Consider the following 57,671-nt stretch of genomic DNA (forward strand, 5'->3'; position numbering starts at 1 on the left):
GCTCCAGCCATTGGTCCAACGTATGGTGGAATCTTAACATCTTCCCTGTCTTGGCACGCCATCTTTTTATTCTTAATTCCTGTTTTACTACTTTCTTTGTTTATGGGATTATCTGCTATTCCAGAAATACCTGTTAAAAAAACCACCACTCTTGATTTGGTTAGTTTAATTGGTATTGCCCTGTTATTTAGTGGTTTGTTGATGTTTTTAAGTAAAATTGGCACATTGTTTGGCTGGCTTTCACTTCTGGCAGCCGTTATTGGCTTTGTTATTTTTTATAAACGAGCAACGACCGCTGAACAGCCACTAGTACGTTTGACAATTTTAAAAAATCCCGCCTTTGTTTTATTTTTATGTGGCTTTTTAGTTTGTCAATTCTTATTGTTAGGTATTTCCTTTGTCTTACCAAACTTTGTTCAAATCGTCCTTGGAAAAAATGCGTTTGTAGCTGGGCTAGTCATGCTGCCAGGTGCTACAGTCGGGGCCATTTTGGCACCACTTTCTGGACGAGTGTTGGATCAATACGGCGCTAAAAAACCTATATTATTTGGCTTAAGTTTGGCGACAATCGGTTGGCTAGCTTTAACAATTTTACTAGAGATGCCTGTTTTATTAGGATTCGTCGCTGGACATGTTACCTATATGATTGGTCTAGGTTTTGCATACAGTAATATGATGACGACTGGTATGAGCTTGTTAGAGGAGAAAGATTTTGGCGACGGCAATACGTTATTTAATACACTTCAACAATTTTCTGGCGCTATTGCGACGGCCATTGTAGCGACGATTATTAATATCGCTCAAGACCACGCAGATAATTTTGCTCAGGGGACAACGATGGGCTCCCTCATTTCTCTGATTTTCTTGTTAACCTTATTAGTAATTGTTTTAATTGCTTGCTGGAATTATTTCCGCAAAAAAGCTTAAAAAAAAGCAGCTGGTCAGTTCCATAGTGACCAGCTGCTTTTTTTAGTTTTCTAAAGATAGTTGTTTTTTTGTTCTTCTTGCTTCCGAATATAAAGTACGAACAAGACAGCAATTAACACGATAAAACCACCAAAAATCGGTGTATATGTTACTGATAAATGATCTGTGACCACCCCACCTGTCATTGAGCCAACGGTAATCCCAATATTAAAGGCTGCAATATTAAAAGCTGAGGCCAAAGTGATATCTTTTGGAACATACTTTTCCGCTAATTCTACAACATATAGTTGTAAACCAGGTACATTCATAAAGGCAAATAGACCCAACATCAAACTTGCTAATAAGCCTAGAAGACTGTTATCCATTAAAACAGTAATGAATAAAAAGACTAAGGACAGAATTAATAAGCTAAACATTTTTACTAACGAATCTAAAGGTTTTTTATTTGCCCAGTGACCACCTACTGTATTGCCAATTGCGACCATTACGCCATAAACAACTAAAATAATCACTACCGCGTTGGCTGAAAAGCCTAAATTTTCCAATAACGGTGACAAGTACGTATATGCAGCAAACGTTCCACCATAACCAAAAGCAGTAATTAGAAAAGAGAAAACGAGGGGTTTGTTCGTAAAAATCCGCGTGATTCCTTTTATGTCAACCTTCCCTGGTATCGGTAAATTTTTGGGAACTAAAAAATAACTAGCAATCAGTCCCACCAAGCCAATACTGGCTATAAAAAGAAAGGACATATGCCAAGCTGTTTGTTGCCCAATAAACGTCCCTAAAGGTACACCAGTCACTGTTGCAACCGTTAAGCCCGTAAACATAATAGCAATGGCACTGGCACGACGTGATGGCGGCACAACATCTGCGGCGATGACAGTCGAAACAGACATGAAAATGCCATGCGCCAATGCAGAAAGTATCCGCCCTACCAATAAAATAATAAACGTTGGCGCAAACGCAGCAATTAAATTCCCACTAATGAAAAGAAGCATAATCCCCAGCATTAATGAGCGACGATTCCATTTTCCTGTCAAAATTGTTAATAACGGCGCCCCAATCGTCACACCTAAAGCGTACAAAGAAACAGTCAAACCTGCTTGGGAAAGACTAATATGAAAACTTTTAACAATCATTGGTAATAAACCCACACTAATAAATTCTGTTGAACCGATTGCGAAAGCATTGATAGCTAATGCAAAGAGCGTTAAATTTGGTGAAATTTTCTTTTCCATTCTCTTCCTCCTAAAAAACATTTGAATTTCAACAAAAATTACTATATACTAAGATTGAAATTTTGATAAGTACCTACTTTTTTGTATCATAGGTACCTTTTAGTAACTTTTGTTTATTATCAATCTATTAAGGAGGAATGTTTTTTGGAAACTCGTACATATGCGATTGGTGTCGAAGCAACGATGGATGTTATTGGCGGCAAATGGAAACCAATTATTCTGTGTAATTTACGGCACGGCGCCATGCGCCCCAGCGATTTAAAACGCGGCATTACTGGCATTAGTCAAAAAATGCTGACACAACAATTACGGGAACTCGAAGAAGACAACATTATCGAGCGGAAAGTTTACAACCAAGTTCCACCAAAAGTCGAATATTATTTAAGCGATTATGGTCAAAGCCTCTCTGCTGTCTTAGATAACTTATGTAATTGGGGAGAATCCCACGTGGCTCATTTGCAAGAACAAGGCCAAGAAATTTATTTAAAATGTGAAGATTAGTGAACAAAACGTTTATAAACTATATCAAAAAAGAGCTTTAAGCTATTTAAGAGCCTGGGGAAAAATCTAAAATGATTTTTCCCCAGGCTCTTCTTATGCTTTAATAACTTGAATATCTTGCGTTAATTGGGCCCAATGATTAGTGGGTCCGTGACCATGTCCAACAGAAATTGCTTGGCTAATGGCCCCTTGTATAAACTGTTTGCCAATCACAATCGCCGCTTCTAACGGCGTACCTTTTGCTAATTCGGCTGCGATACACGCTGAAAAAGTATCTCCTGTTCCATGAGTATTTTTCGTTACAATTCGTGGTGCACTTAGCCAAAAGCTCGAACCGTCTTCCATTAACACATAATCAGCCGCTTGTTGATTTGTGCTATGTCCGCCTTTCATAATAATATTTTTTGTGCCCAATTGCTGTAATTTTTTTGCTGCGGTCTGCATTTCTTGTTCTGTCTTGATGGTCGTCTCTAGTAAAACTTCCGCTTCTGGTAAATTAGGTGTCACGACCGTTGCTAATGGCAACAGTTGCTCTTTAATTGTTTGAACTGCCTCGGCTTCTAACAAATGATGTCCACCTTTAGCCACCATTACAGGATCGACAATCAACGGACCAAAATCAACTTTCTGCAAATTGCGAACAACAGCTTCGACACGCTCACTATCTGCTAACATCCCCGTTTTCGCTGCCCCAATTTTAAAATCAGCCGCCAGTGATTGAAATTGTGCATCAATAAATGAACTAGGAATCGGTAAGCTATCTTGCACGCCATACGTATTTTGTGCCGTCAATGCAATGACAATATTTAAGCCAAATGCCTGCCGTGCTTGAAATGTTTTTAAATCTGCTTGCATGCCAGCTCCCCCACCAGAATCAGAACCAGCAATCGTGACTACTTGTGGGGTCAAATTATATTCGGTCATTTTCTCGCCTCCAACATTCGCTCCGTTACACGCATCAACCCTTGAACTTTCTCGGTTATCTGTTCAGCCAGCATAATTTCACTGACCAGTGAAACACCAGCCACTCTCGTTCCCATAAGTTGTTCTATATTTTCTTCTTTGATTCCACCAATCGCTACAACAGGAATCGTGACTGCTGCGGCAATTTCAGAAAGTGTCTGCAAAGAAGTTAACGGACTGTCCTTAGTCGTTGTGGGGAAAATTGCGCCCACGCCTAAATAATCAGCGCCCTCGTTTTCCGCTTCAACTCCTCGTGCCACCGTTTTGGCTGAAACACCTACGATTTTTGTGGACCCAACCAGTTTTCGCACAAGAGCAACCGGTAATTCATCATCCCCTATATGCACACCTGCCGCATCCACTGCCAAGCAAATATCGACACGATCATTAATAATCAACGGAATCTGATACGCATCTGTTACCGCTTTAACTTTCACTGCTAATTCGTAAAAGCGCCGTGTTGACACTTCCTTTTCACGCAGTTGGACCAATGTCACTCCACTGCGACAAGCAGTTTCAATTCGTTTTAAAAATTCAGTATCACTAAAATCATACCGTCCTGTCACCAAATAAACTTTCAATTGCTCTCTCATAGCACTCGTCCTTTCACCGCCTCAAACCAATCCTTCTCCTTCATTAAAAGAGATAACTGATTTAACGTATTTTGGCGAAAATCGGCCAGCCCTTGGCTCTTAGTCTTGGCTTTTTCTCCGCAAAGATTAAAATAGCTCACTGCGGCTACTGCCGCAGTCATTGGCGCGTTGCCTTCACCTAATAAAGCGGCAACTAATGCGCCGACTAAATCGCCCGTGCCAGTGAAACAATCCAACTCAGGAACGCCATTTTGTAAGACAATCACTTGCTCTTGGCTAACCAAAACATCTTGAATCCCTGTTGCTAAAAATACCGTCTGGGGAAACTTTTGTGTTTGTTGACGTAAAGCTTGAATCAGCTCCTCAATTGCTTCTTCACTTTGATCCAAAGGGCTGCCATCCACTCCTCGGCCATGACTCACCAACTGGCAAAAAGTCCGCATTTCTGAAAGATTCCCTTTCACAACGGTTGGCTGATTGTGCACCAGCTTTTCCCCGACTTCACTCCGAATATCACTGGCGCCATAACCGACTAAATCGACCACGGTCGGTTTAGTCACTTGCCGAGCATAATCACTAGCTGCTAACAAGCTTTGCTCTCGTTCTTGTGATAAATGGCCTAAATTCAAAACCAAGGCACTGGTTTGCTGAAACAACTGCGGAAATTCCCGGGGATCATCTGCCATAATGGGCTTAGCATCAATATAAAGTAATGCATTCGCCATAGACTCACACGTAATTTCATTCGTAATGCACTGAATTAATGGTGCCGTTGTCAGTGGAAAAATCGTTTCAAACTTAACGCTTGTTTTCATAAAAGTACCCTCCTAAAAATAATTCCTGTGTTTGTTTAAATACCCGAGTTTCTTTCAGTTTTACTAAGACAAGCCAAGCAATCACTGAACCAATCAGTGTGGCACCAATAAATCGTGGTGTATAAATGAACCAATAAAAATTCTGCTTACTGCCAGTAAACCAAACCATTACAGGATAGGACAATAACGAGCCAATGATGCCTGTCCCAAAAATTTCTCCTAGCATCGACCAGCCTAATTTTTGTCCCCATTGATAAAATAAACCAGCAAAAAACGCGCCAAAGACGGCACCTGTTAACGCTAATGGCGGAATACCTAAGAACGTCATACGGATTAAGCCGCAGACAAGTGCCATGAGCGTTCCGTAAAGAGGACCTAATAAAACTCCGGCAATAATGTTCATGACACTGGACATAGGGGCCATTCCCTCAATTCGCATTAACGGCGATAATACGACGTCCATCGCAATCATTAAAGCTAGTAACGTAACTCTGTGGATTCGATTTTTTTCCACGTAAAAAAACTCCTTTCTGCGAGAAGCAAAAGGAGGCGCGACTGAAAAAGACAGAAAAACCCAACCACAAATAAACGTAGTTGGGTGCAATAATCGGTCAAAATTTCAAGACATTTCCCTGCGCCAGTCCTAACTGTTTCAGGTTCCATGGGTATAATCTCAGCTAATAGCACCCCAAATGTTTCTCTTCAATTGGCTTTAGTATAGCATAGTTTTTTGGAAGCGACTACTAAAATTGCCAAAGAGTTTTCCCACAAAAACAGAAAAAACATCATGCCCAAAAAGTTCGATTTTTTGGGCATGACGTTTTTCATACTTTCGTTTGTCTTATTTTTTAGAATCCTGGCATTCCTTTGGTGTATTTGCCTAAAGTCGCTTCAGTTTCTTTTTCAATTTTTACTAACGCGTCGTTGACAGCCATAATGACTAAATCTTGTAGCATATCAACGTCTTCAGGATCAACCACGTCTTCTTTAATGATCAAATCTTTCATTGTGCGATCACCAGTAAATGTCGCTGTCACAAGTTGATTGGTTGCCTCACCGATAAATTCTTTTTCATTTAGCGCTTCTTGCGCTTTGGCCATTTCTTTTTGCATTTTTTGTACTTGTTTCATCATGCCTTGCATGTTGCCCATTCCTCGCATCATAATTCCTCGACTCCTTCATATTAATCATCTAGTACTTCGACAAGCTCTTCACCAAACATAGCGATTGCTTCATCTACTACTGGATTTTCTTGTGAATGTTCATTTGTTACAGGCGGTTCGTCCGCTAGACGAGCCATTTCATTTTCAGGTTCAGAATGATTCAAACTGCCCTGATTTTGGTTAATAAAACTTTGTCTTAGTTTTGGCCAGCTTTCTCTAGTAATGCAGACCATCTCTGGTGTATAGTCCATCAAACGGCTTAAATTATTATTGAAAGCTAACTGCATCTCTTCATCGTCTGTTGCACGAGCACAAACAATCTCATAGTCAAATGCCACCACGATGCCCTTAGGACTCGCTGCGACAGGTTCACTAGCTTTGAGCATCGCTCGTTGAGTCACAGATAATGTTTGCAGTAAGTCTTCCCAGACATTTTTCACATTCATTAAATGTGTTCTAGTCGCTTCGTTTAGGACTTGATATACGCGTTCTGTGGGTACACGGAACGAACTTTTTGGCGCTTGTGGTCGTGCTTGTTGACGTGGCGCATCTGCTTCTTTGGCAGCTACACCGTGTTTCTTTAATTCAGCCAGTTCTTTCTTCAGTTGCCCGATTTGATTTTGTAAATCTGCTAATTCTGGATTTCCCTCTGCACTACCATCTTGATTAGCTGTTTCTGGCGTGTTGTGTTTATTGGGTTGCACCGTTTTAGCTAATTTGACAGTGGCTACTTCCAGATAGATATTCGCATTGTTGGTAAAGCGGATCTCATTTTGTGTGTCACTTAAAATTTGGATTAGTTGGAAGATTTTTTCAGCAGGCGTTTGTGTAGCTAGTTCCTTAAATGCTTCTGTCAAAGTTCCTGCTTTTTCTGCTAATAACTTCGGTGCTTGCTGATACATCAGCAAATCTCGACAATATAATAACAAATCTTCTAAGAAACGGCGCGCTTCTTTGCCTTCGCCTAAAATACTTTCCAAGCCTTCTAATGCTCGTTCAACATCACCGGCGACACAACACTGAATATAATGATCCATCATTTCATAGGTTAGGCTGCCTGTCACTTGCATTGCATCTTCCAGTGTTACTTTTTCATCACTAAAGGAAATCGTTTGATCCAAGATACTCAAGGCATCTCGCATCCCACCTTCCGCAGCACGCCCAATCACATAAAGGGCTTGTTCCTCATAATCGAGAGCCATTTCCTGCATGATATGGGCCATATGATCGACGATATCTTGCGTACTAATTCGCTTAAAATCAAAGCGTTGCGTCCGTGAGATAATCGTTAACGGAATCTTGTGTGGTTCAGTCGTTGCTAAGATAAAAATAACATTTTGTGGCGGTTCTTCCAAGGTTTTTAAAAGTGCATTGAACGCGCCTGTTGATAGCATATGAACTTCATCAATAATATAAACTTTGTACTCGGCTTGTGTCGGTGCATACTTTGCTTTATCACGAATATCACGGATTTCTTCCACGCCATTATTACTCGCCGCATCAATTTCAATGACATCATTTAAACGACCTTCCGTAATGGCTACACAGGTTTCACAAACATTACAAGGTTCACCATCTTGACTATGTTTACAGTTAATCGCTTTAGCGAAAATTTTTGCGGCACTGGTTTTACCTGTACCACGAGGGCCAGTAAATAAATAGGCATGAGATGTTTTCTTTTGCACTATCGCATTTTTCAGTGTCTGAGTAATTGCTTTTTGTCCTACTACGTCATCGAAACGTTGTGAACGCCAGACCCGATAAAGTGCTTGATAAGCCATTTTTTACCCTCCCTTATTTTTCATTCTTATCTATTATACGTGATTTTTAGTCATTCGGCATCTTTTTTCTTTTAATGAGTCACTGGCGCAACCATTGCTAAAAAAGCCGCTTTTCCTTCACTTGTTTCTGCAAACGCACTGGCTTCTTTTAATCGCTGTTGATACGCTGAAGCGACCGTTTCAAGTGCCTGCGTTTTCTGGTTGTTCCAAGTCGTTAAACCTTGGACTTCTGCTAACGTTAACGAAGGCTTTGCTTGAGGTCGACTAAAAATTAAGTCCATGACATATAAAAGTTCTTTTCGTCGGGCAACGATTTGTATCTCATCCGTTGGCAGTTTTAGCATTTGCCATTGCTCAAAAATATCATTTGCGGCTTGGGCAACTTCTGACGCATTCGGTCCCTCTAGGCGAAATGTCGCAACTGGCCAATTCACCATTCCTGCGTTGATTAAAGGATAGTTAGCTAACTCAACATATTCTGAAATGCTCGCTTCGGCTAATGGAAATTGTTGCAAACCCGTTTGATAATAGACATGCTCATTTTGTTCAAAGTCAGCATCAATCCCAGCAAAATAATGAGGAAAGACCTCAACAATTTTCAACAATTGCTGAAAAGTCTTAATTGAACGTTTCGCTGACTGATGTTTTTCAAACGCAATCACACCTTGTTGCTGATATTGTGCCTGTTTTACAAAGGAAAACCCCCAGCTTTCGCCATCTAAGTTCATTCGAATCACTCGATGGTTCGTAGTCGCAGGAAATTGCTGACTTCCCTGGTAGCCTTCTGTTACCATGCACCATTCACAGCGGGGATAGCTTTGTGCAGAGAGCGTTGCTTTTGGCGCCTCACTGTGGACCTTATTTGCTAAAAAATCACCATAGACTGTTGAAAAAACAACAGGTTCTTCCTGTTCAATGACCGTACCGTTTTTTTGACAAAGTTGGTAAAAATACTCGGTAGCCTCTTGTGGCTCTTTGGCATAATGTTGTGCAAAAAAAGCATTAACCACAGAAGGTGGTGGTGTCAACAAATCCATCAATTGCACCATGAACTGTTCTTTTTGTTGCTCTGTTTTTACAAGTTGGTTGGCACTCGCAACTTGACACAATTGTTCCGCCAAATCAGCGGCGGGTGTTGCCACAGGCCGTATGTCTACTTCGCCTAATTCTTGTTCACCAATCATTGATAATAAACGGTTCTGAAGATATAAGCGATCCAATTCCATCCAACCACCTGCTTGAATAGCAAGTGTGGTAAAATCGGCAATCATTTGACTCGTGGTCATCGATTCATTCCTCCTATTACTTTTCTTGATATCCATGTGGATGAGCTTGATGCCATTGCCAAGCGGTGGTGATAATATCCTTGACCTCAGTTACTTCTGGTTGCCAGCCTAAAACTCGTTTGGCTTTTTCACTAGAAGCAATTAATGTACTAGGATCCCCTGCTCGGCGTGGCGCGATTGTCGCAGGAATTTCTTGGCCTGTCACTTCGCGAGCAGCATCTAACATTTCTTTAACAGAATAGCCGTTGTTGCTTCCCAGGTTAAAGACGTCACTTTCGCCGCCATTTTTCAAGTATTCTAAAGCCAAAATATGTGCTGCAATCAAGTCTTCAATATAAACATAATCTCGAATGCACGTGCCATCTGGTGTATCATAATCATCCCCAAAAATACTTAGCTCTGCTCGTTGGCCCAATGCCACTTGTAAAATAATTGGCACAATATGCGTTTCTGGCGTGTGATCCTCACCAATTGAGGCATCTTTTTTTGCTCCCGCAACATTAAAATAACGCAAAGCAACATATTTCATTCCATAAGCGTTGTCGCACCATTTCATGATTTTTTCCATCATTAATTTACTTTCCCCATACGGATTTTTAGGATTCGTTGGGGTTTCTTCTGTAATAGGCATTGCTTTTGGTTCGCCATAAGTGGCCGCTGTGGAAGAAAAAACAATGTGTTTCACTCCGAATTCTTGCATAACTTCCAAGGCAATTTGAGTGCCGTGAACATTGTTATTGAAATACATTAACGGTTGCTCCACGGATTCTCCTACTAAAGAATTGGCCGCAAAGTGCAACACCCCTTCAATTGATTCTTTTTCAAAGACACTACGTAAAAAAGCTTTATCACGAATATCGCCTTCATAGAAAGTCGCTTGTTCATGAACTGCTGAACGATGACCCGTTAATAAATTATCAACAACAATAACGGCATATCCTTTTGAAATTAATTGATCGACGGCATGTGAGCCAATGTAGCCTGCGCCACCTAATACTAAAATAGACATAAATACGCTCCTTTTACTCTCTAATTTCTTTTTCTATTGTACCATTAAATAAGGTTTACTTCTGAATTATTTCATTTTGTAAACAGGATTTAATTTGGCCATTTCTCCTTATTCATTTTTCCTATAAAAATACAGAAAAGACTTGGTAAATTTTAACAAATCTCTAAATTAGTCGTAGAGTTTATGAAAAATCATTGTAACTATTGGATTTTTTTGCTTTTTTCCGTCATAATAGAAACAAATACAATTTGAAAGAAGGAATGAACGATGAAAAAATTTGTATCAGGTATGTTAGTCGGTACTGCTATCACAGTTGCTGCTTTAGCCGGTGTGGCTACAACTATTAAAAAAACAGTCATTGATCCAATTGAAGAAAAAGAAGATATGATTGAAGAAAACCGTAAAAAAGCGATGCGTAAACGTATTGCACGTTAAAAAATAGCTGTGACGTTGAGATAAAAAATCTAACGGCAAGAAATCAACAGGAGCGCTTCTGGCTCTGTTGATTCTCTTAAGCATAACAAGTGGTCATCCATCGCTTTGATGGATGACCACTTGTTATGCTTTTTTTTTACCAAAGGAGCTGACTATTTTTCTTAACTATTAAAAATAGTAGCAGCAATCCGATCCATATCACGCATATTCCAAGGATCCACACCAGGACGAGCTGCAGCGGCTGTTAACCAATGAATACCTTCTGTTGGAATACCACAACTAAAAAGGCCTGTCGCCACCTGTCCACCTTTTGTGATGACTTGATTCGTGGCAGGCACAATCAAGAGTGCGCCTGTTTTGACTATTTGACCATCAGCTAATGCCAGTTGATGGAGCGTAGCTAGCTTATCGGCTAACAACTGCCTCGTTAAAGGATTCAAACTTTTTTCATTATTAACTTTGGGAATGCGTGCTTCAATTAAAAAGTGACTATTATACCGATTTTCCGGAAACAAATTAGCATAAGTAATAAATTGACCCGCTTTCATTTCGACACGCATTTCTGGCCCCAGAATCGTGACTAATCCCAGTTCAACTAACGCCTGTAGCTCTTCTGTTCTTTCAACAGAAGGTCCCACTGACAAAAAGGTATTCAACGGGGTAAACCAATGCCACAACCACTTTTGACTCTCGTCATTCGTTAATAACCCCTCATCCAAAACAAAGCGAATCTGATCTCTTAAATCTTTTAAACTGTCTAAAGCAGTGGTCAAAGGACCGCTAAGATTGCCTTTCTCTGCTTCTTGAATATCCCATTTTAAATACTTTAGTAAAAACGAACGAAAACTTTCATGAGTGGTTTTCTTTGTTTCAGGATGTTCTAACGCTTGCCAATCAAACCAATCTTGTTTTTCAAAGTGGGCTAGGCTTTCCGGCGCTCCCTTGGTTTGAATAAACAGCTGTTGAAAGGCCTCTTTAGAAAGATGCGGATATTTTTCTTTGATTAAGCAAGTGTAATACACATATTCCACTTCTTTTTTTAAATACCCAAAAAACTCTGCGCCTGTAACCTGTCCTTTTTTACGACATTCAGCTAAATACGTTTCGGTTAAAAAAACAGGCTGATAGGCTTCCCCGTAGCCTTTTTGATTAATCCCTCGAGGATGAGAAGGAAAACCGCGACCAGAACCAGCAATAATAATAGGCTCTCTTCCAGAAGTTTCATAACGTAAGCGGCCATTTTGACGAGAAAAAACACCCCCGCGGCCAATCGTCAAGGCAGATAAATAGTCAAAAAATGCCAAACCTAAGCCTTTTAACACAACGGGTTGTTTTGCAGGTATATTGGCAAGTGCCAATAAAGCATCCGCCGCATTTTTAGGAGAAGAATAAAACAAACGATGCTCCTTGGCGTAGTCCGCAAGCTCTTGTTCAACAGTCGTTAATTCATTTTCTTGGTGACCCAAAGCTAAAATTACTTTGTCTGCCGTAAACTCAATGGATTGAGTATACACATAATAGTTATCCTCTCCTGCCCGCACAGCAGTTACTGGCTCTTTAAAAAACGTCAGCGATGTTTGTTCGTTACACCTCGTGGCTAAATACGTATAAAACCATTTTTGGTACATGCCATAAAAAGCCCTCGAGCAGTGATCATTCGGTCCAAGGCGATGACATTCTTTCAACAACTCAAGATAATTATAGGGTTGTTGCTGTTGAATGTACTGCGCAGCTTCTGTTTGGGTCCATTCATAGAGAGTGGGGCCCTTGACAATTGGTCCTTCGCCACTAAAAGATTCATCTGTAAATAAAGTGACTTGACTAATCACGGTGTTCATTAATAAATAATTAGGTTGCTCTGCTCGCCAAATTTTCCCACCTGGACCGTATGGATCAAACAACGTGAGCTGAACATTTATTTCCGTTTTACGAGCCCATTCAATGACTCGTTCTGCAGCTGATAAGCCTCTGGGTCCAGCACCTACAATTGCAATTTTCATCCAATCACCTACTCTATTTTTCTAATAATTCTTTTAAGACAACCGCTTGATTATGCACTGTATCTTTCGCCCCATAGACCAGCGTGACTACTGGCTGATTTTTTACAATCGTCTGTAACTGCTTAAACGCTGTGGCAGTTGGCTCATGTTTCAATTCTTCTTGGTATTTTTGTTTAAACTCGGGATATTTATTTACTTCATGATTAAACCATTTCCGTAGCTCTGTACTTGGGGCCACTTTTTTGAGCCATTCATCTAACTTTTCAGATTCCTTGGATTTTCCTCGTGGCCAAATACGGTCAACTAAAACACGGTAGCCATCTTGCTCTGTCGGTGCTTCATATGCTCGCTTGATTTGAATCATCTGCCTTCACCTCTTCTCTTTATTGTAGCTCAAAAAGTGAGGACTGACAAAAAGCAACATCTCTATTAAGCTTTCCTATACAAAAAGAGTTGGTCTCAATGAAGACCAACTCTTTTTGTTATTAACTATTTCTCTTTTTCACTTTCCCAGTCCAGCCATCATAGCCGCCTTTTAAAATATAAATATCAGTATAGCCATTTTTGCGTAATAAATTAGCTGCTCGGATACTTAAAGCTTTCTTCTGATCATAAAGATAAACAGGTTGATCCTTACGAAGAGAACCAATTGTTGTTTTTAACATGCTGTATGGCATGCTGCGCGCCCCTAAAATATGCCCAGCATCAAATGTATCTTTCTCACGAACGTCAATCACTTGTGCTTTACGCATTGTTTCTTTAAATTCTTCTTCCGTCAGCATTTTTGCTGAACGTTTCACCATAATTTTCAAATATAATTCATTGAATACCATCGCTAGTACAATAACTAGCAAAATGCCATTGATTACCCATAAAATACTCATTCTAAAAAGCCCTCTCTATTTCTCTTTTGAAAATTGTAATGCTAGTGAAGCGGCACCAATGACGCCGGCCTCATTACCTAGCTCTGCTAATTTGATTTTTGTACTATTTCGAACTTGCGGGAAAGTAAATTCTTGGAAATATTTTTCGACACGACTACGTAAAAATTCTCCTGCTGCAGAAACACCTCCACCGATAACCACGCTATCTGGATTTAACGTGTTACCTAAGTTTCCTGTGGCCAAGCCTAAATAGAAACAAACACGATCCACAACCATTAAAGCAAAATGATCGCCTTTTTCGGCAAATTCAAAAACGTCTTTACTTGAAACATCTTGTCCATCATCAATCGCTTGTTTCAGTTCAGAGTCACCTGCAAACTCTTCTGATAAATGACGTGCAACACGAACGACACCAGTGGCACTAGAAACAGTTTCTAAACAGCCACGTTTCCCACAGGTACAGTCAAAGCCGTTAGGATCAACCGTCACATGCCCAACTTCACCAGCACAGCCAGCAACACCGTGGAGTAATTCTCCTGCTGCAACAATGCCTCCGCCGACACCTGTTCCTAAAGTAATAAAAATCACGTCGGGATTGTTTTCCCCCGCGCCTTTCCAACGCTCACCTAAAGCGGCAACATTGGCATCATTATCTAAGGCAAACGGAATTCCTAAAGCAGATTCGATTTGTTCTTTGACAGGCTGTACAGTCGTCCAGTTTAAATTATAGGCACCTACAACAGTTCCTTTTTCAATGTCGACACTTCCTGGTGTTCCCATACCAATTCCCACAAAATCTTCTTTTTTCATATTATAAAGATCTATACGGTGACGAATACTTTCAATAATTGATGGCACAATGTGCTTGCCATCTTCTAAAATATTCGTTTCAATACTCCATTTTTGTTGAACAACGCCATCGGTTGTTAAAATAGCAAATTTGATGGTCGTTCCACCTAAATCAATCCCAATAATCTTTTTATCCATTTAGTCGATTCCTTTCTGCTTCCCTCTAGATTCTTCTATTCGATGCTCTCTTTGCAAAATATGCCGGGCCTGTAAATACGTATCTCGGTCTACCAATTGACCTTCATACAATTTTTTTAATTCAATCATCATTAACTCAATATCATAAATCCGTGCACCGACATAAATATACATCCCAAACTGTTTAAAAAGTTGTTGTACATCATATAACGTTTCCATACGAAAACACTTCCTTATTATACAGGTAAACCGTATTTTTTAAAACCCAATAACAGACAAATTACGACAAGAAAAATAAAAATTAACGTGGCCATAATTCGCTCGTGCTTATTAAATGCTTCTTGACGATTTGGAACAGCAAAAGCCGTCGCGACTAATAGTCCACCGATTAGACCGCCAACATGACCCATCATATCTACAGAGCTACTAAACAAGTTAAATAACAAATTAATCACAATAAACATTGAATAGCGTTGCACCATATACATAATCGCTGGATTGTCTCTAAAATGGCGTCCTAAAATAACAAATGCGCCGAACAAACCAAAAAGCGCTGTACTAGCACCCGCTGAGACACTGTTGGGTGTCCCAAAGGCAAAACTGGCGATATTTCCAGCAATCCCACTCAATAAATAAATTCCCAAATAGCGCCAATGCCCATAAATTGCCTCAACCTGTGCGCCGATATAATAAAGAGTAACCATATTCAAAATAATATGCATAAACCCAATGTGAAGAAACATTGGCGTGATAAACCGCCAGTATTCATGATTTTGAGCTACCAGTGGACGAACCATTGCTCCCCAATTAACTAAGTTTAAAATATTTTCTGATCCTCCAGTTAATTCCAATCCAAGGAAAACAATGATTGAAATACCTAAAAGGGCATACGTAATGAACGGCTGATTTTTTAGCCGTTTCAATTTCATTTCTGTTTGATAATTCATTCCATTCCTCCTATTGTATAAATAATTGTTCGATTGGCTGATCAAACGCTTCTGGTTGCCATTGTTCATGGAGTTGTTCACTAAAAACTAAACTACATGAATGGCCCGAAAAATGTTCCAAATAACGATCATAAAAACCACCGCCGAAGCCTATTCGATAGCCAGCACGATTGAAAACAATCCCTGGCACAATCAATAAATCAATTGCTGTAGCTGTTATTTCTGCCGCTGTTAACGGAGGTTCTTCCACGCCAAATGCACTGGTGTCATAAACCGTCTCTGGAAAAACTTGATAAAAGTGCATTTTGCCTCCTTTAAATGTTCGCGGCACCGCCACTTGCTTGCCCTCTTGCATGGCCCGTTCGAAAATTGGCTGTGTTGATAATTCTAGCGGTAACGACCGAATCATTCCGATTGTTTGTGCTTGTTGCCATTGCTGACTAGCAAACAACTGTTCATAGAGACTTGATTCTTTATGTTGTTTAATTTCTGGATGTTGTTTTAGCCATTCCAGGGCAGTTAAGCCCACTTTTCTCAACTTATTTTTCTCCATGTACACCTTCAACCCCTTTTCTGTTAAGTTTATAGAAAGTGTTCTTAAAAAACAAGCTGATTCCCCTTTTCTCTTTGAAAAATCCCGTTATTTTTCTAACGTTTTTGACGCTTCTTTAAAAAAGTCAACAACCAAATCCATTGTTTCTCCTTTCACTAAATGCCGCTCACCGATTTCCGTTATAAATTGCGTATTTCTCGCATACGTTTTCCCAGACACTAATTGTTCAAAATCAGCCATGTCTTCATAGGGAATTTTTTCATCTTCCGTTCCATGCCAAAACAGCATCGGTCGTTCTTGTAGTCTTTCTGGCGTTTGTGATAAATCGTATTGATGTACCCAACTTAGCAACAGTGGCAAGTCTTTAGGTACAAAAATAGCAAATTCTTTCGCCCGTTGAATCACTCGCTGAATATAGCGCGCCGGATAGGGTGTTCCCATTAAGCAAGCGGCAGCTTGAATCTCAGGATGTTGGGTCATAAGAGCGCTGGTAGTAATACCGCCCATGGATACACCACCCACGCCAATCCAATTTTCTTTAATCAACCCTAATTTATGAAAATGATGGATAATTACTGGAAATTCAATCAAATTATATTGAATGCTACTCCAAAATGTAATCGATGGAATCGTGGAAATAGGTCCTGTTTTTCTTTCTCCATGGTTCATGGCATCTGGTAAAATGACCCGAAACCCCTCGTGTGCTAATTTTCTTGCTTGTGTTAAAGATAATTCTTTAGCTGATTGCCAACCATGATAGTAAACAATTAAAGGTAATGCTTCGTTTTTTTGCTCTTCTGTTGTCACTTCTAATGCTGGAATTTTTGCTATGTAGCGATGTCTAATACTGATTTTCATTCATGATTCCTCCATTATAAAATATCTTCTCTTATTTTACCGTTTTTTGATAAAACCTGCTCTTTATATGATTTATCAAAAAAACCACAAAATATGCGAATTCGCATTTTCCTATTTTATTACTTTCCGTTATAATCATTTTATTAAATACAAAGGGGTGTTTTTATGGTTAAAATTGAGGAAAAAGGTAAAGTAACATTTGGACAAGCTTTTAAAGATTATTTTCGTGGATATGTTGATTTTAAAGGTCGGACCACACGTGCTGGTTATTGGTGGATGACATTGGTATTAAGCATTTTAGCACTTATTTTTTATATTGCCATTGTCGGCAAAGCCGTGTCAGCAATTTTAGCAGCTGAATATTTTGAAACCTATGATTTTGGGAACTTATTACCGTTGATGCTTTTTGCACTTGTTTTATGGTTAGCTTTATTATTACCAACGTGGGCAATGTGTGTCCGTCGTTATCGTGATGCTGGGATGACAGGTTGGGGCGTGCTTGTTTTATATCTACTTTCTATTGCCTGTAGCTATACACAAGTTTTCTCTGTTATGTCAACACTGAAATATGATGTTCAAACAGATACTGTGATAACAGGTGGCAGTCCCGTCTTCTTATTTTTCACTCTTGTGATTAGTCTGTTTTTCTTCTTACTAACAGTCTTACCGACAGATAAACTAACAACAACTAGCCAAAATAGCGTCTTACGCTTCTTCTTCCGTTACAAAGAAGTGAAGTAAGGAAAAGTTTTAAGCCTTTCTTTTAAAAGAAGGGCTTTTTTCTTATTTTAAAATCTTTATGATAAAATAAGAACTAGTCTAGCTAAAAAAATGGAAGGAGAAAATATGGCTACTTTTAAACGGATTCTGAATCTAGAAAATTATATTTTTACTTTTTTTATTTTATTTGTCTTTTACGGCGCAATTAACTCTCCCTATTCTCTGGGAAAAATTCTTTGGGAAAAGCCTAAGCACTTGCTTGTTTTACTTCCTCTATTAATTATTCTATTGTTGATTATTTATAAAAACAAAAAATTTCTTTACACTAAGATTCAAGCGCTCTGGCACTTAATAAAAGCCCATGATCGTGTGGTTATTATTGGTAGTTTGATCAGTTTATTTTTACTGCAACTTTTACTCCTGACGCAGATTACTGTGCCGATTGGCTGGGATGTTTTTGACAACTTTCATAGTATTACCACTGAAAATAGGGATTATTCAAAAATCGTACTTTCTTTAAACCCCAATAACGAATTTTTCTTTTTCATGATGTATTACCTGAATAAATTTTTGCGTTTCATTGATGTAACAGAGAGCTGGAGCAATACTTGGTTTAGTTGGCAAGTGGTTAATTGCTTGTTTATTAATAGCAGTTTATTTCTCTTTTATCATGCCTCTAAACGTGTCTTTAATCCATTAACGGCCTTCGTTGCTTATAGTTTATTTTTTCTTTCTTTCGGATTGTCTCCATGGTTACTCACGCCTTATACAGATACGGCCGTCTTATTGTTCATCAACCTAGTCTTTTTTGCATATAGCCTTTTTGACCAAGTTTCCCATCCCTTCGTAAAATATTGTTTATTACTGTTTATTGGGATTGGCCTAGCTTGGTGTTTTTTAATGAAACCTTCGTCTATTATCTTTTTTATTGCATTTAGTTGTATCAAAGTGCTGCAACTTCTTTTAGTAAATCGGAACAAACAGTCTATCGTAAAATTAACCGTGGTTGCTCTCTTTTTACTGACTGGTTTCGCTAGCGCATATTATAGTTTTCAATTTTTTGTGGAAAAACAAACGATTACGGAAATCGATAAAGAACAAGCCAAACCTTGGACACTTTTTGTAATGATGGGTTTGACTGGAATTGGCGGTTACAATGATGCAGATACACAAGCAGTAAATCAGTTGCCTACACAAGAAGCCAAAAAAGCTTATACCATAAAAATGATTCAAGACCGTTTAAAAAATAAAGGATTCTTCGGTTATCTCCGTTTTCTGGCTCAAAAAAATCGTCATAATACTGCCAATGGTGATTTTGACTGGGGTTGGGATGGCGGTGATTTAATTCCAGAAACACCTTCTAAAAATCGTTGGCAAGAACACTTGCGGTCACTGTATTATCCGCAAAATCCCAAAAGTAACTATCTACGAATTTATATGCATTTTTTCTATTTACTCACATTACTAGGTCTATTGTTCAGTATCCCTCTAAAAGATTCAAAAAATAACTACGCGATTTTAAAATTAGCTTTCATTGGAGCTATTCTGTATTTATTGCTCTTTGAAGGCGGCCGCTCTCGCTATCTAATCCAGTTTATGCCGTTTTGGTACTTGTTATCAGCGAGTGGTTGGCTGGGGTTGAGAGAGATTCGAAGATACAAAAAAATAGTAAAATAGAAAAGAGGATTGAGTTAAAAATGAAAAAAAGTTTGCTGGGGTTGATTGTTTTTTTATCCTTACTGACCCTTACTTCTTGCAGAAATAAAGTGACCACAAAAGAGCTGATGGCAAACGAGTGGGCCGTAAACTCCAACGTTGATGAAGTAGTAATGATTGTATCATTCAGCGAAGATACCGCTACTTTCAAAATCAATACAGATGAACACACATCAACTGCAAAAAATGATTTGGAAAAAGCAGGCGAAGAATTAGGTAAACAAATTGCAAATAAAATAGAATACAAAGTCAAATACCATCTAAAAAACAATCAAATTCGTTGGGAAAATGAAGGAAAAGAAGTAGCTTACAAGATAAAAAAAGAAAAGCAAAATCTACTTTTCACTCCTACTAAGACAAACAATTCTGATAACCAAACAAAACTAGTTTTGAAACCTTACACAAAGAAAAGTATTGATTCTTCCACTCAAAAAGATAAAACGGAAGAAACCAGCTCTAATTATCAAAACGTCTCATCTGAAACAAACCAATCTACCTCTTCATCTACTACTAAAGAACCGCTACCACAAGTTAGCTTAGCTGATTTTATAGGCGGTTGGGGTATTCCTCAAAGTGATAACTTATTTTTTATAAATGCTGACGGAACACTCACTAGCATAACTCAATCGAATGTTCCTCTTCAAAATGTAAGTTTTTCTGTGGATGAGAATGGTAATCAAACAATGACGTTTCTTTTGAATAATACGCCCCGAACAGTAACGAAAAATAATGATGGTACTTTAACTGTTAATGGACAAATATACACTTATCTAGGTAATATTACGTTGGAACAATTAATTGAAAGAAATACTCAAACTCAACAAGTTTTTGAACAATCTGAACAGCAACCACCACAAAACTCTGATTCTCGTGAACAAATACAAAATTCTAAATCAGACCAACCTATATACGATACGGTACGAAGTGGTGAAGGTGGGCGACAGTTAGCCGAAAGAAATGGTTTAACCTTAGAAGAATTATTAGCATTAAATCCAGGCATTGAAACTTCTGTTTTTTATCCTGGTCAGTCATTACGAATTAAATAGAAATTTAGGTATACTAATAGATAATAATCTATAAAAGTAGAACTGGACCATCTACCATTTACTTTGGGATACCAGTTGATGGCAATAGGTTTGACGAAGTGGAACTAGACCTTGTACCTACTGGCTCAGCAAAAATTGCGACATTTGATATAGCAGTTGGGCATTGATTAACAGCATGCATATAATTTGATAATATGGAATATAAACAAAAATGTCTAAGGAGCCTAACATTCTTTCAAGAAAGAATGTTAGGCTCCTTTTATTCAGACAATTTCAGCCACTCCTTGCGATTGCAATAGGACATAGTTTTTACAAAGACAAAATGATAAAGCAAACCGTAAGCTAGCCCCAACATATTTAACAAAATTCTTAAGTAAAGACTTGTTTCTAGCCCAAATATCATAGAAGCTGCCATGATAGCACCAACACAATTAAAAATCGTTTTACTTTTATAAGATGTGCATAAGCCTAAACAAAGTCCTCCTAAAATACCAAGTAGGTTCGTTGGTATATAAAATAACAAGATAGCCGATACTAGAGAACCAATAACGACCCCTATTATTCGTTCTTTTGCTCGTTCAGACAATTTAAACGTATCATACCCAGAAAATAATGACGAACTAGCAAATGTTGCCCACATAAAGCGGTCAATCTGAAGGTGCGTTCCTATAAAAAGTAATAAGCTAATGCCTAAAGCGTAATAACCAAACCAAATATTTCTTTGATTAAAAAAACCATTTTCTGTAACCATCTGTATAAAAGTAATCTCTTGATCCAATTTTTTATGTTTCACATGATAAACAAAAGCTAAAAGTAGATAAGCAAACACTAATACAAAGAAAGTTTGTTCTAATTGCTGAAACGATTGATAGTGAACCGTGCCAACTAAATATAAGTAGGAGAACGTATACAAGCCAGGATTACCCATTTTAGGGTTTTTACCAGTTAAGAAAAACAATGCCAGCAAGCAGATAAAATGAAGGCCCAATTGTAAAAATGATACAGAAATCAGTGAAATTAATGGACTAACACCTAGAATTGTTAACACGATTCCTAAACTAAGCAAGGCCTGTTTTTCCCTGTAGCCATATGAGACGAAACGGATACTCAACAGCAAACAAAATAATACAATTGAAAAAGGCGCTACAGCTTTTCCAAAGAAAAAAGTAATCGTCGACACCCATAAAATCGCAAACGAAACTAATAAAATATCCCTTATTAACAAGGCGCGCCAAAAATATCTCCGCTGTTTTTTAGTGTCCGCTTGATGAATTTTTTGTTTTAAAATAAATGGATCTAACTGCAATAATTGATAAAAAGTCACCTAAAATCATCTCCTAAAAATCGACTCTTCTCAATTCATTATTCCAACTTTTTCTTCTATGAAATCATAAGAAAAGTAGTTGTGACGAACATTTTACTACAACTTTTTTTCTGAATCAATACATGCTTTATTTCTTAATTCAATACCTCTCCCGATACGATTTGCTTACTTCATAAAAAATAAGCCTAGAAAAAATCAAAACGATTAATTCTAGACTCAAACTTAAATAACTGTTGAACAAAAGCTAGCGCTTTTTTACATAAACTTTTCCAACAGATCCATTTCTTTTTCTAATTCTTTTTCATCATACTTGTCATACTTACCAGCTTCGTGTGCAATTTTTTTAATCTCATGAATGGCTTTTTTTTCAACAATCCATTTCTTCATACTATGTTTTTTTGTATCCTCATCTAGCGAGTCCAACTCTTCTAAACTTGCATCCAATTTGTTCAAAACGTCGGCAATTTTTGCTAATGCTTGCGCTTCTTTTTCTTCATAGTTTGACATAATAGACACCTCTTCTTAAGTATTTTTCTACTTTAAGTGTACGTCTCTGTCGTTTTATTTGCAACTAATAACTCAACTGCTTCTCGGTACGGAGGATAAGGGATTCGAACCCTTGCACGATGTTACTCGCCTAACGGTTTTCGAGACCGTCCCCTTCAGCCAAACTTGGGTAATCCTCCCTCTACATTCCATCTACAAATGAACATGTAATGAATCAATAGATAAAAAGCCTAGACCCTTACACAACAAGGATTCTAGGCTCTGTCTAACTAAATTATTTAGTTTCACGGTGTAAAGTAACTTTTCTTTCACGTGGGCAATATTTTTGTTTTTCTAAACGATCAGGATTGTTACGTTTATTTTTATTTGTTAAGTAGTTACGTTCTTTACAAGAAGTACACTCTAAAGTAATGTTTACGCGCATGTTTTCCCCTCCTACTAATAATTGATCTTTCCAAGAGATTTCTTAGACTTGAATATCATACCATTTTTTTTGTCATTTGACTACCCTTTTGGGCAAATTTGTAAAGTAGTTCTACTTTACAAATTTTATTTTTTGTACATTTCCATATACGCTTCTAAAACTTCTTTGGCAATCGTTTGATTTGGTTTGGAAGATTCATCATTTAAGTGTGGTAAAACAACGCTAATTGCAATTTCAGGATTTTCGTACGGCGCATAAGCCACCAAGTTACTATTAACCGTTGTATGGTTTACTCCATTAGCATCTGTTGCTTGCGTTTCGGCGGTCCCTGTTTTAGCAGCAATCGAAAACTTGTCTGATTTTAAACCACGTGCAGTTGTAAAAGGACTAGTTCCATTTACTACATTATAGAAACCTTGTTGAAGAATTCCTATCTGGTCTTCAGAAATATTCACCTTATTCAAAACTTTTGGTTCAATTTCTTTTAAAATTTTTCCTAAAGCTCCATTTTCATCATTGCCATAGATTCCTTCTACCACATGGGGTTGCACGCGGATACCATTATTTGCGACAGTGGAAACGTACTGTGCTAATTGTAACGCGCTATAGGTATCATATTGCCCAAAAGATAGGTCAAGAAGATTACCGCCTTGTGGCGCAGAAGACGAATCCTTAAAGTCCTTGTTTTGAATTCCTGTTGTTTCTCCTGGTATATCAATTCCAGTTTTCGTTCCCATACCATATTCTGCAAAAGCTTTTCTTAATTCTTTAAAGACAGTGTCATCTCCTACTTCATAAGGGAAAATCATATTGGGATAATAATTCACACCCATCATTTTAAAGACTAATTTCATCATATAAGCATTCGAAGAATATTCTAACGCTTGCTCCGCAGTTAATTGCATGGTTGTTCCGCCAGAAGCATTCCACCAAGAAGCTTTTGGATTACTACCTGCTAGTAAAATAGCTTCATCTGTTAAAACGTCATTGCCTTTAATGACGCCTGTTTCATAACCAGCTGTTAAAGTACCTGCTTTCACAACTGATCCAGGAACTTCAGAATTCAAAATAGGTGCTAAAGGATTAGGTGTGACTTCTCCAGTTGCTAAATCATGATGAAATCCGGACATCGCTAAAATAGCACCTGTTTGAGGGTTCATAGCAACGACATATGCATTTTCTGAGTATGGTCCAATGGTTTTGACTATTTGTGAATAGTTTCGTTGTAAAATTTCATCAACTTTGTTTTGGAAATTTGAATCAATCGTTAATTTTAAGTTGGAGCCTTTTTCCCCTTTGGAAATTGGGGTTTGTGAAACAATCTTTCCGTTATTGTCTAAAACGACTTCTGATTTTGCTTTTTTACCTTGTAGAACGTCTTCATATTGTTTTTCTAAATAGCTAGTTCCAACACGGTCATTTCGTGCATAGCCTTTTTTCAAATATTCATCGACTTCTTCGGCTGGCAATCCTTGTTTTTCAGTTGAAACGGTGCCCAACAGGCTACGTAATGCACCACTTTGAGAATAATCACGCGTCCAATCAGTCCCTGTTGAAACACCAGATATTTCCGCTGTGTGTTCACCAATTGTCGCAATTTCACCTTCTGTTACCCCTTCATTCTTGATGAAGACCGTGTTCATTTGTGACGCTGCATTCATTCGTTTAAAAATCGTTACTGCTTGTAAGGTTCGGTCATCAAACACAATTTCTTCAGGGGTGACTTTTTCAACTGCTTTGGCATATAATGTGCCTTCGTCCGTAATTTTGTTGCCTTTTTCATCTTCTTTATCTTGATCGGTTAAACGGGCTTGGGCTGCTTTTAAATTTTCAGGATTCGCTAACCAATAATCTTTTTTGTCACGATCCGTTAAGTTTGGATCAACTGGAACGTTAATAAGTTCATTAACTTTATTCGCAATCGGTAAAATATCTTTTCCTTCAATATTTTTTCCTCGTGTGTAAGTGATTGCTAAATTGGCTTTGTTAGAAACCAAGACTTTTCCTTGTGAATCATAAATTTGTCCTCGAGGGGATGGTGTCGTGATTTGTAGTGAAGAGTTGGCAGTGATTTTTTTGTTAAACTCTTCTCCTTCTACAATCTGTAAATACCCTAAACGGACAATTAATGAAACAAATAAAGTGAATATCACAAAAAATAATAAGTTCAATCGAAAAGGAATATGTGGCTTTCTACCTCGTTGACTCTTTGCCGCGGCATCTGTTTTTTTTATTTTATCTATAAATGAGTTTTTCTTCATACCTCTAGTCCCTTCACTAAAAAGTTTCGCATTCTCATTGTAACAAAAAATAGTCAAAAAATCAGGATTATTCCCAGCTCTAAGGAAATATTTAATTATTTTGTTGTTGAAAAAAGTCAAAAGGACTTCTGAATTCAGAAGTCCTTTTGACTTTTTCTCTTTTTTTAACGGCTGTAATTGTGAACTTCAGCAGCCATGCTGTCAATGAAAATTGATAAATCTTCGACAGACGTTTCTTTGCTTCCATAACGACGGACGTTCACCGTTGCATCTTCCATTTCTTTGTCCCCGACCACTAATTGATAAGGTACTTTTTGTGTTTGAGAGGCCCGAATTTTGTAGCCCATTTTTTCGTTACGATCATCGACTTCAACACGTAAGCCTTGTGCTTGTAAACGTTCTTTGATTTCATAAGCATACTCAGAATGCGCTTCTACAGAAACTGGGATAATAGTTGCTTGAATTGGTGCTAACCAAGTAGGGAAAGCGCCTTTGTAAACTTCTGTTAAGTAAGCCACAAATCGTTCCATTGTTGAGACGATACCACGGTGGATAACAACTGGGCGATGTGTATTTTCACCATCTTCGCCAACATAAGTTAAGTCAAAACGTTCTGGTAATAAGAAGTCTAATTGGATGGTTGATAATGTTTCTTCCATTCCTAAAGCTGTTTTTACTTGAACATCTAACTTCGGACCGTAAAAGGCAGCTTCGCCTTCTGCTTCAAAGTAATCTAATTCTAATTCATCCATGGCAGCTTTTAACATCGCTTGCGCTTTTTCCCACATCGCATCATCATCAAAATATTTGTCTGTATTATTTGGATCACGATAGCTTAAGCGGAAACGATAATCCGTAATGTTAAAGTCAGCATAGACTGCCACCATTAACTCCAAAGTACGTTTAAATTCGTCTTTAATTTGGTCAGGACGAACAAAAGTATGTCCATCGTTTAAAGTCATTTCACGAACACGTTGTAACCCTGATAATGCGCCAGATTTTTCATAGCGGTGCATCATCCCTAATTCAGCGATTCGAATTGGCAATTCGCGGTAACTATGAATGTCATTTTTATAAACCATCATATGGTGTGGACAGTTCATTGGACGTAATACCAGCATTTCGCCATCGCCCATATCCATTGGTGGGAACATATCTTCATGGTAATGATCCCAGTGACCAGATGTTTTGTATAATTCCACATCTGCCATAATTGGTGTATACACATGTTGGTAACCTAAGCTAATTTCTTTGTCCACAATATAACGTTCAATTGTACGACGAATGGTTGCGCCTTTTGGTAACCAGAAAGGTAACCCTGAACCAACTTCTTGTGAAACCATAAATAAATCTAATTCTTTTCCTAATTTACGGTGGTCACGTTCTTTGGCTTCCTCGCGCATTTTGATAAATTCTTTTAAATCTTTTTTATCGAAAAAGGCAGTGCCATAAATCCGTTGCATCATGTGATTGTCAGAGTTTCCGCGCCAATAAGCACCAGCTACTGAAAGTAATTTAAAGACTTGAATCCGTCCTGTTGAAGGGACGTGAACACCACGACATAAATCAACAAAATCGCCTTGATCATAGACAGTGATGATTTCATCTTCTGGTAAATCTGTAATTAATTCAACTTTGTAAGGATCATCAGCAAATAATTCTAACGCTTCTGCACGTGAGATTTCTTTACGAACGATTGGGTTATTTTCCTTCACAATTTTCATCATTTCGGCTTCAATTGCAGGTAAATCTTCCGCTGTCACAGGGGATTCTCCATTATCTGTATCATAATAGAACCCAGAATCAATCGCAGGACCTACGCCAAATTTAATGTTAGGGAAAAGACGGCGTAAGGCATTAGCCATTAAATGAGCTGATGAATGACGTAAAATTCCTAAAGCATCTTCATGATCAGGTGTCACGATTTCAAGCGAACCATCTTCTACGATAGGACGATCTAAATCGATTAAAACACCATTGAATTTACCAGCTAAAGCTTTTTTGGCTAAACTGTTGCTAATACTTTTAGCAACATCAAATGTTGTAACCCCAGAATCAAACGGTTTAACAGCGCCATCTGGAAAAGTAATGTGAATAGACATAATAAAATTCTCTCCTTTTAATTTTTTTGATTTGAAGCGTTTCATTGTGTTCCTGTTTTTCACAATGAAACGAAACAGCCACCTGTTCCCCTTGTTAAAAAACAAAAAGTCCTAGTATTCTAACGAATACTAGGACGAAAATATCGTGGTTCCACCTAATTTTGAACACAGATAATCTGTGTTCCTCTAGCGTGTTAACGGTGCGACCGCCTTTGTTTCAACAAAGGTTTCGAAAGTGGTCATCCCTTGTGCCAATCTGGAAAATTTTCAGCCAAGATTTTCCTCTCTAATAGATCGCGGGCAAGTTCAGTTGTCTTTCTCATCAATCATTTATGCACTTATTTAACCACTTATTTTCAGAAAAAGCAAGTGATTCAACAGAAATTCTCTGAAAACTTATTTTTTCCATTCGCCTCCTTGTGCATAGCGGTCTTTTTTCAATTCATTGACAATCACATGGATATTCTCTTTTGGTGCACCAGCATTTTTTGACACAGCTTCTGTAATATCTTTGACCATATTAGTTAACTGTTCTTCTGTGCGGCCTTCAATTAATTCTACATGTACAAATGGCATCTTCGTTCCCCCAATTTAAATTGCTTGTTCTGTTTGTATCATAGAGCGGGTTATGACGCTTGTCAATAAAAAATAGCCTATGTTCAGTAAAAGCTAAGATAGCTTTATTGATAAACAATTAATTATTATTTTCTGCTAAGTATTCTTCTAACGTTAGACTCGCTTTTTGAATCTCTAGTGCTGCTTTTTTACCCACATAGCGATAATGCCAAGGTTCATAACTAACACCCGTAATTTCCACTTTGTCTGAAGGATAACGAAGAATAAATCCATATTTATAGGCGTTCTTTGCCAACCAAGCGTAGACTTCTTCGTCAGTAGATCGCTTACTTTGCGCATTTATATCCACTGCTAAACCTACTTCATGTTCACTAGTTCTCGGCACTGCTACCCAACTTTCAGCTGTTTCAATCGCTTCTTGTTCGCTGAATCCTTGATATTGAAAAGCCTGTACTTTTTCTGCCATAATTTCTTTTTGCTCTTCATTTGTTCGATAACTAGAAGTGACTTCAAGATAGAAGCCTTGTCTTTTGGCATCTTTAAACATCCTGTTCAAAGCTGGATAAATTCGTTTATCCACTGCCTGTTTGTTAGGTAATTTTTTTAATTGGATTTGATAATCTTCAGGAATCTGATGCGTTTGATTTACTAATAATAATTTCCATGATTGATCGCCTTCTTCAGGAGAATTCATTTTTTCCTCTTCCTCTAAACTGAGGGCTTGCTCATTTCCTATTGAAACTATTTTTTTCTCAGCAACTTGTTTAACAGCCATGCCCACAATAAAAAGCCCTAAAATAGCGACACCAATTGTAACTTTAAATTTCATTTTTATTTCTCTCCTCTTTACTTACTTAACAAAATTAGTATAGCAAGCTAGTAAAAAGGAGCCTTCTTTTTTTTCGCAAGAATTTCTAACGATTTTCTTACAAAATCGATAAAGAAATCATAAAGGTAGTTTTTTCATTTTCGCTTTCAGCTGAAAGCACCCCGTCATGCAGCTCCACAATTTTTTTAGCAACCGCTAAACCTAGTCCTGCGCCTCCTCGGTTTGTTTGACGGGCAGTATCTAATCGGAAAAATTGTTCAAAAATTCGGGCTAATTTTTCTGGTGGAACAGTAGGGCCATGATTTGTAAAATAAATATTTACTCGTTGATTTTCATTATCAACTTTAGTGGAAAGAGAGATGGTTGTTCCTGCATAGCTGTAGTTAATGGCATTTTGAACTAAGTTATCAAAAACTCTTTGCATTTTATCGACATCAAGATGAATAGACAAAGCCTCAGTAAAATCTGTTTCAATAGTTAACTGTTTTTGTTTCAACATAGGTAAAAATTCATAACTTACTTGATTTAACATACGATCCAAGCGAACACTCGTTGGTTCTAATTCAATATTCGAGAGATTAAATCGAGCTATTTCAAAAAATTCATTAATCAACTCTTCTAAATGCTCTGCTTTTTCTAATGAAATAGCTAAATATTTTTCTCGTAATTGCGTCGAAATTTCCAGTTCATCATGAAGAAGTGTTAAATAACCAATGACTGATGTTAAAGGCGTTTTTAAATCATGTGCTAAATAAACAATCAAATCATTCTTTCTTTGCTCAGCTTCCTTCGCTTGTTGCTGGCGTAAGTTAACTTCTTGACGGATTTGATTCAACTCTTTGTCAAACTCCATTAAATTTGCTGACAAGGCTATCGGTTCTTCGGAATTCTGATAGAGTTTCCCTGTTGCCTCCAATACTTCTGTTAATTGATTGATGCTTTGCAACCATATCCGAAAAAGAATGATTACTGAACCACCTAGAATTACTAAGCTAATTAAATAAACGTAGTTCTCCACAATTCCTTTGGCTAAAAGGTAGAGTGGATCTTCCATGCCCCATCTACGTAATCCAAACAAAAAATTACTAAAAAAATACAAGACTGCTGATAACGCCAATATTCCCAAACTAAAAAACAAAAACTTTGTTAGTAGTTGTTTAATCATTCGTTCTTTAAATTGCTGTTTTCCTGTTTTTTTCTTTTCAGTCAATTTTATACCCCACTCCCCAAACAGTTTTAATAAACTTTGGCTTCCTTGGTGGTTCTTTTAATTTTTCCCTTAAACGGCCAATATGTGCCATCACGGTATTTCCATTGTTTTCCAAATATTTTTCACCCCAGATTTCTTCAAACAATATCTCTGCTGGGACTACTTCTCCCTGACGTTCTGCTAAATACCAAAGAATTGAAAATTCTAGTGGCGTTAAAAATATATCCTCCCCGTATAGTTTACTTGTATGATGTATTTTATTTATCACCAAACCATGAATATCTATTTCTGTTCCTTCTGTTTCTTGTTGTAGACTCGCCTGTGAATTATATTTACGAAAACGTCTTAGTTGTGTTTTAATACGTGCGACTACTTCCAATGGATTAAATGGCTTTGTAATATAATCATCAGCGCCTAAAGTTAGCCCAGTAATTTTATCAATGTCCTCAATTTTAGCGGTTAAAAGAATAATAGGGAAAAAATATTTTTCCCGTGCTTTTTTAACCATTTGAAAGCCATCAATATCTGGTAACATTACATCAAGTACCGCTAAATCGAACTGATTATTTGCCATTGATTCCAGAGCAGGTTTCCCTCGATAAAATTTTTCTACTTCATAACCGTCACTCGTTAAATATACTTCCAGCAAATCAGCTATTTCTTGTTCATCATCTACTAATAAAATTCTTTCTGCCATGGTTTTGCTCCTTGCTTGTCCATTTATAAATTATCTATTCAACTAAAACAGCACCAAAAAGACTGCTCATTTGCCCTTTTGGTGCTGTAAATAATCATTTATACTTCTTCGCCGTAATCTACAGGTTTATCAAATTCACCTGGTGCATCATCATAGATATGTCCGTAAATAATTACCGGCATTCCGTCATAGGATACATCAAAGATTTTTGAAACTTCTGTTCCTGGCGTATTGATACAGCCATTACTACCAGCATCGGTTTTAAAGGCTTCTTTATCGCCATACTTATCCAATTTATGGTCGGAGTCATGAATCCCGATTTGTGTGACAACGCCACCTTGACTTAATAACGGCATCCAATATTTTACTGGCACACTGTATCGAGAACCATCAAGCATTTGACCTTCTAAATTCACATCGGTTGTCCGATATAAAATTGTATGGAATCCTGGTACTGTTGCGGTTCCTTTGTTATATCTGCCAGTAATGACATCTGTGGTGACTATTTTTTTGCCATCAATGAAACAATACATTTTTTGATCTTTTAAATCAATTTCAATGTAATTATTGGCAATTTTACTATTTTCTTTGGTATCGCCAACCAACGGAGCAGTGATTGCATTCGTTTGTTCTTGGCTATTCAGCGCGTTTACTAGTAGTTCTTGCGTTTTGGCCCCATCAATCGACCAGCCATAACTTCCATTGTTTTTAAAACGACGTGTCGTACCGTGAACATCTGTAAATAAAACTGGTTGATTAGCAGAACCATATGTTGTTTCTAATTGTGTCACCCAAGTAGTTAGTTTTTCTTTGTTGATTGTGCCATCATCATTCAGCACGTTTTGAATTTGTGTTTTATCAAAGGCTACTTTTTCACCATTAATATCAACTGTAATTGTTTTATTTAACTTGTTATTGAGCGTTGTCAATGTCGCCTTTAACGTTTGATCCTCTTTTGTAATTTCAGGGGCTTTATAAAAATCTTTGGCATTGTATTGATAGTTGCCTTTTCCCGCTTCAACATCCGCAATAATCTGCTGATTTAAGCGCTGTGTGTCCACTACTGTGCCTTGTTCTTCGGGAACAATTTCAAAAGTGCCATTGCCTCGACGGATACTCGCATTTTTGCTTGGTTTCCCCTCTGGAAAACTCAAAGTTGCTAATTTGGCTTCTAGTTCTTTTTTGAATGCCTCGTTTAACGGTAGCTTCACCTTGCTACTGTGTAAATGGTCTTTTAAAAATTTTTGATCCAATTGGTATTTTTTAGGAAGTTGAATTTTTTCTTCTTTTGTCCCCGTTTGAACCACAACTTCTTCGGTTTGATTAACTTGCGCTAATTTTTCTTCTGCAGCATTTACATTTAACCAGCCTACAGAAACTCCATTTACTTTTGTGGTTGGTAAAAAGTGACTTTGAAAATAAACATAGCTGCCCCCAGCAACCAGAGCTAGTCCAACCAAAGAAGTAATAATTACTTTCTTTTTATTATTTTTTCCTGATTTTTGACGACGTGTATTACGCATTTGCATTTCTTCTTTTTTCATTTGTTCATCCTTTATATCAATAATTTTAGGTTTATTTCTTAGAGACTAGGCAACAAACAACTGCGGTGATCTACAATCAAAAAAGGTTCCCTTTCTCTCGCAGATTAATTTTTTCAATTATACACTATTTTTACGTTGTTTTCAGCTTATTTTCCTTGTAAATCCTTTAATCTTAAAGAATTTGTATACTCTGTGACTTTTTTTGCTTCTTGTAAATGATACGTAAACTGGGCCATTTTAGCAAAATCCTGAGCGACGACGTCAAAAAAGGCTTGTGTCTTTATTAAGCTGTTCCAACAAGCTTCTTTACTAGAAAAATCCAGCAACGATGCTAATTGATCCATCGTGTCAGGAGTGACATAATTTTTCAGATACTTAAATTGTTTCCCAACAGAAATTGGCTCCGGTTCCTGCCAAGCCGCTTGCCAAGAAAGCAAGCGCAACAGTTCCTGCTGACAATATTCATAGAGATGTGTGACAGCGTAAAATAGTTCATTCCGACAAAGCCCCTTAACTACATACGTACTAACCCACCAAAATTCATTGCAACAATCGTTAAACTGCTGCTGATTCGGAACTGTTACTGTATAATTTTTATCAGATGCTACAGGTAAAGGTGGCAAATTTTCATCTTTGTCTAACAAGATAATTGCTAAAGAATCGCCTTCATGCCAATTGTCTTTTTCTGCGAGAGGACACAACGTTAAATCGATACGTTGACCATCTTCAAATAACATTAAAAATGTTTCCCGCGTCTTCGGTTCTGTGGGAAATAAGGTCATTTCCTTGGGACGTTGCATAATTAATGGTTGTCCAAATTTTGCTATCCACGTTGCTGTTTCAAAAAACTCAGCACATGGTTCTACAATATAAACAATGTCGAAATCTTGAAAACTATCTTTTGGCGCTTTCACATTCGTGCGAGACCCCACCATTCCCACAGCTCGAATGTGTTCTTCTTGTTTTGCTACATCCATAATAAGTTGAAACATTTCTTCTTCTGTACGCATTCACTCGCTCCCTCTCTTCAAAAGTTTCTATTAAAACATAGATTTTTTTATAAGTCTTTTGTTTTCTATCGCTTTTTCTATGGTACTTCGTATACACTAACATTACAAGGAGGGATGTTTCATGCATTGGTTAAAAATAACAAGTTTATCCATTGTCAGTTTTGGCTTTTGTATTCTTTTGATTTTAGGTCTACTTATTTTTACTGGCAAAAATACGCAACCCACCGATAAACCAGATGCTATTTTAATTTTAGGGGCCCGTGTTTTAGGGACGTCTAAAGAAACCGCACTGCCTAGCCGTGTTTTGCAAGCTCGGTTAGATGTGGCTATCCCCTATATTAAACAACACCCCGAGACACCCGTTATTGTTAGCGGAGGGCAAGGAGCAGATGAGCCGGCTACGGAAGCCGCGGTTATGAAACAATACTTGCTAAATAAAGGTGTTCCAGAAAAACAGATTCTCTTAGAAAATCGTGCCACACGCACCAAAGAAAATATTGTCAATTCACAAAAACTCCTTTCTTTTAAACGGCTAGTGATTGTTACTAGTGACTTTCACATGTACCGCTCGCAACTTTTAGCCAAGCGAGCAGGCATCTCAAATGTTTCAGGCATCACTGCGGCTTCTTCTTTTCCAAAAGATATCAAAAATTTTGGTCGAGAGCTGCTTTCTTTAGGCTATGCCTTACTCTTTGATTGGTAAAAGAGAGTCCTTCGCAAGACCATTTTGCGAAGGACGCTTTTATATTCTGTGGATTTGCTCACTTTTGTTCTCTTCTTCTTGTGTTTAAATTATAAAAATGATAACATATCTTTGTTAGCGCTTACAAATAATATTTATTTTATAGGAGGAGAAAGTTATGGGGCATCAATTGAGCACTCATTTTTTTAACAAGAAAACAGGGATTATTTCAACTTTTTTAAGTTTGATACTTTTAGTCGGTGGGTTACTGTTTGCACTACCTGCATTTGAAGTACAAGCAGCATCAACTGTTACACCTAAAACAGTCATGTATGTAGAAGTAAATAACCACGATTTTAACAATGTGGGAAAATATACTTTAGCTGGAACCAATCAACCTGCTTTTGATATGGGGATTATTTTTGCAGCCAATATTAATTATGACACGGTCAATAAAAAACCTTACTTATATCTAAATGAACGGGTCCAACAAACTTTAAACGAAGCTGAAACACAAATTCGTCCAGTTCAAGCACGCGGCACTAAAGTCCTATTGTCTATTTTAGGCAACCATGAAGGTGCTGGCTTTGCTAATTTCCCAACTTACGAAAGTGCGGATGCCTTTGCAGCTCAATTAGAACAAGTCGTTAATACGTATCATTTAGATGGTATTGATTTTGATGATGAGTATGCTGAATACGGAAAAAATGGGACGCCTCAACCAAATAATTCTTCGTTCATTTGGTTACTTCAAGCCTTAAGAAATCGCTTAGGCAATGATAAATTAATTACTTTTTATAATATTGGACCAGCGGCTGCGAACTCTTCAGCTAATCCTCAAATGAGTTCTTTAATTGATTATGCTTGGAACCCTTATTATAGTACCTGGAATCCGCCACAAATTGCGGGGATGCCTGCTTCTCGTTTAGGTGCTTCTGCCGTTGAAGTTGGTGTCAATCAAAATCTAGCTGCGCAATATGCTAAACGTACAAAAGCGGAGCAATATGGTATTTATCTAATGTATAACCTCCCAGGAAAAGATTCATCTGCGTATATCTCGGCGGCGACACAAGAACTTTATGGTCGAAAAACGAACTATTCACCAACTGTTCCAACACCTTAATTATTATCTCGTGTCTACAAGCGCCAACATGTAAAGAGTTAAAAGCCAGCTTACTACAAGCTGGCTTTTTGGTATCTTGAGCGAATCGTTTTGAACATAAAAAAGACCCGCCCTTTGGGTAAGGACGGGAAAGGAGTTAAAAATGAAAAAGTGTTTTGTGTTGTTAAGGTTGTTTGTTGATATGCTTATATCTTACAAACTAAATGTGAAGATTTTGTGATCATTTCATTCTTATTTTGCTACTTTTATAGGAATTAAATAGATTGCCACTAGACTATCTTTAGTTGCCTCGTGCATCCGTTATTCTGACTGCTCCTTGTGGTGATACTCTGTAAAAACCGACAGTCCCTGTCCCTCCATTTGCAACCATCTGTTTCGATTGGGCTCTAAAAAAGAAGTCATTTCCATTCATACCCAAAAATCCAAGGTTCGTATCATTATTTTCTGCATCAGTCAGTGTCTTTCTAATATATGTCTCTGCTTTTTCTTGTGTATCGATGATTTTTGCCTCTTCATTTTGGTCTTGATTTTCCTCTTCAGAAGAACGATAGTAATACTCTTCCGCAGGATAATTTCCACTATCTTGAGTAATTAACAATCGCGGTTTCGTCTTATCCGATTGGTCGCCGTTAGGATTTTCAACACCAATTCTATATAATAATAGCGCAGCACCAGTAGGCCCCCACCTAATACTTAAGCTTGTAATTGGTCGCGACTCATCAGTAGGTGAATCCTTCGTAATCATTCCTCCGGTATTTGTACTACCATCAGGATGAATGATCAAACTCTCTCCTTTACCATTTTTCCATGTTCCAACTAAAGTAGTAAAATCGCCAGCATTAATCGCTGTAGTATCTAAATCAGCTACAGTTAGCTGACTGTTGTCTTCATCAGCTGTGGACTCTTCATTTTTCACTGATTCGTTAGACTCGACACTGTGGCTCGCTTGTTCGTTTGTCTTATCAATTGTTTCACTCATTTTTTCATTCGTCTCTTCAACTTTAGAGGATGCCTCCGTTGAAGCGGTTACTTTCTTTTCTTTTGGTTCCCGACAAGCAGTTAATGATAAAACCGCTAGCCCGACAAAAAACGCGAACATTCCCTTTTTCACGCCTATTCACCCCGTTCAATGATCTATCTTACTAGACTATTGTACTATTAATTCAACTGTTTAGACAAATATTTATGGAACAGACAAAAGTTGAACCTGTCATTGAATGCTTTGTGTCACATGGACCTATCAATCAACTTTCTTTTTTCTATGTATTATATGAAAAAAAGTGAGCCATCAGTCAAAATGACCGATGGCTCACTTTCTAAATCTTAAAACAAACGAACAAATGGATTATTCAGGTAAATCTACATTATGATGAACTTTTTGAACATCTTCTAAATCTTCTAAAACGTCTAACATTTTTTCAAAGTTCGCTAAATCGTCGCCTTCTAATGTTACTTCGTTTTGTGGAACCATTTCTAACTCAGTAACCGTGAATTCTTCAATGCCTTTTTCTTTTAACGCTTCTTGTGCATGGTGGAAATCTTCTGGTTCTGTGTAAACGATAATTTGACCGTCTTCTTCAACAACATCGCGAACATCAATGTCTTTTTCCATTAAGTATTCTAAAATTTCATCCGCATCGTCACCAGCAAAGCCAATGATACCTGTATTATCAAACATGTAGGAAACAGCACCGCTGACACCCATGTTTCCGCCGTTTTTACCAAATGCGGCCCGTACATCTGCTGCTGTTCGGTTCACGTTGTTTGTTAAAGCATCAACAATGACCATTGAACCATTTGGCCCAAATCCTTCATAGCGTAATTCAGAATATTGTTCATCTGCTGAACCTTTTGCTTTTTCAATAGCGCGATCAATAATATGTTTTGGTACATTGTATGTTTTGGCGCGTTCGATTACAAACCGTAATTTTTGGTTTGCATGAGGATCAGGGTCTCCTGACTTCGCTGCTACGTAAATTTCAATCCCGAATTTTGCATAAACACGGCTATTGTTTGCGTCTTTGGCAGCTTTTTTCTCTTTAATATTTGCCCATTTACGGCCCATATTCTCACTTCGCTTTCTCTGATTTGTTGTTAGTATCTTATCCCTTGTTTATTATACTGGGGAAACTGATTTTTGTTAAGTATTTTTTAGGTATCTGGCGAAAATCGTAAGGGAAACCGACCAAAATTTTGTTCTTTTAAAGAAGAATCTCCCATCTGATATAGTTGATTGGCGCGAATATCTAACGAAAGCATTGCGCGGTTTTCTTTAGATACTTTGGAAATTACCGGCAATTGAATTTGTGCTTTGGTTTCTTTTAGATAAGCTTGTCCCTTTGGCGTAAATCCTAGCACATGGAGATAGCTGTCTTGCCAAACAGTTTCAACTTCTTCTTTGGTCATATTTAACAATATATAGGTTGCTAATCGTTGCAATCTTGTCCAAGTATAACGCTTCGTCTTCATACGTTCCATTAATTCGTGAAAAGAACCTGCTGCTTGGATTTGATCTTTTAGTCGATATTCAAGTCCTTCCGTCATTTGGTAAATGGCTTGTAACTCTTCTAACGAGGATTGAACAATTTTATACTTTAGGAAGGGCCAGTAGTTTTCCCATGAAATCATTGCCTGTGTTTGTAAATGTTGTGCGGTTATAGAAGGAACCGTTGGCAGTACTTGCGTTATTTCTTGTTGAAAAACACTTTGCCTAATCGCCGTGGCGCTAGCAACTTTCCCAGAAATCGTTGCATCATGAAAGCCCGCTTGTTTTCTAGCAATTGGGTAGAGCGTCATCAGGGTTGGATACGTGGCATTTTCCTTTGCATAACTCATCCCCAAAATATGATTAGGCGAAGAAAAATCAAACCTGCTTTCAGGATATACTTGACGAAAAACAGCAGTCATTTTTTGTGGATAACTCAATTGTTTGTCTGTCAATGCGTGGAACGTTTGATCAATTAAGGATTGATTTTCTTGGACAAACTGGCCGAAAGCCGCATAATCAATTGCGCTTGTACTATCTGTTCCAAAACATAAGCTCTCACATTGCAACGCCTGCAATAACTTTATACCGCCTTTGGCAAAGTAATCCGCAGACTGTACCGACCAAGCTGTCGGCAATTCAATGACTAAATCCACACCATTTTGCAAAGCTTCTTCTGCTCTGGCCCACTTATCTAGTAAGGCTGGTTCTCCTCTTTGTAAAAAATTCCCACTCATTATAGCAATTACTACTTCAGCTCCGCTTTGTTGGCGAGCTTGTTGGGCATGATAGCGATGTCCATTATGAAAAGGATTATATTCCACGATAATGCCACAGGCTTTCACTCTAGCCACCTCCGTTATAAAAAAATGGACTTATCAGCAAAGAGACAAACGTTTTTAAGCGCTGTCCCAAGCTCATAAGCCAAACCTTATTAATCTCTTTGACAAACAAAGAACCAGCGTTCACTTGTTTCAGTTGGTGCTTCATCTGTAAAGTCTGCATAAACTTTGACGTTCATGAAACCAGCACTTTCTAACATTCGTAAATAGTTATCTAACGAATAGGTTCGTTCTTGATGCAATTCATCATACCGAACAAAGTGCTCATCTGTTTCCTGTTCTTTCACAAAAAATGTTAAGAAATGTTCGATGCTGTGTTCTTTTTCACCAGCGTAACTATCCCATAGAAAAGCAAATTCTTCTGTTTGATAATGATAGCTATATTCTGGAAAAACTGAATCAATTTTGTAAGTAGAATGAACATCAAAAATGAACGTTCCTTCCTCTTCTAACGCTTGATAAACTTCATCGAACACTTGTTGTACTTCTTGGCGATTAGCCATATAGCACAGTGAATCAGAAAAACAAGTGATGGCTTGGTATTGTCCCACTTCAGATAAATCTAGCATATTTCCCTGAACAAATTGAACTGGCACTTCTTCTTCAAAGGCCCGTTCACTGGCAATCATCAACATTTCTTCTGATAAGTCTAAGGCCGTCACATCGTAACCACTTTTCGCGAAATCAACTGCTAAAGCGCCTGTACCACAAGCCATTTCAAGAATTTGTTGGGTTCCTTGTGGGAGATGACGATTGGAAAAATCCAACCATTTTTGGTATAGGCTTTCGTCCATCACTTCGTCATAGACGAAAGCAAACGTTTCATAGGCCATTTTAGTCGACCCAAGCGCTTAGATCAACCATTGGGGCATCTGACCATAATTTTTCTAAGTTGTAAAAGGCACGTTCTGAAGATTGGAATACATGGACAATAACATCGCCTAAATCGATTAAAATCCATTTTCCGCCTTCTTTACCTTCCACACGTTTGACTTCTACTTGATTTTTGGTTTCTTGTTCGTTAATTTCATCAACAATCGCATTGATTTGACGTTCACTATTGGCTTGGCAAATTAAAAAATAATCTGCTAATAATGAAATCTCTCTTACGTCTAATGCGACAATTTCTTCTGCTCGTTTTGAATCTGCTGCTTTGACAGCAATTTCTAAAATTTTCTGGCTATCTATGATAGTTCCCTCCTAGTAATTCTTTCTTCTTTTATTTTTGATTAACGACCCATTGATTGTAGGTCTCTAACGTTTTTGGATAAATTTTATGTTCTTGTTCAATCAAATGTAACAAGGTATGTTTCGTTTCATAAGCAACCGCTGCATCTAAGTCAACAAGGGCAATTTCACGGGCTTCTTTCACACCTGGAAAATCACGTCCTGGTTCAATGTAATCTGCGACATAAATAATTTTATCTAGCAAGCTCATCTTAGCAGCCCCAGTTGTATGCACACGAATTGCCTGCAAGATTTCTTCGTCATCAATGGCTAATTCCCGTTGAACAATATCCGCCCCAACTAAGCCATGCCAAATTTCATTGCCATAGTTTAATAAAGCCAAATCAAAACCATCTCGGCGAATAATCAACTCGAATTCATCGTTTGGACGTTCTTTGGCGTAATCATGCGTCAAAGCAGCAATACTTGCTTTGGCTTCATCGGCACCATATTTCGCTGCCAAGGCCACAGCTGTTTCCTCGACTCCTAACACATGGCGAAAGCGACGTTCACTCATTTGCATTTGAACTTTTTGCATTAATAATTCACGTTGTGCAGCATCATAATTTGTTATCCAGCTCATCTTGATACAGTCCCTTCTCTTGAATATAGTTTATCACATTCTCTGGAAGAAGATAGCGTGTTGAGCAACCACTTTTGACTTTTTGTCTAATCAAAGTGGAACTAATCGCCATCTGCGGAACATCGACCCAAATAATTGGATAGGTAGATTCCGTTGGATAATTAGGACGCCGAATGCCGACAAATTGAACTAAATGGAGTAAGTCATCAATCCGATGCCATTTGGGCAAGTATTCCACCATATCTCCACCAATTATAAAATAATAATCAGTATCTGGATTGGCTTCTTTTAAAGCTTTCATCGTATCATACGTGTAACTTTTGCCTTTGCGAATTAACTCAATTGGCTCAATATCTAAGCAGGGATTATCAGCCACTGCTAGTTCTAACATCGCTAACCGATGTTCACTGCTAATTGTTTTCTTTTCGTCTACATGTGGTGGTAAGTACGTAGGCATTAAGTAAACTTTGTCCAAACCTAGTTGATTTTGAACTTGATCGGCCATGACAAGATGTGCTAAATGAACGGGATTAAAATTACCACCTAACAAGCCGACTTGCTTTCTTGTTTGAAAACGTAACGGTTCCTCTTGCAAGAGAACGTCCGCTCCTTGACGCGCTTGTCTTTTTTCTCCCATTGTTCATCCCTCCAATATTAAATCTCTTTGACTGCTGCTGAAATTTTTTGATATTTTTCTTTACTTGATGGCTTGAATAAGACCAACACGCGACCAATAATTTGTACCACATCGCAATGAATGGCTGCTGTTAGTTCTTCTGCAACCTCTTCTGCTACTTCATCTGTATTTTGTAATAACGTAATTTTAATCAGTTCACGTTTTTCCAACGCTTCATCAATTTGTGTAATCATTGCGTCATTCAAACCACCTTTGCCTACTTGAAAAATAGGTTGTAAATGGTGTGCCTGACTACGTAAATAACGTTTTTGTTTTCCTCTAAGTTTCAAATTGTTTGCCTTCTCTCTAAAATTTAAATTAATGCTTTTCTACGTAAAACATCGACACCTTTAGGCGCCCAACCAGCGACTACACCAGGTTCTGTGACAGTAATCCAACCTAGACCAGCAAACACAATATCCGTTTTTTCTTTCACGGAAAATTCAAAGCGCACTAATTCAGGAAACTCAGCGACTTCATCGGCACGTGGAGGCTGCAATAAGCCACCAACATGTTTTTCATAAAAAGCATCGGCGGTTGCTGTTTTTGTTCGGTGTAAATTTAAGTCATTGGAAACGTAGGCAATGAAGGAACTTTTAGCACCTTGGACATAATCAAAGCGAGCCAAGCCACCTAAAAACAAGGTTTGTTCAGCATTTAATTGGTAAACTTTCGGTTTGATTTCTTTTTGCGGTGCAATAATTTTCAAGTCTTTTTTACCTAGGTAATGTGCCATTTGATGACGGTGAATAATTCCGGGCGTATCGATTAAGAAGTGGCCATCGTCTAATGGAATTTCAATTTTATCTAGCGTTGTTCCAGGAAATTGTGATGTCGTAATCACATCTTGAACACCCACTGTTTGTTGAATGATTTGATTGATTAATGTTGATTTTCCAACATTGGTCACACCTACGACATAAACGTCTCGGCCTTCACGATATTTTTCGATCGTATCTAATAACTCTTGCATTTCTTGTGGTTTCTTGCCACTTGTTAGTAAAACATCAACAGGGCGTAATCCTGCTTCATGGGCCCGTTCTCTCATCCATTGAACCATTTTAGGTTTTTTTAATGATTTAGGCAAAATATCCACTTTATTGCCAACTAACAACACAGGATTATCTCCGATAAAACGATGTAGTCCTGGAATAAGAGAGCCATTAAAGTCAAAAATATCCACTACGTTCACAATCAGTGCATCTTCTGTTCCTAAACCATTCAATAAACGTAAAAAGTCATCGTCTGTTAATTGGACATCTTGAATGTCATTATAATGTCTTAAGCGAAAACAACGTTGGCAATAAACTTCCCCTGTTTCCATTCCTTTTTCGAAAGCTGTTTTTGGTGTATAGCCTAATTCATGAGGATTTTCCGTTTGGATAATCGCACCACAGCCAATACAATGAATTGCCTCTGTCATTCTAATCCGCCTCTCCATGTCATTTCTGGATGTTTTTTTGATAAGTATTTCATAATTTTCCGTTCAAAGAACCGATTGATTCTAGTATTCCAGCCATCTGTATCGACAATCGGTTGAACTAAAACATTGCGTATACCCGCTGCGTTAGCTCCCCGAATATCTGTCATAATCTGATCGCCGACCATTAACATTTCAGATGGCTTCAAGCCTAATTTTTTTTCTGCTAATTTGAAGCCACGTGCGGTTGGTTTCAAGGCACGTGCTACATAATCTAAGTCAAACTTTTCAACAACGCGTTTAATCCGGCTGTCTTTGTTGTTTGAAACAACGAGGACAGTAATTCCTGCATTTTTCATTTCTAATAACCAAGTTTTTAATTCTTCTGTTCCATCGGGATTATTCCAAGCAATTAACGTATTATCTAAGTCAGTTAGTACTGCCTTAATCCCTAGTTTTTTTAATTGTGCGGGGGTAATTTTATAAATCGCATCAATCATCCATGTCGGTTTATATTTTGAAAACATCGTGACTCCTCTCACTGACACTATGTAGTTTCTTCGATTTTAAGAGACTGAAACATAACTAAACAATTATGCTTCAGTCTCTACCTATTGTATTATACTGCATTTTACTGAAAATTTCTATAAAGGACGGTCGTTCCTTGTAAAAGAACAAGTAAAATAAAAGAAAAAATAAAAAAAGCCACCCATCAACCCCTGAAAAGTTCGTTGATGAGTAGTAACTTCTAATATTTGCGAAAACGTTGGTATCTTTTTTCTAGTAACGTTTCCGTATCTAATTTAGCTAATTCAGTTAATTTTGAAATGAACGCTTTTTGTAACATGCGATTAATTTTTGCTTGTTCCAGAGGCTGACCGTTCATAACTTCTGGAATTACTTTATCTACAATAGCTAATTCCTTCAGCTCTGTCGCTGTGATTTTCATCAATTCTGCTGCTTCTTTCGCACGACTGCCATCTTTCCACAAAATAGAGGCGAAACCTTCTGGCGAAAGAACCGCATAAATCGTGTGTTCCAACATCCAAACTTCATCTGCGACTGCTAAAGCTAAAGCACCGCCACTACCGCCCTCACCAATGATGACTGAAATGATTGGCACTTTCAAATCAGACATCTCTAACAGGTTTTGCGCAATGGCTTCCCCTTCTCCCCGCTCTTCGGCACCAATCCCACAATAGGCACCAGCAGTGTTCACAAAGGTAATGACTGGGCGATTAAATTTTTCCGCTTGTTTCATTAAACGTAACGCTTTGCGATACCCTTCAGGATTAGGTGAACCAAAATTACGTTCAATATTTTCTGGTAGATTTCGACCTTTTTGGATACCTACCACTGTAACTGGTTTCCCTTGCAAAGTAGCAACACCACCGACTACAGCTAAATCATCGGCAAAGTAACGATCCCCATGAAATTCTAAAAAGTCCTCAAAAATTGCTTCTATATATTCTAAAGTTGTCAAACGATCTTGGGCTCTTGCCAAGGTAACAACATCATTGGCTGTTTTCTTTTCCATGTTAACGCCACCCTTCCAAAGAATGTAAACGTAACAAGTCGCTCAATCGTTGACGCAAAAGATTTCTTGGCACAATCTGATCTACAAAACCATGTTCTAAAAGAAACTCGGCCTTTTGAAAATCATCTGGCAACTCTTGACGAATCGTTTGTTCAATTACACGGCGGCCAGCAAAACCGATTAAACTCTGAGGCTCTGCCAAAATAATATCGCCATCCATCGCAAAACTTGCGGTAACACCGCCAGTCGTTGGATCAGTCAATACCGTAAGATACAGCAAGCCTGCTTTGTTATGCCGTTGCAAAGCGGCCGAAATTTTCGCCATTTGCATCAATGAAAAAATTCCTTCTTGCATACGGGCACCACCAGATGCAGTGAAAATCACTACTGGTAAATGCTTTTCTGTCGCCCGCTCAAACAAGCGTGTGATTTTTTCACCAACAATCGTTCCCATACTGCCCATGATAAAATTAGCGTCCATGATTCCAATTGCAACAGCTTGTCCTTCAATTGTTGCTTCTCCCGTTAAGACAGCTTCATCTAGCCCAGTTTTTTCTTGCATTTTTTCAATTTTTTCAAGATAACCAGGAAAATTTAGTGGATCTTTTGTCACTAATTCACTGTCCCAATTGTGGAAACTTTTTTCATCAACGGTTATCGCTAATCGTTCCCATGCACCAATCCGAAAACTATAGCCACAATGCGGACAGATTTTTTCTGCACCCATTTCTTTTGTATACAGTGTTCGCTTACAAGAAGGGCATTTTGCCCACATATTATCTGGAACAGAAGGCTTCTTTGATGCATCATTTGCATCAGCACGATTTGGATTAATGCGAATGTAATTTTTCTTTTTAAATAATGCCATTTGCTTACTCCTCGTATTTTAGCGGCAAGAGCACAGCTCTTGCGGCGTTCTTTCTTTAATGATTGCTTTCTGGCTCCCAATTTGGTAGAAATGTTTCTTGTAAAAAGCTTGTGTCATAGTCACCTGTCAAAACATTGTCATGTGTAATTAAATCTAATTGGAATTCGGCATTCGTAATAATACCTTCTGTTACAATTTCATTTAAAGCCCTTTGCATTTTCATCAAGGCATCAAAACGATTTTCACCATGTACGATGACTTTTGCAATCATTGAATCATAATAAGGCGGAATTGAATACCCTGAATACATAGCGCTGTCTACACGCAAGCCCATTCCACCACTAGGCAACAAGAGATTTTGAATTTTACCTGGTGAAGGAGCAAAATTAAAGGCAGGATTTTCAGCGTTAATTCGACACTCAATCGCATGCCCAGTCATGATAACATCCTCTTGGGTATAGCCTAAAGGTTCACCTGAAGCAATTTCTAATTGTGCTTTGACTAAATCAATCCCTGTTACCATTTCCGTAACTGGATGTTCGACTTGGATGCGGGTATTCATTTCCATGAAATAAAAGTCGCCAGCTGGATCCATCAAAAATTCAATGGTTCCAGCATTTTCATAATGCACAGCTTGTGCCGCTCGAACGGCCGTTTCGCCTAACATCTGACGCTTTTCTTCAGAAATAGCAATCGATGGTGATTCTTCTAACACTTTTTGATTATTTCTTTGTAGTGAGCAATCACGTTCCCCTAAGTGAATCACATGCCCATATTGATCACCTAAAATTTGCACTTCGATATGACGTGCTGGATAAATAATTTTTTCTAAATACATATCATCATTACCAAATGCGGCTTTGGCTTCTTGCTGCGCTGAAGTAAAGTGTTTCGGTAACTCTTCTTTTGAAAGAACTTTTCGGATTCCTTTTCCGCCACCACCAGCAGCTGCCTTTAACATCACTGGGTAACCAATTTCTTCAGCAATCGTCAACGCTTCTTCGACAGAATCAATGACGCCATCACTCCCAGGAATAACAGGTACCTTGGCTTTTTGCATCAGTTGACGTGCGTTTATTTTATTGCCCATTGCATCAATCGTTTCTGCTTTAGGACCGATAAAAGTAATGTTACATTCTTCGCACATTGAAGCAAATTGACTATTTTCAGATAAGAAACCAAACCCTGGATGAATCGCTTCAGCATTGGTAACAATCGCTGCACTTAAAACAGCTTGAACATTTAAATAAGAATCAGTTGCTTTCGCCGGTCCAATACAAATGGCTTCATCTGCTAACTGTGTGTGTAACGCTTCTTGATCCGCTTCAGAGTAAACAGCAACTGTTTGAACGCCTAATTCGCGACAGGCACGAATAATACGAACAGCGATTTCTCCGCGGTTTGCGATTAATACTTTCGAAAACATTTTTCACCTATCCAATCATAAAGGTTAATTCAGCCTCGGCAACTTTTTTTCCATTAACTTTTGCCACACCTTTACCCATTCCAGCAGAAGCGCGGACTTTTAAAAGTTCAACCTCTAAAATTAATGTGTCGCCTGGTGTTACCTTTTGTCTAAATTTTGCTTTATCTAATCCACCAAAGTATGCCGTTTTCCCTTTGAATTCAGGCATTGAAAGTAATGCCACGGCGCCTGCTTGAGCCAACGATTCAATAATTAAAACTCCTGGCAAAACAGGATTCCCAGGAAAATGACCTTGAAAAACTTGCTCATTAACCGTTACATTCTTTTTCGCTACAACGCGTTCCCCGGGAATGACTTCTTCAACACTATCTAATAATAAAAAGGGATAGCGATGTGGTAAAATTTCTTGAATTTCTGTAATTGTTAATTTCATGTTTTATTCTCCTTTAGCAACTCGGAATAGCGGCTGACCAAATTCAACCACATCTTCATTGTTGACTAACACTTCCGTAATCACACCGTCAACTGTCGCCGTAATTTCATTCATTAATTTCATCGCTTCAACGATACACACAACGTCACCCGTTTTAACAGTGTCTCCTACTTTGACAAAGTTCTCTTTATCTGGTGCTGGTTGTAAATAAACGATTCCTACAATGGGTGACGTAATTTCTTCTGTCTTTTCATTGGCTGTCGGTGTGTTGGTTGGAGTTTCTTCAGCGACAGAAACTGTTTCAACAGGCACTGACACACCACTAGCGGCTACTGGTGTTTCTTGTGGTTGCGCCACTGGTTCTACGGCACTTCGCCCAGAAACTGTATTTTTATTCATATATAATTCAAACGAGCCTTCTCGTAAATCAAATTCGGTTAAAGTTGATTGATCAAATTGTGTTAATAGTGCTTTTACTTCTTCTAACTGCATGTTAATCCTCCCAGCGTTTTAAGCAAATAACTGCATTGTGGCCACCAAAGCCTAGCGAGTTACTTAAAGCATAATCAAATTTATGCTCTTTGCTTTCGTTTAAAACAACGTTCACCGTAATTGCTTCATCTTGATTTTCCACATTAATGGTTGGCGGAATAAATTGATGTTGTAAAGCATTTAGGGTAGCAATTCCTTCAATTCCACCAGCGGCGCCTAAGAGATGTCCCGTCATACTCTTTGTACTACTTACATACGCCGTTTTTGCGGCATCACCTAAAGCCAATTCAATTGCTTTAGATTCTGCACTGTCATTGGCTTGTGTGCTTGTTCCATGGGCGTTAATATAGCCAATTTTTTCTGGAGAAATCCCAGCTTCTTCCATTGCTAGTACCATGGCTTTCGCTGCGCCGCTCCCATCTGGTGTTGGTGATGTCATATGATAGGCATCGCAATTAGCACCATAGCCAACCACTTCACCTAAAATAGTTGCGCCTCGTTCTAGAGCATGATCTAATGATTCTAAAATAAAGACACCCGCTCCTTCTCCCATCACAAATCCACTACGTTCTTTATCAAAGGGAATTGAGGCTTTTTCTGGGTCAGTCGCCTTTGTTAAAGCGGTCAAGGAAGCAAATCCTGAAATACCGATTTCTGTAATAGGCGCTTCTGCTCCACCGGCAATAATGACATCGGAGTAGCCATGTTTGATATTGCGGAACGCTTCCCCAATTGAATGAGTTGCACTAGCACAAGCCGTCACTGTTGACGTACAAATTCCTTTGGCACCAACACGTAAAGCAATATTTCCCGCCACCATGTTTCCAATCGCCATTGGAATAAATAACGGTGCCACACGTTCAGGTCCTTTGTCGTGCATCCGAATTACTTGATTTTGAATTGTTTCCAAACCACCAATTCCGGAACCCACCATAACGCCAAACCGATCCACATCTAGTTGACTGGTATCCAAGCCACTCATAGCCATTGCTTCTAAGGCCGCATAAATGCCAAATAACGAAAACTTATCCATGCGTTTGCCATCTTTTTTAACAAAATATTTTTCCATTGGAAAGTCTTTCACTTCAGCTGCTAAGGTGACACCTGTTTCACTAACATCAAATTTACTAATCGGTCCGATACCATTTTTCCCTGTTTTCAAACTTTCTAAAAAAGTCTCAGGTTCATTGCCAATCGGCGAGGTGACACCGTAACCGGTAATAACTACTCGATTCATCCTTTTGACTCCTTTCGTTTATCCGTGCATGACTAAGCCGCCATCAACATTCACGACTTGCCCAGTAATATAGGGACTTTTAGCTAAGAAAATCGCTGTAGCTGCGACATCTTCGACTTGCCCAAACGTTTGTAAGGGAATTTGCGCATTCATTTGTGTTTTAACTTTTTCCGATAAAACATCCGTCATTTCTGTTTGGATAAACCCTGGTGCAATCGCATTGCAGGTAATACCGCGCGGCGCAACTTCTCGTGCCACCGATTTAGTAAAACCAACGACACCGGCTTTACTCGCAGCGTAGTTTGCTTGACCAACATTTCCCATTAAACCAGAAACGCTAGCCATATTAATAATCCGACCACTTCGTTGTTTCATCATACGTTTAACCGCTTGTTGGGTCATGTTAAAAGTTCCTACCAAGTTAATATCTAAACAGGCATTAAAATCCTCTTTTGTCATTCGTAATAATAATTTATCATTCGTAATCCCAGCGTTATTCACCAGAATATCAATCGAGCCTAATTGGTCAACGGTTGCTTGAATCATCTCACCTGCTGCATCAAAATCGGAAATATCTCCAGAAAGGCCAATACATTTTACCCCAAAGGCTTCAATTTCTTGTCGTTGTTCTGGCGTAATCTCACTCCGACCGTTTAAAACAATATTGGCGCCCTCTTTCGCAAAAGCCAACGCAACTGCTTTGCCAATCCCACGAGTGCTTCCAGTAATAAATACGTTTTTCCCTGTTAATTCCATTTTTTACCTCCCAGTAAGTGCTGTTAACGTTTCTGTTAATGTTGCAACATCTTCCACACGGTGCATTTCAATTGTTTTGTCAATTTTTTTAACAAAACCAGTTAATGTTTTCCCTGGACCAACTTCAATCATCGTTCCCACGTTCATAGCCTTCATCGTTTCGATACTGTCTTCAAAACGTACCGCAGACATGACTTGCTTTTCCAATAACGCTTGAATTGCCTCTTGGGGCATAATTTCGGCAGTCGTATTACTAATGACAGGAATTTGCATCGTTTGAAAGTTCAATTTTGCTAAATCCTGAGTCAATTTTTTTGATGCTGGTTGTAACAGCGCCGTATGGAAAGGGCCACTCACATTTAACGGAATCATTCGCTTCACACCAGCTTCTTTGAGAAGTGTCATCGCTTGATCAACAGCAGCAACCTCACCACCAATCACGATTTGTTGTGGTGTATTATAATTTGCTGGAGCCACAATTCCGAAAGCACTGGCTTCTTGGCAGGCTTTCTCAATTACTTCACGCTCAGCATTCATGACAGCAACCATTTTGCCAGTTCCTTGTGGTGCTGCTTCTGTCATGTACTGACCGCGCTTTTGGACCAAGGCCACTGCTTCTGAAAAACACAAAGCCCCGCTGGCAACCAAAGCACTGTATTCCCCTAAGCTTAAACCCGCTACGACATCAGGCGTTAGTCCTTTTTGTTGCAAAAGACGGTAAAATGCGACACTGACTGTCAAAATAGCAGGTTGCGTATATTCTGTTTCATTTAAACGTTCATTTTCAGTAAAACAAAGTTCTGCCATCTCATAACCTAAGATATGACTTGCTTCATCGAAAGTTTCCCGAACAATCGCTTCTTGGTGATATAATTCTTCACCCATCCCTTGATACTGGGCTCCTTGTCCACTAAATAAAATCGCTGTTTTCATACGACACCTCATTTTTTGTTAAAATTATTCACTTAGCCCCAACGCTGATTCATCTTATGTACAATCGCTTTGCATTCAGACATGAGTGAATCAATGATTTCTTGGGCTGTTTCTTCTTTTTTTATTAACCCGGCAATTTGTCCCGCCATGACGGAACCGTAATCCATATCCCCGTCAACGACAGCTTTGCGCAAAGCGCCTTGACCAATCTTTTCAAACATTTCTAAATCAGGTACTTCTTTTTGAAGTTCTTGCTTTTCTAATTGATTATATTGAGCGGTTAATTTATTTTTTAAAGTACGCACTGGATGGCCAAAATGTTGGCAGGTAATTACTGCATCTAAATCACGTGCCTTTAAAACTTTCTGTTTATAATCTGGATGAACGTTGCATTCTTTGGCAATTAAAAAACGTGTGCCTAACTGGACTGCTTCAGCACCTAACATAAAGGCAGCAGCCATACCACGACCATCACCAATCCCACCTGCTGCAATCACAGGAATTGACACAGCGTCAACGATTTGCGGTAAGCCACTCATAGTGGTTAACTTGCCAATATGTCCACCAGCTTCCATTCCTTCAAAAATGACAGCATCTGCACCAATTTTTTCCATTCTTTTTGCTAAAGCAACTGAAGGAACTACTGGGATTACTTTAATGTTATGTTCTTTAAAACGAGCCATGTATTTGGCTGGATTGCCTGCACCTGTCGTTACGACAGGAACCTGTTCTTCACAAACCAAATCGACAATTTCATCGGCAAAAGGTGAAAGTAACATGATATTGACACCAAAGGGTTGCTCCGTTAATTCTTTAACTTTTTTAATTTCTTTTTTTACGACTTCTTTTGGGGCATTGCCGCCAGCAATAATCCCTAATCCACCAGCGTTTGACACAGCACTTGCTAATGAAGCATCGGCTACCCAAGCCATACCGCCTTGAAAAATGGGATAATTGATTCCAAGCAACTCACATAACTGTTGATTCATTGATTTTATACGTCCTTTAGTTCTAAGATAAGTACACTTCATTCAAGTAAAAAAGGATTTTTCCGGCTTATTTACTTGTTTTTTTAGGGACTGGGTCATTTAGCAATTAAATGTCCCAGCCCCCTATTTTCATGTATTAGTTTGCTTGTTGTTTTTCTACATATGTTACTAAATCTTGAACGGTTTGGATGCCATCTTCTGTTTCGATTTTCACATCAAATTCATCTTCGATTTCGTTAATGATTTGGAATAAATCTAAGCTATCCGCATCTAATTCTTCTTGAATGTTTGTAGTTAATTGTACCTCTTCAGCATCTTTTCCTAATTCTTCTACGATAATTGCTTGAATTTTTTCAAATACCATGTGTATATTCCTCCAAAATAGTCATTTTCTTCATTTATATGTGAACAGTTTTTTACAGCGTTAGGAGCAGTGAGCCCCATGTCAAGCCGCCGCCAAATCCTGTTAGCACCACGCGTTGTTGGGAACCTAAAATTAAGGTCCCATTTTCAACTGCTTCATCCAACAAAATAGGAATGCTAGCAGCTGAGGTATTGCCATATTTATCCATATTCGTTAAAAACTTCTCGCGGGAAATCTTCGTCTTACGTGCAATTTTATCGATAATGCGCACATTTGCTTGATGTAGTAGAAGATAATCCACGGTTTCGTCCGTCACGAGTGATAAAATATTTTGTGAAACATCTTTAATCGCAAAATCAAAAATACTACGTCCTTCCATCTGTAGCGTCTTACTAGCCTGCTCATGCCCCTGATAAAAAGGACTTTCGTTGATCGTGTAGCCTGACGTTAAAGCCGCCCACCGTTGTCCATCTGCTTGTAATTTTTCATTTAGAAAATGCGGTGTCTCAGTCGCTTCAATCAAGACGCCGGCAGCCCCATCACCGAAAAGCACCGCTGTGGAGCGATCGGTCCAATCCAACATTTTGGAAAATGTTTCGCCACCAATTACTAGACCTGTTTGATAACGACCACTTAAGACTAGTTTTTCTGCCATGCTTAAGGCATAGACAAAACCAGAACACGCTGCACTGATGTCAAAAGCAAAAGCCTCAGTAGCGCCAATTGCGCCTTGCACTTGGCAAGCAACAGAAGGCATATTGAAATCTGGTGTCACTGTTGCAACTAAAATAAAGTCAATCTCACTTGCTTGCTTTCCAGATTTTTCCAATAACTGTTTTGCGACTTGATGACATAAATCAGACGTATTTTCTTGCGTAACGATGCGACGTTCACTAATGCCTGTTCGCGAATGTATCCATTCATCAGAGGTATCCATCATTTCACTCAGTTGGTGATTCGTGACACAATTCTCTGGAACATAACGGCTTGTACAACTAATTCGTGCATAATTCTTCATGGGGATCCTCACTTTTTATTTGTATTCTTGCAAGAAATCATGAAGATTTTTTAGTGCTCTTAACAGCGCTTGTTCTTCTTCTTGCTCCATGCCTTTCAAAATGTTTTTAACCATTTCACGATGAAAATGCTGATGGACTCTAAAAAGTAATTTTCCTTTTTTAGTTAAGCCAAGCTTTACTACACGTCGATCATCTTCACTACGCAAACGTTCAACATAGCCTTTTTTAACTAAGTTGTTAATCGCTACAGTAAGTGTTCCGACGGTAATTGACAGTTCCTTGGCTACTTCTGAAGACGTTTTTTTCTTGTACATACCAATTGCTTCGATTGTGTGCATCTCCGTAATGGATAAATCATTAAATTGTGATTTTTTCAATTCAGATTCTTCAATCGTTAAGATGTCATTAAAGACACTGACTAAGTAATCGTTGACTGTTTCTAAATTAGGTTCCATTCTGTGCACCATCCATATACTTTGATTATCAAAACATTTGATGTTCAAACTATATCGTAAATAAGCAAAGAATGCAAGAGAATTTTCTATATTTTTAATGAAATATTCTTCAAATATTTCAAAAAAGGCGCATTTTCAAGGGACGAGGCTTTTAAAAAAAGGATCAATTACTTTGATACCCAAACTATTTTCACAGAAAAAGGAAAGAAGTGCAACTAAAAAGCATCACTGGCACTCCCCTGATTGAGAAGTGCCAGTGATTTTTGTTATATAATTCTTAAACTCCCACTAAGCTATTGCTACAACTTGACTGGATAATACGAGAAGAGAGTGAACCAGAAGCTTTGGTGCTTCTACTCCACTCCCTTATTAAAATGTAGGACGATTAATTATTGAATTAAGTCGTAAATTTCCATTGCTACAATATCGATGTTATCGAATTGATAGCTTTGGTGCGTATCAGATTCTGTTAATTCAAATGTTTCTGTTGATTTATCAAAACTTACAATACATTTCTCTACGCCTTCACGTTCAAAGCGGCGTACTTGTACTTCATTATCTGCTGCTTCGATCATTGCTTCCAGTCTCTTAATAATCGCCACAAGTTGTGAATGTTTCATCAGTGGGCCTCCTTTTGCAAACTAGTTCTGTACCATTGTAACAAAACATTGCCTAACTTGCATGATTTTTCGTCATTTTTTTTGATTTTTTTGTTGTTCTTTAATTTTTATTCGTTGGTTGCTTGCCATCTGTCCACCAAAGCTTAATTAAGGCCTGTGTGCCATCATTTTCAAACCCTTTATCTGCAAGGCTTTCATATAATTCTGTCGCTTTTTGCGTCGCTGGCAATGGAAGGTCAAGTTTTTTTGCTTCATCTAACGCAATCTTTAAATCTTTGATAAAATGTTTAACAAAAAAGCCTGGCGTATAATCTTCTTTTAAAATACGCGGACCATAATTACTTAATGACCAGTTTGCAGCACTACCACCACCGACTGTTTCCAGAACTTTTTCTAAAGTTAATCCTGTCGCATTTGCATAAACGAGCATTTCAGTCAAACCGGTCATTGTGCCTGCAATCATTAACTGATTCGCCATCTTAGTGTGTTGCCCTTTTCCAGCTGAGCCGTGTAGCATAAACGTTTTACCAAATGTTTTGAAAATTGGTAAGACGGTGTCATAACTTTCTTGATCGCCACCAACCATAATTGTTAAAGTACCATTTTTAGCACCTAAGTCACCACCAGAAACTGGCGCATCCAACGCATGAGCACCCACTTCTGCTGCTTTTTTGGCAATCTTTTCAGCCAAGGTCGGCGTACTTGTGGTTAAATCTACTACTATTTTACCTGTAAGATCTGCTTGAAAAATCCCTGTTTCATTAAAATACACGCCTTCAACATCTGAAGGAAAGCCAACCATTGTAAAAATGATATCACTCGCTTCCGCAATTGCTTTTGGCGTATCATACCAAACTGCTCCTTCAGCAACTAAATCATCTGTTTTACTTTTTGTTCGATTGTAAACATTGACAGATAAATTGTTTTTCATCATGTTACGAATAATTGATTTCCCCATGACACCCGTTCCAATAAAGCCGATTTTAGACATAGTAGCTTCCTCCGTTCTTAAAATAAAAAACTTTCCTCCTTCAGTATAAACGAAGGAGGAAAGTTTTGCAGTTTATTTTCTTAAAGATGTAAATTTTACTTTAATTTTTTTTATTGAGTCCGCATTTTCTTTTTCCATTTGAAGTTGATCAAAGTAAATCAATGTATCTTGATAAAATTCAATCATTTTGTTGCCAAAGTTTGTAGAAGAAATTTCAAATAATTTTTCATCTAAAATAGTTTGGTCCATTTTAATATTTGCTTGTATATAGTCAATCAATGTTGGGGCAAAATCACTGTCTGTCTTAAAAGTTTTGCCTAAGCTTTCATGATCAAATAAATTATTTAAATAGGCGTTCCCTTCTGCAACACATTGAACGCCAGCAGCCATCGCTTCTGTATAAGTTAAGCCTTGTGTTTCCGACGTTGATGCGCTGACAAAATAGTCAGCAGCTTTATAATAAATGGCGACTTCTTCATTTGGCACTTCACCCGTAAATTGAACGTATTCACTGACTTCTAGTTCTTCTGCTAATTCTTTTAAATCCTCTAGATAGGGACCATTTCCAACTATTACTAAACGAGTTTGTGGTAATTTTTCAATAATTTGTGGTAATCCTTGAATAATTGCTTGAATATTTTTTTCATAAGAAATTCGACTTAACGATAACAACATAATCTGTTGCTCTTCAATACCTAGTTGTTGACGCATTCCAGCGATCATTTCTTCAGTAATATCGGGACGTAAAAACTTATCAATTTCGATCCCTGTTGGAATAATTCTCATTGGTGCGGTCACTCCATAATCCCGTAATTTTTCAATGACACGTTCACTGGGACAAACAACACCTGTCGTATGATTTGTAAACACTCTTGAAAAGAATTTAACATGTGATGGACGGACAACTTTTCCTTTAGCAATATAATGTAAGTAATCTTCATACATTGTATGATACGTATGGATGACAGGGATTTTCATTTTTTTCCCAACCATTTTCCCTAAAATACCCGCACCAAATTCAGTATGTGTATGAATTAAATCTAATTCCAATTCTTTGGCAATTAAATAGGCGTACCACATGCCGCGAACCACTACTCGGCGATCTTTAAAAGACACGAATGGCACACTAGGCATTCGTATGACATCTTCTTCAAAATCAGTCGCGTTAGGATCGGTTGTCGTAAAAATATACACTTCATGGCCGTGCTTTTCTAATTCATCTTTTAAGGTCTTAATAGAAGTCGCTACCCCACTCACTTGCGGGAAATACGTATCAGTAAAAAAACCAATTTTCACTCTCATTACCTCCATTTCATCTAACAATAACTGCCTTCAATATTTGTTAAGATAAGACTGTTTCGTAGACTTCTTTTAACTCGTAACCAATTTGCTTGATACTTCTTTGCTCTGCTACTTGATAGCCTGCTTCTCTAGTGCTAGGTATTTTCCCTTCTAATAAGCCTTCAATATATTTTTTAAATTCTTCAATAGAATGACCCATATAACAATTTTCATTAGCTACTAGCCAGCCTTGATAAACTGGAATATCACGCACTAAAACTTGTTGCTGACTAGCTAATGCTTCTAAAACAACAATTCCTTCCGTTTCTTCACGAGAAGGGAAAAAGAAGAGATTCGCTGCCGCATAGGCCCCTTCGATGACATCTCCTTTAATATAACCTGGGAAAATAACATTTTCTGGATGATCTTCTTTAACTAATTGTCGGATATTTTTTGGGATAGAATACATTGGTGTATCACCAAACCAAATAAATTGATACTCTGGTAATTGTCGTGCAACTTCAATAAAATCAGTGATTCCTTTGCGTTCAAAAAATAATCCCACACAAATAATTACTTTTTTCTCTTCATCTATTTTAAAATATTCTCGGAATTTTTGTTCCTTTTCTTCTGAAGGATAAAAGCGTGATAAATCAATACCATTTGAGATCGCCGAAATAGGTACTCTAATGCCATATCCTTCTAGCAATGTTTTAGAATACGGTGTTGGTGTAATTAAATGATCCGCTTTGGAATACAAACTGATAAGATATTTTTTTACTAATGGTGCCAGTTGATTAGACCCAATAAAGGAATTACGAAAATCTTCTTCTGTCGAATGGGCATGATAAATAACTTTTTTTCCTAGTTTACGTGCTTTTCTGACCATACGATGGCTATTTACGCCATATGTATTAATATGCAATATATCATAGTCACTGCAATCAGCATCTAATGTATATTCTATTCCAACTTCAGAGAGCGCTCGTTTCTGGTGATCTAATGCTCGACCAATACCTGATTTAGCTAAGATTTTCTCACCTTCAAAATATAACAATATTTTCAAACCCGCTCCTCCTTTTCTGCTTTACTAACTATAATAAACACATTATACCATAGCTAAAATTTGATGTATTCATTCTTCGGTAGGATCCTTTTAATCTTATAAATGTTTTTAAGGTCCCTTCTTCAAGCTTATCAAAAAATAGTGAATAAAACAAAAAAAGCAAAAACCAAGTTGGTTTTTGCTTTTGCTCAACTCCGGCAGTAGGACTCGAACCTACGACATCATGATTAACAGTCATGCGCTACTACCAACTGAGCTATGCCGGAATAATCGCGTGGCGACGTCCTACTCTCACAAAGGGAAACCCTTCACTACAATCGGCGCTAAGAAGCTTAACTTCTGTGTTCGGCATGGGAACAGGTGTATCCTTCTCGCTATCGCCACCACACTGGGTGTTGTTTCTTATTGAGTTGAATCTTCATTCACTCAAAACTGGATTGAAGTTTGAATCAAAATAACCAAGTTGCTTTTACTTATCCATTCTTTGGTTAAGTCCTCGACCGATTAGTATTGGTCCGCTCCAACTATCACTAGCCTTCCACTTCCAACCTATCTACCTGATCATCTCTCAGGGGTCTTACTTTCTTAAAGAAATGGGAAATCTCATCTTGAGGTGGGCTTCACACTTAGATGCTTTCAGCGTTTATCCCTTCCCTACATAGCTACCCAGCAATGCCCTTGGCAGAACAACTGGTACACCAGCGGTAAGTCCATCCCGGTCCTCTCGTACTAAGGACAGCTCCTCTCAAATTTCCAACGCCCGCGACGGATAGGGACCGAACTGTCTCACGACGTTCTGAACCCAGCTCGCGTGCCGCTTTAATGGGCGAACAGCCCAACCCTTGGGACCGACTACAGCCCCAGGATGCGACGAGCCGACATCGAGGTGCCAAACCTCCCCGTCGATGTGGACTCTTGGGGGAGATAAGCCTGTTATCCCCAGGGTAGCTTTTATCCGTTGAGCGATGGCCCTTCCATGCGGAACCACCGGATCACTAAGCCCGACTTTCGTCCCTGCTCGACTTGTAGGTCTCGCAGTCAAGCTCCCTTCTGCCTTTACACTCTTCGAATGATTTCCAACCATTCTGAGGGAACCTTTGGGCGCCTCCGTTACCTTTTAGGAGGCGACCGCCCCAGTCAAACTGCCCATCTGACACTGTCTCCCACCACGATTAGTGGTGCGGGTTAGAGGGTTCATAACACAAGGGTAGTATCCCACCAGCGCCTCCTCCGAAACTAGCGTTCCGGTCTCATCGG

The 57,671-nt window shown here is 38.3% G+C and carries 62 protein-coding genes, 2 tRNA genes, 2 rRNA genes and 1 riboswitch (2 of these 67 cut by a window edge); of the genes, 8 read left to right on the top strand and 58 right to left on the bottom strand.

Annotation, left to right across the window (positions count from 1 at the left end; all coding sequences use genetic code 11):
- Positions 1-927 carry the 3' portion of an MFS transporter gene (locus IGL42_RS10845; RefSeq protein WP_002362334.1) on the top strand. The gene continues 435 nt to the left of window position 1, outside the view, so only the last 927 of its 1,362 coding nucleotides appear in the window; its start codon lies off the left edge, out of view; its stop codon occupies positions 925-927.
- Between the two features lie 50 nt (positions 928-977).
- On the opposite strand, the gene IGL42_RS10850 is transcribed toward IGL42_RS10845, so the two are convergent.
- Positions 978-2,168: an MFS transporter gene (locus tag IGL42_RS10850; RefSeq protein WP_010710677.1), complete on the bottom strand. Its 1,191-nt coding sequence runs from the start codon at positions 2,166-2,168 to the stop codon at positions 978-980.
- 144 nt (positions 2,169-2,312) lie between these two features.
- Between IGL42_RS10850 and IGL42_RS10855 the strand changes: the two genes are divergently transcribed.
- Positions 2,313-2,669, top strand: a complete 357-nt coding sequence (locus IGL42_RS10855) for a winged helix-turn-helix transcriptional regulator (protein WP_002356348.1) — start codon at positions 2,313-2,315, stop codon at positions 2,667-2,669.
- Between the two features lie 93 nt (positions 2,670-2,762).
- Here the strand turns inward: IGL42_RS10855 and thiD are convergent, their stop codons facing one another.
- From thiD to galE, 8 genes are all read right to left on the bottom strand, one after another.
- Entirely contained in the window at positions 2,763-3,593 is an 831-nt protein-coding gene (gene thiD, locus IGL42_RS10860) for a bifunctional hydroxymethylpyrimidine kinase/phosphomethylpyrimidine kinase (RefSeq protein ID WP_002362487.1), read from the bottom strand.
- Positions 3,590-4,225: a thiamine phosphate synthase gene (thiE, locus tag IGL42_RS10865; RefSeq protein WP_010710678.1), complete on the bottom strand. Its 636-nt coding sequence runs from the start codon at positions 4,223-4,225 to the stop codon at positions 3,590-3,592. The genes thiD and thiE overlap by 4 nt, the downstream gene beginning before the upstream one ends.
- Positions 4,222-5,040, bottom strand: a complete 819-nt coding sequence (locus tag IGL42_RS10870; protein WP_002368793.1) for a hydroxyethylthiazole kinase — start codon at positions 5,038-5,040, stop codon at positions 4,222-4,224. Before IGL42_RS10870 ends, thiE begins: the two co-directional genes overlap by 4 nt.
- Entirely contained in the window at positions 5,024-5,512 is a 489-nt protein-coding gene (gene thiW, locus IGL42_RS10875) for an energy coupling factor transporter S component ThiW (RefSeq protein WP_002356342.1), read from the bottom strand. The genes IGL42_RS10870 and thiW overlap by 17 nt, the downstream gene beginning before the upstream one ends.
- Positions 5,513-5,652: 140 nt before the next feature.
- Positions 5,653-5,741, bottom strand: a riboswitch (TPP riboswitch).
- 147 nt (positions 5,742-5,888) lie between these two features.
- Entirely contained in the window at positions 5,889-6,203 is a 315-nt protein-coding gene (locus IGL42_RS10880; RefSeq protein WP_002384048.1) for a YbaB/EbfC family nucleoid-associated protein, read from the bottom strand.
- Positions 6,204-6,223: 20 nt separating this feature from the next.
- Positions 6,224-7,984 carry a DNA polymerase III subunit gamma/tau gene (dnaX, locus tag IGL42_RS10885; protein WP_033786549.1) on the bottom strand — a complete coding sequence of 587 codons (1,761 nt, stop codon included), beginning with the start codon at positions 7,982-7,984 and terminating at the stop codon, positions 6,224-6,226.
- Between the two features lie 71 nt (positions 7,985-8,055).
- A complete protein-coding gene (locus IGL42_RS10890; RefSeq protein ID WP_025191869.1) occupies positions 8,056-9,306 on the bottom strand; it encodes a UDP-glucose--hexose-1-phosphate uridylyltransferase in 1,251 nt (416 codons plus the stop codon).
- Positions 9,287-10,279 (bottom strand): UDP-glucose 4-epimerase GalE, encoded by a 993-nt coding sequence (galE, locus tag IGL42_RS10895; RefSeq protein ID WP_010710682.1) that lies wholly within the window; start codon positions 10,277-10,279, stop codon positions 9,287-9,289. Before galE ends, IGL42_RS10890 begins: the two co-directional genes overlap by 20 nt.
- A gap of 267 nt (positions 10,280-10,546) precedes the next feature.
- On the opposite strand from galE, the gene IGL42_RS10900 reads away from it, so the two are divergent.
- Positions 10,547-10,714, top strand: a complete 168-nt coding sequence (locus IGL42_RS10900; protein ID WP_002356337.1) for a DUF3042 family protein — start codon at positions 10,547-10,549, stop codon at positions 10,712-10,714.
- A gap of 161 nt (positions 10,715-10,875) precedes the next feature.
- Here IGL42_RS10900 and IGL42_RS10905 read toward each other — a convergent pair whose 3' ends face one another.
- The 8 genes from IGL42_RS10905 to IGL42_RS10940 all read right to left on the bottom strand — a co-directional run bounded on the left by IGL42_RS10905 (position 10,876) and on the right by IGL42_RS10940 (position 16,943).
- Entirely contained in the window at positions 10,876-12,714 is a 1,839-nt protein-coding gene (locus IGL42_RS10905) for an FAD/NAD(P)-binding protein (protein ID WP_104680807.1), read from the bottom strand.
- A gap of 13 nt (positions 12,715-12,727) precedes the next feature.
- On the bottom strand, positions 12,728-13,078 hold the full coding sequence (locus IGL42_RS10910) for a DUF488 domain-containing protein (protein WP_010710684.1): 351 nt from the start codon (positions 13,076-13,078) through the stop codon (positions 12,728-12,730).
- A gap of 121 nt (positions 13,079-13,199) precedes the next feature.
- On the bottom strand, positions 13,200-13,598 hold the full coding sequence (locus tag IGL42_RS10915) for a rhodanese-like domain-containing protein (protein WP_002356334.1): 399 nt from the start codon (positions 13,596-13,598) through the stop codon (positions 13,200-13,202).
- Positions 13,599-13,613: 15 nt separating this feature from the next.
- Positions 13,614-14,585 (bottom strand): ROK family glucokinase, encoded by a 972-nt coding sequence (locus IGL42_RS10920; RefSeq protein WP_002356333.1) that lies wholly within the window; start codon positions 14,583-14,585, stop codon positions 13,614-13,616.
- Entirely contained in the window at positions 14,586-14,804 is a 219-nt protein-coding gene (locus tag IGL42_RS10925) for a YqgQ family protein (RefSeq protein WP_002356332.1), read from the bottom strand. It lies immediately after the preceding gene.
- A 17-nt stretch (positions 14,805-14,821) separates the two neighbouring features.
- On the bottom strand, positions 14,822-15,532 hold the full coding sequence (locus IGL42_RS10930) for a rhomboid family intramembrane serine protease (RefSeq protein ID WP_002367232.1): 711 nt from the start codon (positions 15,530-15,532) through the stop codon (positions 14,822-14,824).
- A 10-nt stretch (positions 15,533-15,542) separates the two neighbouring features.
- On the bottom strand, positions 15,543-16,085 hold the full coding sequence (locus IGL42_RS10935) for a 5-formyltetrahydrofolate cyclo-ligase (protein ID WP_002394065.1): 543 nt from the start codon (positions 16,083-16,085) through the stop codon (positions 15,543-15,545).
- 87 nt (positions 16,086-16,172) lie between these two features.
- Complete coding sequence (locus IGL42_RS10940; protein WP_002356329.1) at positions 16,173-16,943, bottom strand: alpha/beta fold hydrolase; 771 nt, start codon at positions 16,941-16,943, stop codon at positions 16,173-16,175.
- A gap of 165 nt (positions 16,944-17,108) precedes the next feature.
- Here IGL42_RS10940 and IGL42_RS10945 point away from each other — a divergent pair, with 165 nt between their 5' ends.
- The 3 genes from IGL42_RS10945 to IGL42_RS10955 all read left to right on the top strand — a co-directional run bounded on the left by IGL42_RS10945 (position 17,109) and on the right by IGL42_RS10955 (position 20,425).
- Positions 17,109-17,684: a DUF805 domain-containing protein gene (locus IGL42_RS10945; protein ID WP_002356327.1), complete on the top strand. Its 576-nt coding sequence runs from the start codon at positions 17,109-17,111 to the stop codon at positions 17,682-17,684.
- A gap of 90 nt (positions 17,685-17,774) precedes the next feature.
- Positions 17,775-19,340, top strand: a complete 1,566-nt coding sequence (locus IGL42_RS10950) for a membrane protein (RefSeq protein WP_025191870.1) — start codon at positions 17,775-17,777, stop codon at positions 19,338-19,340.
- Positions 19,292-20,425, top strand: coding sequence for a DUF4950 domain-containing protein (locus IGL42_RS10955; protein WP_029656549.1), 1,134 nt, complete (start codon positions 19,292-19,294; stop codon positions 20,423-20,425). Before IGL42_RS10950 ends, IGL42_RS10955 begins: the two co-directional genes overlap by 49 nt.
- A 259-nt stretch (positions 20,426-20,684) precedes the next feature.
- Here the strand turns inward: IGL42_RS10955 and IGL42_RS10960 are convergent, their stop codons facing one another.
- From IGL42_RS10960 to IGL42_RS11015, 12 genes are all read right to left on the bottom strand, one after another.
- Positions 20,685-21,749, bottom strand: a complete 1,065-nt coding sequence (locus IGL42_RS10960) for an FUSC family protein (protein WP_002356323.1) — start codon at positions 21,747-21,749, stop codon at positions 20,685-20,687.
- Between the two features lie 255 nt (positions 21,750-22,004).
- The gene (locus IGL42_RS10965) at positions 22,005-22,256 is read right to left on the bottom strand and encodes a hypothetical protein (protein WP_010710688.1); all 252 of its coding nucleotides are present in this window, start codon (positions 22,254-22,256) and stop codon (positions 22,005-22,007) included.
- 89 nt (positions 22,257-22,345) lie between these two features.
- Positions 22,346-22,435: transfer RNA gene (locus tag IGL42_RS10970), tRNA-Ser, on the bottom strand.
- 95 nt (positions 22,436-22,530) lie between these two features.
- Complete coding sequence (gene rpmG, locus IGL42_RS10975; RefSeq protein WP_002356321.1) at positions 22,531-22,680, bottom strand: 50S ribosomal protein L33; 150 nt, start codon at positions 22,678-22,680, stop codon at positions 22,531-22,533.
- 125 nt (positions 22,681-22,805) lie between these two features.
- Positions 22,806-24,941, bottom strand: a complete 2,136-nt coding sequence (locus IGL42_RS10980) for a peptidoglycan D,D-transpeptidase FtsI family protein (RefSeq protein ID WP_206681008.1) — start codon at positions 24,939-24,941, stop codon at positions 22,806-22,808.
- Between the two features lie 164 nt (positions 24,942-25,105).
- Positions 25,106-27,043, bottom strand: coding sequence for a threonine--tRNA ligase (gene thrS / locus IGL42_RS10985; protein ID WP_002359397.1), 1,938 nt, complete (start codon positions 27,041-27,043; stop codon positions 25,106-25,108).
- A 396-nt stretch (positions 27,044-27,439) separates the two neighbouring features.
- The gene (locus IGL42_RS10990) at positions 27,440-27,619 is read right to left on the bottom strand and encodes a 2-hydroxymuconate tautomerase (protein ID WP_002356318.1); all 180 of its coding nucleotides are present in this window, start codon (positions 27,617-27,619) and stop codon (positions 27,440-27,442) included.
- A gap of 118 nt (positions 27,620-27,737) precedes the next feature.
- The gene (locus IGL42_RS10995; RefSeq protein ID WP_010710689.1) at positions 27,738-28,448 is read right to left on the bottom strand and encodes a M15 family metallopeptidase; all 711 of its coding nucleotides are present in this window, start codon (positions 28,446-28,448) and stop codon (positions 27,738-27,740) included.
- A 97-nt stretch (positions 28,449-28,545) separates the two neighbouring features.
- Positions 28,546-29,658 (bottom strand): sensor histidine kinase, encoded by a 1,113-nt coding sequence (locus tag IGL42_RS11000; protein ID WP_104842543.1) that lies wholly within the window; start codon positions 29,656-29,658, stop codon positions 28,546-28,548.
- Positions 29,651-30,355, bottom strand: coding sequence for a VanR-ABDEGLN family response regulator transcription factor (gene vanR / locus IGL42_RS11005; protein ID WP_002356311.1), 705 nt, complete (start codon positions 30,353-30,355; stop codon positions 29,651-29,653). Before vanR ends, IGL42_RS11000 begins: the two co-directional genes overlap by 8 nt.
- A 98-nt stretch (positions 30,356-30,453) precedes the next feature.
- A complete protein-coding gene (locus tag IGL42_RS11010; protein WP_002370561.1) occupies positions 30,454-31,899 on the bottom strand; it encodes a L,D-transpeptidase family protein in 1,446 nt (481 codons plus the stop codon).
- Between the two features lie 146 nt (positions 31,900-32,045).
- Positions 32,046-32,909, bottom strand: coding sequence for an aminoglycoside 6-adenylyltransferase (locus IGL42_RS11015; protein WP_002356309.1), 864 nt, complete (start codon positions 32,907-32,909; stop codon positions 32,046-32,048).
- Positions 32,910-33,030: 121 nt separating this feature from the next.
- On the opposite strand from IGL42_RS11015, the gene IGL42_RS11020 reads away from it, so the two are divergent.
- Together IGL42_RS11020 and IGL42_RS11025 are read left to right on the top strand one after the other, a co-directional pair.
- Positions 33,031-33,612, top strand: a complete 582-nt coding sequence (locus IGL42_RS11020; RefSeq protein ID WP_002359392.1) for a YdcF family protein — start codon at positions 33,031-33,033, stop codon at positions 33,610-33,612.
- A gap of 157 nt (positions 33,613-33,769) precedes the next feature.
- Entirely contained in the window at positions 33,770-34,714 is a 945-nt protein-coding gene (locus IGL42_RS11025) for an endo-beta-N-acetylglucosaminidase (protein WP_002382461.1), read from the top strand.
- Between the two features lie 280 nt (positions 34,715-34,994).
- Here the strand turns inward: IGL42_RS11025 and IGL42_RS11030 are convergent, their stop codons facing one another.
- The 29 genes from IGL42_RS11030 to IGL42_RS11170 all read right to left on the bottom strand — a co-directional run.
- A complete protein-coding gene (locus tag IGL42_RS11030) occupies positions 34,995-35,825 on the bottom strand; it encodes a DUF6287 domain-containing protein (protein ID WP_002362359.1) in 831 nt (276 codons plus the stop codon).
- Between the two features lie 234 nt (positions 35,826-36,059).
- A complete protein-coding gene (locus IGL42_RS11035) occupies positions 36,060-36,779 on the bottom strand; it encodes a YebC/PmpR family DNA-binding transcriptional regulator (protein ID WP_002356305.1) in 720 nt (239 codons plus the stop codon).
- 86 nt (positions 36,780-36,865) lie between these two features.
- Complete coding sequence (locus IGL42_RS11040) at positions 36,866-38,053, bottom strand: nucleotidyltransferase (RefSeq protein ID WP_025191871.1); 1,188 nt, start codon at positions 38,051-38,053, stop codon at positions 36,866-36,868.
- Between the two features lie 80 nt (positions 38,054-38,133).
- A complete protein-coding gene (locus IGL42_RS11045) occupies positions 38,134-38,874 on the bottom strand; it encodes a class I SAM-dependent DNA methyltransferase (protein WP_002356302.1) in 741 nt (246 codons plus the stop codon).
- A gap of 1 nt (position 38,875) precedes the next feature.
- A complete protein-coding gene (rsfS, locus tag IGL42_RS11050) occupies positions 38,876-39,214 on the bottom strand; it encodes a ribosome silencing factor (protein ID WP_033602604.1) in 339 nt (112 codons plus the stop codon).
- Positions 39,215-39,260: 46 nt separating this feature from the next.
- Positions 39,261-39,851 (bottom strand): bis(5'-nucleosyl)-tetraphosphatase (symmetrical) YqeK, encoded by a 591-nt coding sequence (gene yqeK, locus IGL42_RS11055; RefSeq protein ID WP_002356300.1) that lies wholly within the window; start codon positions 39,849-39,851, stop codon positions 39,261-39,263.
- Positions 39,829-40,488 (bottom strand): nicotinate-nucleotide adenylyltransferase, encoded by a 660-nt coding sequence (locus IGL42_RS11060; RefSeq protein ID WP_002365150.1) that lies wholly within the window; start codon positions 40,486-40,488, stop codon positions 39,829-39,831. Before IGL42_RS11060 ends, yqeK begins: the two co-directional genes overlap by 23 nt.
- A 17-nt stretch (positions 40,489-40,505) precedes the next feature.
- Positions 40,506-40,817 carry a ribosome assembly RNA-binding protein YhbY gene (gene yhbY / locus IGL42_RS11065; protein ID WP_002356298.1) on the bottom strand — a complete coding sequence of 104 codons (312 nt, stop codon included), beginning with the start codon at positions 40,815-40,817 and terminating at the stop codon, positions 40,506-40,508.
- Positions 40,818-40,840: 23 nt separating this feature from the next.
- Complete coding sequence (yqeH, locus tag IGL42_RS11070; RefSeq protein WP_002381381.1) at positions 40,841-41,950, bottom strand: ribosome biogenesis GTPase YqeH; 1,110 nt, start codon at positions 41,948-41,950, stop codon at positions 40,841-40,843.
- On the bottom strand, positions 41,947-42,474 hold the full coding sequence (locus tag IGL42_RS11075; RefSeq protein WP_002356296.1) for a YqeG family HAD IIIA-type phosphatase: 528 nt from the start codon (positions 42,472-42,474) through the stop codon (positions 41,947-41,949). Before IGL42_RS11075 ends, yqeH begins: the two co-directional genes overlap by 4 nt.
- A 221-nt stretch (positions 42,475-42,695) precedes the next feature.
- Positions 42,696-43,484 (bottom strand): acetyl-CoA carboxylase carboxyl transferase subunit alpha, encoded by a 789-nt coding sequence (locus tag IGL42_RS11080; protein ID WP_002362363.1) that lies wholly within the window; start codon positions 43,482-43,484, stop codon positions 42,696-42,698.
- A gap of 1 nt (position 43,485) precedes the next feature.
- Positions 43,486-44,352, bottom strand: coding sequence for an acetyl-CoA carboxylase, carboxyltransferase subunit beta (gene accD / locus IGL42_RS11085; RefSeq protein WP_002356293.1), 867 nt, complete (start codon positions 44,350-44,352; stop codon positions 43,486-43,488).
- A gap of 55 nt (positions 44,353-44,407) precedes the next feature.
- On the bottom strand, positions 44,408-45,778 hold the full coding sequence (locus IGL42_RS11090; RefSeq protein WP_002359385.1) for an acetyl-CoA carboxylase biotin carboxylase subunit: 1,371 nt from the start codon (positions 45,776-45,778) through the stop codon (positions 44,408-44,410).
- A 7-nt stretch (positions 45,779-45,785) separates the two neighbouring features.
- Positions 45,786-46,211, bottom strand: a complete 426-nt coding sequence (gene fabZ / locus IGL42_RS11095) for a 3-hydroxyacyl-ACP dehydratase FabZ (protein WP_002356286.1) — start codon at positions 46,209-46,211, stop codon at positions 45,786-45,788.
- Between the two features lie 3 nt (positions 46,212-46,214).
- Positions 46,215-46,703: an acetyl-CoA carboxylase biotin carboxyl carrier protein gene (gene accB, locus IGL42_RS11100; RefSeq protein WP_002368761.1), complete on the bottom strand. Its 489-nt coding sequence runs from the start codon at positions 46,701-46,703 to the stop codon at positions 46,215-46,217.
- Between the two features lies 1 nt (position 46,704).
- A complete protein-coding gene (gene fabF / locus IGL42_RS11105; protein WP_002356284.1) occupies positions 46,705-47,940 on the bottom strand; it encodes a beta-ketoacyl-ACP synthase II in 1,236 nt (411 codons plus the stop codon).
- 18 nt (positions 47,941-47,958) lie between these two features.
- A complete protein-coding gene (gene fabG, locus IGL42_RS11110) occupies positions 47,959-48,696 on the bottom strand; it encodes a 3-oxoacyl-[acyl-carrier-protein] reductase (protein ID WP_002356283.1) in 738 nt (245 codons plus the stop codon).
- A 3-nt stretch (positions 48,697-48,699) separates the two neighbouring features.
- Positions 48,700-49,629, bottom strand: a complete 930-nt coding sequence (gene fabD / locus IGL42_RS11115; protein ID WP_010710692.1) for an ACP S-malonyltransferase — start codon at positions 49,627-49,629, stop codon at positions 48,700-48,702.
- Between the two features lie 32 nt (positions 49,630-49,661).
- Positions 49,662-50,618: an enoyl-[acyl-carrier-protein] reductase FabK gene (fabK, locus tag IGL42_RS11120; RefSeq protein ID WP_002356279.1), complete on the bottom strand. Its 957-nt coding sequence runs from the start codon at positions 50,616-50,618 to the stop codon at positions 49,662-49,664.
- Positions 50,619-50,754: 136 nt separating this feature from the next.
- Positions 50,755-50,982: an acyl carrier protein gene (locus tag IGL42_RS11125; protein ID WP_002356278.1), complete on the bottom strand. Its 228-nt coding sequence runs from the start codon at positions 50,980-50,982 to the stop codon at positions 50,755-50,757.
- A gap of 52 nt (positions 50,983-51,034) precedes the next feature.
- A complete protein-coding gene (locus tag IGL42_RS11130) occupies positions 51,035-52,000 on the bottom strand; it encodes a beta-ketoacyl-ACP synthase III (protein ID WP_002373893.1) in 966 nt (321 codons plus the stop codon).
- Positions 52,001-52,015: 15 nt separating this feature from the next.
- On the bottom strand, positions 52,016-52,456 hold the full coding sequence (gene fabT, locus IGL42_RS11135; protein ID WP_002362455.1) for a fatty acid biosynthesis transcriptional regulator FabT: 441 nt from the start codon (positions 52,454-52,456) through the stop codon (positions 52,016-52,018).
- 389 nt (positions 52,457-52,845) lie between these two features.
- Positions 52,846-53,076: a YkuJ family protein gene (locus IGL42_RS11140; protein ID WP_002379802.1), complete on the bottom strand. Its 231-nt coding sequence runs from the start codon at positions 53,074-53,076 to the stop codon at positions 52,846-52,848.
- A gap of 100 nt (positions 53,077-53,176) precedes the next feature.
- Entirely contained in the window at positions 53,177-54,067 is an 891-nt protein-coding gene (locus IGL42_RS11145) for an NAD(P)-dependent oxidoreductase (protein ID WP_002356274.1), read from the bottom strand.
- A 72-nt stretch (positions 54,068-54,139) separates the two neighbouring features.
- A complete protein-coding gene (bgsB, locus tag IGL42_RS11150; protein ID WP_002389260.1) occupies positions 54,140-55,363 on the bottom strand; it encodes a cell wall glycolipid biosynthesis glucosyltransferase BgsB in 1,224 nt (407 codons plus the stop codon).
- Positions 55,364-55,409: 46 nt separating this feature from the next.
- Positions 55,410-56,414, bottom strand: a complete 1,005-nt coding sequence (gene bgsA / locus IGL42_RS11155; RefSeq protein ID WP_002356269.1) for a cell wall glycolipid biosynthesis glucosyltransferase BgsA — start codon at positions 56,412-56,414, stop codon at positions 55,410-55,412.
- 192 nt (positions 56,415-56,606) lie between these two features.
- Positions 56,607-56,680, bottom strand: a tRNA-Asn gene (locus IGL42_RS11160).
- Positions 56,681-56,686: 6 nt separating this feature from the next.
- Positions 56,687-56,802 (bottom strand): 5S ribosomal RNA (gene rrf / locus IGL42_RS11165).
- A 96-nt stretch (positions 56,803-56,898) separates the two neighbouring features.
- A 23S ribosomal RNA gene (locus tag IGL42_RS11170) occupies positions 56,899-57,671 on the bottom strand (it continues 2,140 nt past the right edge of the window).

It is taken from the genome of Enterococcus sp. DIV0712 (assembly GCF_050554855.1).
GTDB classification, from domain to species: Bacteria; Bacillota; Bacilli; order Lactobacillales; family Enterococcaceae; genus Enterococcus; species Enterococcus faecalis.

Bases quoted from the DNA above. Each gene is read 5' to 3' on its own strand.
- IGL42_RS10850 (WP_010710677.1), bottom strand. From the start codon at position 2,168: ATGGAAAAGAAAATTTCACCAAATTTAACGCTCTTTGCATTAGCTATC.
- thiD (WP_002362487.1), bottom strand. From the start codon at position 3,593: ATGACCGAATATAATTTGACCCCACAAGTAGTCACGATTGCTGGTTCT.
- thiE (WP_010710678.1), bottom strand. From the start codon at position 4,225: ATGAGAGAGCAATTGAAAGTTTATTTGGTGACAGGACGGTATGATTTT.
- IGL42_RS10870 (WP_002368793.1), bottom strand. From the start codon at position 5,040: ATGAAAACAAGCGTTAAGTTTGAAACGATTTTTCCACTGACAACGGCA.
- thiW (WP_002356342.1), bottom strand. From the start codon at position 5,512: ATGATTGCGATGGACGTCGTATTATCGCCGTTAATGCGAATTGAGGGA.
- IGL42_RS10880 (WP_002384048.1), bottom strand. From the start codon at position 6,203: ATGATGCGAGGAATGGGCAACATGCAAGGCATGATGAAACAAGTACAA.
- dnaX (WP_033786549.1), bottom strand. From the start codon at position 7,984: ATGGCTTATCAAGCACTTTATCGGGTCTGGCGTTCACAACGTTTCGAT.
- IGL42_RS10890 (WP_025191869.1), bottom strand. From the start codon at position 9,306: ATGGATATCAAGAAAAGTAATAGGAGGAATGAATCGATGACCACGAGT.
- galE (WP_010710682.1), bottom strand. From the start codon at position 10,279: ATGTCTATTTTAGTATTAGGTGGCGCAGGCTACATTGGCTCACATGCC.
- IGL42_RS10900 (WP_002356337.1), top strand. From the start codon at position 10,547: ATGAAAAAATTTGTATCAGGTATGTTAGTCGGTACTGCTATCACAGTT.
- IGL42_RS10905 (WP_104680807.1), bottom strand. From the start codon at position 12,714: ATGAAAATTGCAATTGTAGGTGCTGGACCCAGAGGCTTATCAGCTGCA.
- IGL42_RS10910 (WP_010710684.1), bottom strand. From the start codon at position 13,078: ATGATTCAAATCAAGCGAGCATATGAAGCACCGACAGAGCAAGATGGC.
- IGL42_RS10915 (WP_002356334.1), bottom strand. From the start codon at position 13,598: ATGAGTATTTTATGGGTAATCAATGGCATTTTGCTAGTTATTGTACTA.
- IGL42_RS10920 (WP_002356333.1), bottom strand. From the start codon at position 14,585: ATGGATAAAAAGATTATTGGGATTGATTTAGGTGGAACGACCATCAAA.
- IGL42_RS10925 (WP_002356332.1), bottom strand. From the start codon at position 14,804: ATGGAAACGTTATATGATGTACAACAACTTTTTAAACAGTTTGGGATG.
- IGL42_RS10930 (WP_002367232.1), bottom strand. From the start codon at position 15,532: ATGAATTATCAAACAGAAATGAAATTGAAACGGCTAAAAAATCAGCCG.
- IGL42_RS10935 (WP_002394065.1), bottom strand. From the start codon at position 16,085: ATGGAGAAAAATAAGTTGAGAAAAGTGGGCTTAACTGCCCTGGAATGG.
- IGL42_RS10940 (WP_002356329.1), bottom strand. From the start codon at position 16,943: ATGAAAATCAGTATTAGACATCGCTACATAGCAAAAATTCCAGCATTA.
- IGL42_RS10945 (WP_002356327.1), top strand. From the start codon at position 17,109: ATGGTTAAAATTGAGGAAAAAGGTAAAGTAACATTTGGACAAGCTTTT.
- IGL42_RS10950 (WP_025191870.1), top strand. From the start codon at position 17,775: ATGGAAGGAGAAAATATGGCTACTTTTAAACGGATTCTGAATCTAGAA.
- IGL42_RS10965 (WP_010710688.1), bottom strand. From the start codon at position 22,256: ATGTCAAACTATGAAGAAAAAGAAGCGCAAGCATTAGCAAAAATTGCC.
- rpmG (WP_002356321.1), bottom strand. From the start codon at position 22,680: ATGCGCGTAAACATTACTTTAGAGTGTACTTCTTGTAAAGAACGTAAC.
- IGL42_RS10980 (WP_206681008.1), bottom strand. From the start codon at position 24,941: ATGAAGAAAAACTCATTTATAGATAAAATAAAAAAAACAGATGCCGCG.
- thrS (WP_002359397.1), bottom strand. From the start codon at position 27,043: ATGTCTATTCACATTACTTTTCCAGATGGCGCTGTTAAACCGTTTGAT.
- IGL42_RS10990 (WP_002356318.1), bottom strand. From the start codon at position 27,619: ATGCCATTTGTACATGTAGAATTAATTGAAGGCCGCACAGAAGAACAG.
- IGL42_RS10995 (WP_010710689.1), bottom strand. From the start codon at position 28,448: ATGAAATTTAAAGTTACAATTGGTGTCGCTATTTTAGGGCTTTTTATT.
- vanR (WP_002356311.1), bottom strand. From the start codon at position 30,355: ATGGCAGAAAGAATTTTATTAGTAGATGATGAACAAGAAATAGCTGAT.
- IGL42_RS11010 (WP_002370561.1), bottom strand. From the start codon at position 31,899: ATGAAAAAAGAAGAAATGCAAATGCGTAATACACGTCGTCAAAAATCA.
- IGL42_RS11015 (WP_002356309.1), bottom strand. From the start codon at position 32,909: ATGCGTACAGAAGAAGAAATGTTTCAACTTATTATGGATGTAGCAAAA.
- IGL42_RS11020 (WP_002359392.1), top strand. From the start codon at position 33,031: ATGCATTGGTTAAAAATAACAAGTTTATCCATTGTCAGTTTTGGCTTT.
- IGL42_RS11025 (WP_002382461.1), top strand. From the start codon at position 33,770: ATGGGGCATCAATTGAGCACTCATTTTTTTAACAAGAAAACAGGGATT.
- IGL42_RS11035 (WP_002356305.1), bottom strand. From the start codon at position 36,779: ATGGGCCGTAAATGGGCAAATATTAAAGAGAAAAAAGCTGCCAAAGAC.
- IGL42_RS11045 (WP_002356302.1), bottom strand. From the start codon at position 38,874: ATGGCCTATGAAACGTTTGCTTTCGTCTATGACGAAGTGATGGACGAA.
- yqeK (WP_002356300.1), bottom strand. From the start codon at position 39,851: ATGAGCTGGATAACAAATTATGATGCTGCACAACGTGAATTATTAATG.
- IGL42_RS11060 (WP_002365150.1), bottom strand. From the start codon at position 40,488: ATGGGAGAAAAAAGACAAGCGCGTCAAGGAGCGGACGTTCTCTTGCAA.
- yqeH (WP_002381381.1), bottom strand. From the start codon at position 41,950: ATGACAGAGGCAATTCATTGTATTGGCTGTGGTGCGATTATCCAAACG.
- IGL42_RS11075 (WP_002356296.1), bottom strand. From the start codon at position 42,474: ATGTTTTCAAAATATAAACCGACATGGATGATTGATGCGATTTATAAA.
- IGL42_RS11080 (WP_002362363.1), bottom strand. From the start codon at position 43,484: ATGGAAAAGAAAACAGCCAATGATGTTGTTACCTTGGCAAGAGCCCAA.
- accD (WP_002356293.1), bottom strand. From the start codon at position 44,352: ATGGCATTATTTAAAAAGAAAAATTACATTCGCATTAATCCAAATCGT.
- IGL42_RS11090 (WP_002359385.1), bottom strand. From the start codon at position 45,778: ATGTTTTCGAAAGTATTAATCGCAAACCGCGGAGAAATCGCTGTTCGT.
- fabZ (WP_002356286.1), bottom strand. From the start codon at position 46,211: ATGAAATTAACAATTACAGAAATTCAAGAAATTTTACCACATCGCTAT.
- accB (WP_002368761.1), bottom strand. From the start codon at position 46,703: ATGCAGTTAGAAGAAGTAAAAGCACTATTAACACAATTTGATCAATCA.
- fabF (WP_002356284.1), bottom strand. From the start codon at position 47,940: ATGAATCGAGTAGTTATTACCGGTTACGGTGTCACCTCGCCGATTGGC.
- fabG (WP_002356283.1), bottom strand. From the start codon at position 48,696: ATGGAATTAACAGGGAAAAACGTATTTATTACTGGAAGCACTCGTGGG.
- fabD (WP_010710692.1), bottom strand. From the start codon at position 49,629: ATGAAAACAGCGATTTTATTTAGTGGACAAGGAGCCCAGTATCAAGGG.
- fabK (WP_002356279.1), bottom strand. From the start codon at position 50,618: ATGAATCAACAGTTATGTGAGTTGCTTGGAATCAATTATCCCATTTTT.
- IGL42_RS11125 (WP_002356278.1), bottom strand. From the start codon at position 50,982: ATGGTATTTGAAAAAATTCAAGCAATTATCGTAGAAGAATTAGGAAAA.
- IGL42_RS11130 (WP_002373893.1), bottom strand. From the start codon at position 52,000: ATGAAGAATTATGCACGAATTAGTTGTACAAGCCGTTATGTTCCAGAG.
- fabT (WP_002362455.1), bottom strand. From the start codon at position 52,456: ATGGAACCTAATTTAGAAACAGTCAACGATTACTTAGTCAGTGTCTTT.
- IGL42_RS11140 (WP_002379802.1), bottom strand. From the start codon at position 53,076: ATGAAACATTCACAACTTGTGGCGATTATTAAGAGACTGGAAGCAATG.
- IGL42_RS11145 (WP_002356274.1), bottom strand. From the start codon at position 54,067: ATGTCTAAAATCGGCTTTATTGGAACGGGTGTCATGGGGAAATCAATT.